The 55,942-nt window shown below is 67.3% G+C and carries 48 protein-coding genes, 1 pseudogene and 1 riboswitch (1 of these 50 cut by a window edge); of the genes and pseudogenes, 29 read left to right on the forward strand and 20 right to left on the reverse strand.

The genetic code is table 11. The features are described 5' to 3' along the window. Positions 1 to 456 (forward strand): NAD-dependent epimerase/dehydratase family protein (locus AB4Z32_RS20415; RefSeq protein ID WP_442123701.1); only part of this gene is annotated, 456 nt, incomplete at its 5' end. 29 nt (positions 457 to 485) lie between these two features. After that, positions 486 to 656: a hypothetical protein gene (locus AB4Z32_RS20420; RefSeq protein ID WP_442123702.1), complete on the forward strand. Its 171-nt coding sequence runs from the start codon at positions 486 to 488 to the stop codon at positions 654 to 656. Here AB4Z32_RS20420 and AB4Z32_RS20425 read toward each other — a convergent pair. Then, positions 653 to 2,107 carry an aminotransferase-like domain-containing protein gene (locus tag AB4Z32_RS20425; protein WP_442123703.1) on the reverse strand — a complete coding sequence of 485 codons (1,455 nt, stop codon included), beginning with the start codon at positions 2,105 to 2,107 and terminating at the stop codon, positions 653 to 655. The genes AB4Z32_RS20420 and AB4Z32_RS20425 overlap by 4 nt on opposite strands. Positions 2,108 to 2,218: 111 nt before the next feature. Between AB4Z32_RS20425 and AB4Z32_RS20430 the strand changes: the two genes are divergently transcribed. The 4 genes from AB4Z32_RS20430 (at position 2,219) to AB4Z32_RS20445 (ending at position 6,514) form a co-directional block, all read left to right on the forward strand. Beyond that, positions 2,219 to 3,151, forward strand: a complete 933-nt coding sequence (locus AB4Z32_RS20430; RefSeq protein WP_442123704.1) for a DMT family transporter — start codon at positions 2,219 to 2,221, stop codon at positions 3,149 to 3,151. A gap of 69 nt (positions 3,152 to 3,220) precedes the next feature. Next, positions 3,221 to 3,682: a RidA family protein gene (locus AB4Z32_RS20435; RefSeq protein ID WP_442123705.1), complete on the forward strand. Its 462-nt coding sequence runs from the start codon at positions 3,221 to 3,223 to the stop codon at positions 3,680 to 3,682. Between the two features lie 140 nt (positions 3,683 to 3,822). Then, on the forward strand, positions 3,823 to 5,016 hold the full coding sequence (locus AB4Z32_RS20440) for an aminotransferase-like domain-containing protein (RefSeq protein WP_442123706.1): 1,194 nt from the start codon (positions 3,823 to 3,825) through the stop codon (positions 5,014 to 5,016). A 160-nt stretch (positions 5,017 to 5,176) separates the two neighbouring features. After that, the gene (locus AB4Z32_RS20445; protein WP_442123707.1) at positions 5,177 to 6,514 is read left to right on the forward strand and encodes a diguanylate cyclase; all 1,338 of its coding nucleotides are present in this window, start codon (positions 5,177 to 5,179) and stop codon (positions 6,512 to 6,514) included. A 54-nt stretch (positions 6,515 to 6,568) separates the two neighbouring features. Here the strand turns inward: AB4Z32_RS20445 and AB4Z32_RS20450 are convergent, their stop codons facing one another. The 3 genes from AB4Z32_RS20450 to AB4Z32_RS20460 are packed head-to-tail and all read right to left on the reverse strand — an operon-like array spanning position 6,569 to position 11,297. After that, the gene (locus AB4Z32_RS20450) at positions 6,569 to 8,134 is read right to left on the reverse strand and encodes an FGGY-family carbohydrate kinase (protein ID WP_442123708.1); all 1,566 of its coding nucleotides are present in this window, start codon (positions 8,132 to 8,134) and stop codon (positions 6,569 to 6,571) included. After that, complete coding sequence (locus AB4Z32_RS20455; RefSeq protein ID WP_442123709.1) at positions 8,131 to 9,708, reverse strand: glycerol-3-phosphate dehydrogenase/oxidase; 1,578 nt, start codon at positions 9,706 to 9,708, stop codon at positions 8,131 to 8,133. The genes AB4Z32_RS20450 and AB4Z32_RS20455 overlap by 4 nt, the downstream gene beginning before the upstream one ends. Beyond that, positions 9,705 to 11,297 (reverse strand): FAD-binding oxidoreductase, encoded by a 1,593-nt coding sequence (locus AB4Z32_RS20460; protein WP_442123710.1) that lies wholly within the window; start codon positions 11,295 to 11,297, stop codon positions 9,705 to 9,707. The genes AB4Z32_RS20455 and AB4Z32_RS20460 overlap by 4 nt, the downstream gene beginning before the upstream one ends. 92 nt (positions 11,298 to 11,389) lie before the next feature. On the opposite strand from AB4Z32_RS20460, the gene AB4Z32_RS20465 reads away from it, so the two are divergent. Then, the gene (locus AB4Z32_RS20465; protein ID WP_442123711.1) at positions 11,390 to 12,448 is read left to right on the forward strand and encodes an AraC family transcriptional regulator; all 1,059 of its coding nucleotides are present in this window, start codon (positions 11,390 to 11,392) and stop codon (positions 12,446 to 12,448) included. Here the strand turns inward: AB4Z32_RS20465 and AB4Z32_RS20470 are convergent. Further along, positions 12,445 to 13,188 (reverse strand): annotated as a pseudogene (locus AB4Z32_RS20470) (YoaK family protein); the annotation flags it as partial. The gene AB4Z32_RS20465 and the pseudogene AB4Z32_RS20470 overlap by 4 nt on opposite strands. A 94-nt stretch (positions 13,189 to 13,282) precedes the next feature. Between AB4Z32_RS20470 and dapC the strand changes: the two are divergent. From dapC to AB4Z32_RS20485, 3 genes are all read left to right on the forward strand, one after another. Beyond that, on the forward strand, positions 13,283 to 14,524 hold the full coding sequence (dapC, locus tag AB4Z32_RS20475) for a succinyldiaminopimelate transaminase (protein WP_442123712.1): 1,242 nt from the start codon (positions 13,283 to 13,285) through the stop codon (positions 14,522 to 14,524). Between the two features lie 29 nt (positions 14,525 to 14,553). Further along, positions 14,554 to 15,378, forward strand: a complete 825-nt coding sequence (dapD, locus tag AB4Z32_RS20480; RefSeq protein ID WP_442123713.1) for a 2,3,4,5-tetrahydropyridine-2,6-dicarboxylate N-succinyltransferase — start codon at positions 14,554 to 14,556, stop codon at positions 15,376 to 15,378. 170 nt (positions 15,379 to 15,548) lie between these two features. Continuing rightward, on the forward strand, positions 15,549 to 16,697 hold the full coding sequence (locus tag AB4Z32_RS20485; protein ID WP_442123714.1) for a PilT/PilU family type 4a pilus ATPase: 1,149 nt from the start codon (positions 15,549 to 15,551) through the stop codon (positions 16,695 to 16,697). Between the two features lie 16 nt (positions 16,698 to 16,713). On the opposite strand, the gene AB4Z32_RS20490 is transcribed toward AB4Z32_RS20485, so the two are convergent. Further along, positions 16,714 to 17,055 carry a transcription initiation protein gene (locus tag AB4Z32_RS20490; protein WP_442123715.1) on the reverse strand — a complete coding sequence of 114 codons (342 nt, stop codon included), beginning with the start codon at positions 17,053 to 17,055 and terminating at the stop codon, positions 16,714 to 16,716. Between the two features lie 174 nt (positions 17,056 to 17,229). Between AB4Z32_RS20490 and AB4Z32_RS20495 the strand changes: the two genes are divergently transcribed. From AB4Z32_RS20495 to AB4Z32_RS20515, 5 genes are all read left to right on the forward strand, one after another. Further along, positions 17,230 to 18,150, forward strand: a complete 921-nt coding sequence (locus AB4Z32_RS20495) for a DUF535 family protein (protein ID WP_442123716.1) — start codon at positions 17,230 to 17,232, stop codon at positions 18,148 to 18,150. 180 nt (positions 18,151 to 18,330) lie between these two features. Continuing rightward, positions 18,331 to 18,693 (forward strand): ArsC family reductase, encoded by a 363-nt coding sequence (locus tag AB4Z32_RS20500; RefSeq protein WP_442123717.1) that lies wholly within the window; start codon positions 18,331 to 18,333, stop codon positions 18,691 to 18,693. After that, positions 18,690 to 19,841: a succinyl-diaminopimelate desuccinylase gene (dapE, locus tag AB4Z32_RS20505; protein ID WP_442123718.1), complete on the forward strand. Its 1,152-nt coding sequence runs from the start codon at positions 18,690 to 18,692 to the stop codon at positions 19,839 to 19,841. Before AB4Z32_RS20500 ends, dapE begins: the two co-directional genes overlap by 4 nt. A 30-nt stretch (positions 19,842 to 19,871) precedes the next feature. Beyond that, positions 19,872 to 20,759: a 50S ribosomal protein L3 N(5)-glutamine methyltransferase gene (gene prmB / locus AB4Z32_RS20510; RefSeq protein WP_442123719.1), complete on the forward strand. Its 888-nt coding sequence runs from the start codon at positions 19,872 to 19,874 to the stop codon at positions 20,757 to 20,759. A 154-nt stretch (positions 20,760 to 20,913) separates the two neighbouring features. Next, positions 20,914 to 22,893, forward strand: coding sequence for an ATP-binding cassette domain-containing protein (locus AB4Z32_RS20515; protein WP_442123720.1), 1,980 nt, complete (start codon positions 20,914 to 20,916; stop codon positions 22,891 to 22,893). A 59-nt stretch (positions 22,894 to 22,952) separates the two neighbouring features. Here the strand turns inward: AB4Z32_RS20515 and AB4Z32_RS20520 are convergent, their stop codons facing one another. Further along, positions 22,953 to 23,459 (reverse strand): chemotaxis protein CheW, encoded by a 507-nt coding sequence (locus AB4Z32_RS20520; RefSeq protein ID WP_442123721.1) that lies wholly within the window; start codon positions 23,457 to 23,459, stop codon positions 22,953 to 22,955. 130 nt (positions 23,460 to 23,589) lie between these two features. On the opposite strand from AB4Z32_RS20520, the gene AB4Z32_RS20525 reads away from it, so the two are divergent. Then, a complete protein-coding gene (locus AB4Z32_RS20525; RefSeq protein WP_442123722.1) occupies positions 23,590 to 24,678 on the forward strand; it encodes an HDOD domain-containing protein in 1,089 nt (362 codons plus the stop codon). 146 nt (positions 24,679 to 24,824) lie between these two features. Here the strand turns inward: AB4Z32_RS20525 and AB4Z32_RS20530 are convergent, their stop codons facing one another. From AB4Z32_RS20530 to AB4Z32_RS20540, 3 genes are all read right to left on the reverse strand, one after another. Beyond that, the gene (locus AB4Z32_RS20530) at positions 24,825 to 26,693 is read right to left on the reverse strand and encodes a M2 family metallopeptidase (RefSeq protein WP_442123723.1); all 1,869 of its coding nucleotides are present in this window, start codon (positions 26,691 to 26,693) and stop codon (positions 24,825 to 24,827) included. 39 nt (positions 26,694 to 26,732) lie between these two features. Next, positions 26,733 to 28,631 (reverse strand): flagellar assembly protein A, encoded by a 1,899-nt coding sequence (locus AB4Z32_RS20535; protein WP_442123724.1) that lies wholly within the window; start codon positions 28,629 to 28,631, stop codon positions 26,733 to 26,735. A 137-nt stretch (positions 28,632 to 28,768) separates the two neighbouring features. Then, positions 28,769 to 29,167 (reverse strand): hypothetical protein, encoded by a 399-nt coding sequence (locus AB4Z32_RS20540; RefSeq protein WP_442123725.1) that lies wholly within the window; start codon positions 29,165 to 29,167, stop codon positions 28,769 to 28,771. A gap of 228 nt (positions 29,168 to 29,395) precedes the next feature. Here AB4Z32_RS20540 and ompR point away from each other — a divergent pair, with 228 nt between their 5' ends. The 5 genes from ompR (at position 29,396) to AB4Z32_RS20565 (ending at position 33,968) form a co-directional block, all read left to right on the forward strand. Beyond that, a complete protein-coding gene (ompR, locus tag AB4Z32_RS20545) occupies positions 29,396 to 30,154 on the forward strand; it encodes an osmolarity response regulator transcription factor OmpR (RefSeq protein WP_442123726.1) in 759 nt (252 codons plus the stop codon). Positions 30,155 to 30,166: 12 nt separating this feature from the next. Then, on the forward strand, positions 30,167 to 31,528 hold the full coding sequence (locus AB4Z32_RS20550) for an ATP-binding protein (protein WP_442123727.1): 1,362 nt from the start codon (positions 30,167 to 30,169) through the stop codon (positions 31,526 to 31,528). A 52-nt stretch (positions 31,529 to 31,580) separates the two neighbouring features. Then, entirely contained in the window at positions 31,581 to 32,546 is a 966-nt protein-coding gene (locus tag AB4Z32_RS20555; protein ID WP_442123728.1) for a threo-3-hydroxy-L-aspartate ammonia-lyase, read from the forward strand. A 158-nt stretch (positions 32,547 to 32,704) separates the two neighbouring features. Beyond that, positions 32,705 to 33,469, forward strand: a complete 765-nt coding sequence (locus AB4Z32_RS20560) for a fatty acid desaturase (RefSeq protein ID WP_442123729.1) — start codon at positions 32,705 to 32,707, stop codon at positions 33,467 to 33,469. A gap of 88 nt (positions 33,470 to 33,557) precedes the next feature. After that, the gene (locus tag AB4Z32_RS20565) at positions 33,558 to 33,968 is read left to right on the forward strand and encodes a YXWGXW repeat-containing protein (protein WP_442123730.1); all 411 of its coding nucleotides are present in this window, start codon (positions 33,558 to 33,560) and stop codon (positions 33,966 to 33,968) included. 3 nt (positions 33,969 to 33,971) lie between these two features. Here AB4Z32_RS20565 and AB4Z32_RS20570 read toward each other — a convergent pair whose 3' ends face one another. Further along, entirely contained in the window at positions 33,972 to 35,933 is a 1,962-nt protein-coding gene (locus tag AB4Z32_RS20570; protein WP_442123731.1) for a PAS domain-containing sensor histidine kinase, read from the reverse strand. A 6-nt stretch (positions 35,934 to 35,939) separates the two neighbouring features. Further along, a complete protein-coding gene (locus AB4Z32_RS20575; protein ID WP_442123732.1) occupies positions 35,940 to 38,003 on the reverse strand; it encodes a PAS domain S-box protein in 2,064 nt (687 codons plus the stop codon). Between the two features lie 123 nt (positions 38,004 to 38,126). Here AB4Z32_RS20575 and AB4Z32_RS20580 point away from each other — a divergent pair, with 123 nt between their 5' ends. Further along, entirely contained in the window at positions 38,127 to 38,480 is a 354-nt protein-coding gene (locus tag AB4Z32_RS20580; protein ID WP_442123733.1) for a DUF4124 domain-containing protein, read from the forward strand. A 25-nt stretch (positions 38,481 to 38,505) separates the two neighbouring features. Here AB4Z32_RS20580 and AB4Z32_RS20585 read toward each other — a convergent pair whose 3' ends face one another. From AB4Z32_RS20585 to AB4Z32_RS20595, 3 genes are all read right to left on the reverse strand, one after another. Further along, positions 38,506 to 41,427 carry an EAL domain-containing protein gene (locus tag AB4Z32_RS20585; RefSeq protein ID WP_442123734.1) on the reverse strand — a complete coding sequence of 974 codons (2,922 nt, stop codon included), beginning with the start codon at positions 41,425 to 41,427 and terminating at the stop codon, positions 38,506 to 38,508. A gap of 136 nt (positions 41,428 to 41,563) precedes the next feature. Continuing rightward, positions 41,564 to 42,325 carry a hypothetical protein gene (locus AB4Z32_RS20590; protein ID WP_442123735.1) on the reverse strand — a complete coding sequence of 254 codons (762 nt, stop codon included), beginning with the start codon at positions 42,323 to 42,325 and terminating at the stop codon, positions 41,564 to 41,566. A 142-nt stretch (positions 42,326 to 42,467) separates the two neighbouring features. Beyond that, the gene (locus tag AB4Z32_RS20595) at positions 42,468 to 43,316 is read right to left on the reverse strand and encodes a PhzF family phenazine biosynthesis protein (RefSeq protein WP_442123736.1); all 849 of its coding nucleotides are present in this window, start codon (positions 43,314 to 43,316) and stop codon (positions 42,468 to 42,470) included. 108 nt (positions 43,317 to 43,424) lie between these two features. Here AB4Z32_RS20595 and AB4Z32_RS20600 point away from each other — a divergent pair, with 108 nt between their 5' ends. Together AB4Z32_RS20600 and AB4Z32_RS20605 are read left to right on the forward strand one after the other, a co-directional pair. Next, positions 43,425 to 43,706, forward strand: a complete 282-nt coding sequence (locus tag AB4Z32_RS20600; RefSeq protein ID WP_442123737.1) for an autorepressor SdpR family transcription factor — start codon at positions 43,425 to 43,427, stop codon at positions 43,704 to 43,706. A 17-nt stretch (positions 43,707 to 43,723) separates the two neighbouring features. Then, on the forward strand, positions 43,724 to 44,371 hold the full coding sequence (locus AB4Z32_RS20605; RefSeq protein WP_442123738.1) for an SdpI family protein: 648 nt from the start codon (positions 43,724 to 43,726) through the stop codon (positions 44,369 to 44,371). A gap of 33 nt (positions 44,372 to 44,404) precedes the next feature. Here the strand turns inward: AB4Z32_RS20605 and AB4Z32_RS20610 are convergent, their stop codons facing one another. Together AB4Z32_RS20610 and fabF are read right to left on the reverse strand one after the other, a co-directional pair. Next, on the reverse strand, positions 44,405 to 46,219 hold the full coding sequence (locus tag AB4Z32_RS20610; RefSeq protein ID WP_442123739.1) for an amidase: 1,815 nt from the start codon (positions 46,217 to 46,219) through the stop codon (positions 44,405 to 44,407). A gap of 101 nt (positions 46,220 to 46,320) precedes the next feature. Continuing rightward, entirely contained in the window at positions 46,321 to 47,589 is a 1,269-nt protein-coding gene (gene fabF / locus AB4Z32_RS20615; protein ID WP_442123740.1) for a beta-ketoacyl-ACP synthase II, read from the reverse strand. 186 nt (positions 47,590 to 47,775) lie between these two features. Between fabF and AB4Z32_RS20620 the strand changes: the two genes are divergently transcribed. Further along, positions 47,776 to 48,864, forward strand: coding sequence for an AraC family transcriptional regulator ligand-binding domain-containing protein (locus AB4Z32_RS20620; RefSeq protein WP_442123741.1), 1,089 nt, complete (start codon positions 47,776 to 47,778; stop codon positions 48,862 to 48,864). Here the strand turns inward: AB4Z32_RS20620 and AB4Z32_RS20625 are convergent. After that, on the reverse strand, positions 48,806 to 49,525 hold the full coding sequence (locus AB4Z32_RS20625) for a glutathione S-transferase (RefSeq protein ID WP_442123742.1): 720 nt from the start codon (positions 49,523 to 49,525) through the stop codon (positions 48,806 to 48,808). The two genes, AB4Z32_RS20620 and AB4Z32_RS20625, sit on opposite strands and share 59 nt — an antisense overlap. Positions 49,526 to 49,802: 277 nt before the next feature. Between AB4Z32_RS20625 and AB4Z32_RS20630 the strand changes: the two genes are divergently transcribed. From AB4Z32_RS20630 to AB4Z32_RS20645, 4 genes are all read left to right on the forward strand, one after another. Further along, the gene (locus tag AB4Z32_RS20630; RefSeq protein ID WP_442123743.1) at positions 49,803 to 50,765 is read left to right on the forward strand and encodes a DUF535 family protein; all 963 of its coding nucleotides are present in this window, start codon (positions 49,803 to 49,805) and stop codon (positions 50,763 to 50,765) included. Between the two features lie 85 nt (positions 50,766 to 50,850). Further along, complete coding sequence (locus AB4Z32_RS20635; RefSeq protein ID WP_442123744.1) at positions 50,851 to 52,008, forward strand: iron-containing alcohol dehydrogenase; 1,158 nt, start codon at positions 50,851 to 50,853, stop codon at positions 52,006 to 52,008. 94 nt (positions 52,009 to 52,102) lie between these two features. Then, entirely contained in the window at positions 52,103 to 52,402 is a 300-nt protein-coding gene (locus tag AB4Z32_RS20640; protein ID WP_442123745.1) for a hypothetical protein, read from the forward strand. A gap of 59 nt (positions 52,403 to 52,461) precedes the next feature. Further along, a riboswitch (TPP riboswitch) is annotated at positions 52,462 to 52,564 on the forward strand. A 55-nt stretch (positions 52,565 to 52,619) separates the two neighbouring features. Then, on the forward strand, positions 52,620 to 54,806 hold the full coding sequence (locus AB4Z32_RS20645; RefSeq protein WP_442123746.1) for a TonB-dependent siderophore receptor: 2,187 nt from the start codon (positions 52,620 to 52,622) through the stop codon (positions 54,804 to 54,806). A gap of 9 nt (positions 54,807 to 54,815) precedes the next feature. On the opposite strand, the gene AB4Z32_RS20650 is transcribed toward AB4Z32_RS20645, so the two are convergent. Together AB4Z32_RS20650 and pnuC are read right to left on the reverse strand one after the other, a co-directional pair. Beyond that, positions 54,816 to 55,349, reverse strand: coding sequence for an AAA family ATPase (locus AB4Z32_RS20650; protein WP_442123747.1), 534 nt, complete (start codon positions 55,347 to 55,349; stop codon positions 54,816 to 54,818). Then, a protein-coding gene (gene pnuC, locus AB4Z32_RS20655) for a nicotinamide riboside transporter PnuC (protein ID WP_442123748.1) crosses the window boundary here: on the reverse strand, positions 55,346 to 55,942 show its 3' portion. It continues 6 nt past the right edge of the window; 597 of the gene's 603 nt are visible here — the last part of the coding sequence; the start codon falls outside the window, past its right edge — the gene reads right to left on this strand; its stop codon occupies positions 55,346 to 55,348. The genes AB4Z32_RS20650 and pnuC overlap by 4 nt, the downstream gene beginning before the upstream one ends.

Consider the following 55,942-nt stretch of genomic DNA (forward strand, 5'->3'; position numbering starts at 1 on the left):
GTGCTGACCCAGTTCTTCGGCCACATCGTGCGCGGCGAGACCATCTCGCTGGTCGACGGCGGCCACCAGAAGCGCGCCTTCACCTATATCGATGACGGCATCGAGGCCCTCATGAAGATCATCGAGAACAAGGACGGCAAGGCCAGCGGCCAGATCTACAACATCGGCAACCCGGCCAACAATTATTCGATCCGCGACCTGGCCGGCATGATGCTCGAGCTGGCCGCCGAGTACCCGGAATACGCGGCCGGCGCGCAGAAGGTGCAGATTGTCGAGACCAGCTCGGGCGCCTACTACGGCGCCGGCTACCAGGACGTGCAGAACCGCGTGCCGAAGATCGAGAACACGATGCAGGACCTGGACTGGGCGCCGACCACCAACATGGCCGACGCCCTGCGCGGCATCTTCGATGCCTACCGCGGCCAGGTCGGCGTCGCACGCGGCCTGGTCGAGTGAACCATCCCCGGCACAGCAGTGCCGACGGGATGACCTATATCCGTCGCGACCCGGTGACTGCTCGTGTCATCTACAAGGCGCAGGTCATCCTCCGCATCCTCGGTCCGGGTGCGGCGCGCGCCTTCATGAGGACCATGAGACTGGACGCCGCCCTGATCGAGCGCGTGCTGGGGGCGCAGCAGCACGCGCTGCGGCGCTAGGATGCCGGACCGGCGGCGCCGGCAAGGAAAGCCCACAGCGGCGAATCCTCGCGCGTCGCCACGTTCAGCCGCATGCGCGTGGACGGCAGCTGGTCCGGCGAAAACAGGCTGCCCGGCGCCAGCAGAAGGCCCTGCTCCATGGCCTGTGCCGCCATTACGCTGGTATCCCTGCCGGCATCGACCCACAGGAACATCCCTGCCGAAGGCAGGCTCTCCAGCTTCAGTCCCAGCTCTTCGCTGCGGCGGATGGCCTTCGGCCGCGCGCCGTCCAGGCGCGCGCGGATGCGCTCGAGGTGCTTGCGGTAGACGCCCTCCGCCAGGATCTTGTAGACCACCCGTTCGCCCAGATCGCTGGTGGTGAGGGTCGCCAGCATCTTGCGGTCGGCCAGGCGCAGCGCCAGTTCCTTCGAGGCCGCGATGAAGCCGACCCGCAAATTGGCCGCCAGCGACTTCGAGAATCCCCCCAGGTAGATCACCCGCCGCAGCTGGTCGAGCGGCGCCATGCGCGTGGCCGGCTGTGCCGACGGACCCGGGTGCAGGTCGCAATAGATGTCGTCTTCGACGATGACGAAGCCGTGTTCCTCGGCGATGCGCAGCACCTGGAAGGCCTTGGCTGCCGACAGCGAGGTCGAGCTCGGATTGTGGAGCACCGAATTCACCACGAACAGGCGCGGCTTGTGCAGCGCCGCCAGTTCGGCCAGCTTCGCCACGTCGGGCCCATCTCCGAGGCGCGGGATGCCGACGACCTTCAGGCCCATGGCGGCAAAGGAGCCGAACATCAGGAACCAGGCGGGATCCTCGACGAACACGGTGTCGCCCGGCCGGCACAGCTCGCGCGCCACCAGGTCCAGGGCCTGGGTCACGCCCACCGTGGTCACGATCTGGTCCGGCGCGGCTTCGATCTCGAGTTCCGCCAGCTTGCGCTGCAGTTGCTGGCGCAGCGGCAGATAGCCCTGCGGCGCGCCATAGTTGAGCAGCATGGCGCCCGGCTGGCGGCCGATGGCGCGCAGGGCGCCGGCGATGCCGGGACCGTCCAGCCATTCGGCCGGCAGCACCCCGGCGGCGGAACTGGTCTGGCCCGGCGCCTGGCGGAACAGGTTGCGGATCAGCCAGACCACGTCCAGGGCCGGCGCCGGCGGCGCACCCGCCACCACCGCTTCCTTCAGGCCCGTGTTCAGCGGCGAACGCTCGCGCACGAAAAAGCCGGCGCCGCGGCGCGATTCCAGATAGCCCTGGGCCACCAGGCGGTCGTAGCTGGCCACCACCGTGAACGGCGAAACCCCGTGCGCGCCGGCGAACTGGCGGATCGAGGGCATGCGGGCGCCGGCGCGCAAGTGCTTGTCGTCGATGCGCGCGGCCACCGCGCGGACGATCTGGTCGGCCAGCGGCTCGCCGGAATCGCGTGAGATCCGGGCTTGAAACCCGGGGGCCTGGGAGACTGTGTTGGTCATTTCGCCATGACAGTGTGAGGGTTTATGCGGGTAACTGTATAGGTACTGTACTGCTCTTGAGGTCTAGCATAGCGCTGACCAGGTATTGACGCAATCGCCACAGGAGCCAATATGACACAGTCCACCCTCGCCTCACCTTCCTTGCAGGCGGCGCGCGACGAGCACCGCAGCGAAACCCGCGGCATGCTGCTCGGCCTGGCCGCGGTCGCCCTGTTCAGCCTGACCCTGCCCTTCACGCGCATGGCCGTGGCCGAACTCGACCCGTTGTTCGTCTCGCTGGCGCGGGCCGTCGGCGCGGCGCTGCTGGCCGGCGCCTGGCTGCGCTGGAAAGGCGCGCCGCGGCCTCCGCGCACGGCCCTCCCGGCGCTGGCCGTGGTGGCGCTGGGCTGCATCATCGGCTTTCCGCTGCTGACCTCGATTGCCATGCGCACCCTGCCGGCCTCGCACGGCGCGGTGCTGATCGGCGTGCTGCCGCTGTGCACCGCGCTGTACTCGGCGCTGCGCGGCCACGAGCGTCCTTCGGCCGGCTTCTGGGCGCTGGCCCTGATGGGTTCCGGCCTGGTGGTGGTATTCGCCCTGACCCAGGGCGGAGGCCGCCTCGAGCCGGCCGACTTGCTGATGTTCGCGGCGGTGCTGTCGGCCGCGGCCGGCTACGCGGAGGGCGGACGGCTGGCGCGCGACCTGGGCGGCCGCGAAACCATCTGCTGGGCGCTGGTGCTGGCGGCCCTGCCCAGCGCGGTGCTGCTGGCCGTGCTCGACCCCGGCCAGTTCGCGCGGCTGGGCGCGGTGGGCCTGCGCGCCTGGCTGGCGCTCGGCTACGTCACCGTGTTTTCGACCATCGTCGGCTTCTTCTTCTGGTATCGCGGGCTGGCGCTGGGCGGCGTGGCGCGGGTCGGCCAGGTGCAGCTGGTGCAGCCCTTCCTGTCGCTGGGCGGCGCCTGGCTGCTGCTGGGCGAGCCGCTGACCGCCGCCAATTGCGGCTTCGCCCTGGCGATCATCGGCGTGGTCGCGGCCGGACGCCGGATGCAGGTGCGCACGCGATGAGCCGGACGTAGCCGCGCGCAGTGGCAAGTCGTACAATACCGGCTCTTTATCACGTAATCTGGGGATTCCATGTCCGTCTACGACAAACTCAAAGAACTGAACATCACCCTCGCGTCGCCGGCAGCCCCGGCCGCGGCCTATGTCATGTATGTGCAGACCGGCAACCTGGTCTTCATCTCCGGCCACATCGCCAAGAACGCCGACGGCTCGCCGAACACCGGCCTGCTGGGCAAGGACAAGACCACGGCTGACGGCCAGGCCGCCGCGCGCTCGGTCGCCATCGACCTGATCGGCACCCTGCAGGAAGCCTGTGGTGGCGACCTGAGCCGCGTGAAGCGCATCGTCAAGGTGATGAGCCTGGTCGCCTCGACCCCGGAGTACAACGAACAGCACCTGGTCACCAACGGCTGCTCGGAACTGCTGGGCGAAATCTTCGGTGAGGCCGGCAAGCATGCCCGCTCGGCGTTCGGCGTGGCCTCGCTCCCGCGCGGCACCTGCGTCGAAATCGAGATGATCGTGGAAGTAGCGTAATCACGCAGGATGGGCACCCGTGCCCACCCTGCAAATTCCGGGGCGAGCCCACAAGGCAAGCTCCTTTTAACGAAGCCGCTCATCCAGCGTGCTTTATAATGGCCGACGCACCCCAGCCGTCCTTCTCCAGTGAGATCAGTATGAAAATCGAAAATCCCAATCCCATCCAGTGGCACTTCTCGGAACGCGCACAGCAGCTGCAAAGCTCGGCGATCCGCGAAATCCTGAAGATTACCCAGCGTCCGGAGATCATCTCCTTCGCCGGCGGCCTGCCGTCGCCCGCCACCTTCCCGGTCGAGCGCATGAAAGCCGCCTACGACAAGGTGCTGTCCGAAGCCGGCAAACAGGCCCTGCAATACGGCCCGACCGACGGCTACGCGCCGCTGCGTGAATGGATTGCGGCTTATCTGTCGACCCCGGACTGCAAGATCCTGCCCGAGCAGATCCTGATGGTGTCCGGCTCGCAGCAGGCCCTCGACCTGCTGGGCAAGGTACTGATCGACGAAGGCAGCAAGGTGCTGGTCGAGACCCCGAGCTACCTGGGCGCCCTGCAGGCGTTCTCGGTGTACCGTCCCGACTTCCACTCGGTCGAGACCGACGATCACGGCCTGGTGCCGTCCTCGCTCGAAGGCCTGGCCGAAGGCGCGCGCCTGCTGTACGCGCTGCCGAACTTCCAGAACCCGACCGGCCGTTCGCTGTCGATCGAGCGCCGCCGCGAGCTGGTCGAGACCTGCGCCCGCCTGGGCCTGCCGCTGATCGAGGACGATCCCTACGGCGCGCTGTCGTACAAGGGCGAGCCGATGCCGCGCATGCTGAACATGAACCCGGACGGCGTGATCTACATGGGCTCCTTCTCGAAGGTGCTGACCCCGGGTATCCGCCTCGGCTACGTGTGCGCCCCGCTGCCGCTGGTGCGCCGCCTCGAGCTGGCCAAGCAGGCCGCCGACCTCCACACCGCCCAGCTGACCCAGATGGTCGTGCACGAAGTGGTCAAGGACGGCTTCCTGAACGAGCACATCCCGACCATCCGCAGCCTGTACGCCAACCAGTGCCAGGTGATGCTGGACGCGATGGACGAGCACTTCCCAAACAGCGTGACCTGGACCCGTCCGGAAGGCGGCATGTTCATCTGGGTCGAGCTGCCGAAGCACATCGACGCCACCAAGCTGCTCGACCAGGCGATCGCCGCCCGCGTCGCCTTCGTGCCGGGCGCGCCGTTCTACGCCAACGATCCGGCCACCAACACCCTGCGCCTGTCCTTCGTGACCGTGCCGCCGGAGCGCATCCGTGAAGGCATCGCCGTGCTGGGCAAGCTGATCAAGGACCAGCTGTAATCTCCCCGCTTCGAGTGCGACTTTTGGTTGTCCTGGACGACCAAAAGTTGCGCCAAAGTCACAAATTTTTCTATCAAACAAGCAATACTTGCCCTCTGACGGTGCCCAACGATGTATGATTTTGAACGATCAATCATCGCGCAGCTTCACGAGGCACAGTATGCCCAACCTAGCCAGCGCGGGGCTGTCCACGCCCCGCAAGCCTGCCATTCTCATCGTCGACGACGCCGCGGACAATCTCGCCGTGCTGCGTACGATGATGCTGCGCCAGGGTTACCAGACCTTCGTCGCCACCTCGGGTGAGCGCGCCCTCGAAATCGCCCGGCGCATCCAGCCCGACCTGGTGCTGCTCGACGTCGTCATGCCCGGCCTGAGCGGCCTGGAGACCTGCCGCCGCATGAAGGCCCACCCGGCCACGGCGCGCATTCCCGTGATCTTCATGAGCGCGCGCGGCGAGACGGAAGACATCGTCGCCGGCTTCGACATCGGCGCCGCCGACTACATCCCCAAGCCGCTGCGCATGGAAGAAGTCTGCGCCCGCGTGCGCGCCCAATTGCGCCTGACCGGCGGCAGCGACGCCCAGAAGGAACAGGCGGACCGTCTGCGCATGATCGTCGACAGCATGGACCAGGGCCTCCTGATCGTCGAACGCTGCGGCCGCATCCAGTACGCGAACCCGGCCTGCGACCGCTACCTGGGCCATGCCGCCGACGAGCTGGTGGGCCGCTCGCTGGCCGAGCTGCTGGCCCAGCAGGAGAGCTATCCCGACGACTGCGCCGCGATGGAAGCGGTCGGCCACGGCACCCGCGAAGTGCTGATCCGCCACCGCGACGGCGGCCTGCGCGCGATGGACCTGACGATGACCCCGATGCACGCGGCAGACGGCCTGTTCGTTGCCCTGCTGCACGACATCACCCACCACAAGCAGTCCGAGGATGCGCTGCAGCGCGCCGCCATGCTGGACCCGCTGACCAGGATCGCCAACCGGCGCCACTTCGACAGTTTCCTGGAGCGGGAATGGCAGCGTGCGATCCGCAACGCCCAGCCGCTGTCGCTGGTGGTGCTCGACGTCGACCACTTCAAGCTGTACAACGACACCCTCGGCCACGCCGCCGGCGACGTCTGCCTGCAGAAGGTGGCCCAGGCGCTGCAGGCACACGCCCTGCGCCCGACCGACCTGGCGGCGCGCTACGGCGGCGAGGAATTCGTGCTGCTGTTCGCCGAGACCCCGCAAGAGGCCGCGGCCCGCCTGGCGGAAGCGATCCGCACCACGGTCGAAGCCCTGCAGTTGCCGAACCCGCGCTCGCCGACCTCGCCCTGGATCACGGTCTCGGTCGGCGTCGCGACCATCGTCCCAACCCAGCTCGACCAGATCGGCCAGCTGTTCGTCTGCGCCGACCGGGCCATGTATGCGGCCAAGGGGGGTGGGCGGAACCGGGTCGAGACCGCGGTGGCGGGGGCGGCCTGGGATGCGGTTCGGAATGCGGCGATGATGTAAGCACGCCACCGTCGTTCCCGCGAAAGCGGGAATGACGTTCATGGGCCAACGACGTCAGCGGACCTGCGGATACCCCGTAATCTCCGCAATATCCCGATAAAGCGGCTGCAACTGCTTATACATCCGCTTGTACACCTGCCGGTACAGCCGGTCATAAATCGACCGGTGCTCCGCCACCGGCTCGAACACCCGCCCCACCCTGGTCATGGCCGCCACCGCCGCATCGAAATCGCGGTGCAGGCCCAGTCCCACCGCCGCATCGATGGCCGCGCCCAGGCCCGAGGTCTCGTAGACGTGGGGGCGCGCGGTCGGCAGGCCGAAGATGTCGGCGGTGAGCTGCATCGCGCAGTCGCTCTGGGAGCCGCCGCCGGACACCCTCAACTCGGTGATCGCCACGCCGCTGCGCTTCTCGATCCTCTCCTTCCCTTCGCGCAGCGCATAGGCCAGCCCCTCCAGGATGGCGCGGTAGACGTGGGCGCGGGTATGGACGTCGCCGAAGCCGATGATGCCGCCCTTGGCCTCGCGGCCCGGCACGCGGATACCGGGCGTCCAGTAGGGCTGCAGCATCAGGCCCATCGAGCCGGGAGGCACGGTGCTGGCCATGCGGTCGAACAGCTGTTCGGGCGCGACGTCTTCCGCCAGCGCGCGCAGCTGTTCGTGGTGGCCGAACTGCTCCTTGAACCAGTTGACCATCCAGTAGCCGCGGAAGACCTGCACCTCGTTGCTGTAGGCGCCGGGCAGCGCCGCCGGGTAAGGCGGAATGAAGGGCGTGACCTCGGTATAGCGCGTGCTGGTGGTGTTGATGGTGGCCGTGGTGCCGTAGCTCAGGCAGCCCACGTGGGGCTCGCGGCAGCCGGCGCCGATCACCTCGCAGGCCTTGTCGGCGGCGGCGGCCAGCAGCGGCAGGCCTTCCGGGATGCCGGTGGCCTGCGATGCGTCGGAAGTCACCGTGCCCAGGCGCTCGCCGGGCTCGACCAGCTCGGGCAGCATGTGGGGCTCGACCGCCAGCGCCTGCCACTTCCAGTCGTGGCGGGCGGCCCAGCGGCGGCGCTTGTAGTCGAATGGCAGATAGGCCACCTGCGAACCGCTGGAGTCGGCGAAGCGCCCGCACAGCCGCCAGTTCAGGTAGCCGGACAGCAGCAGGAACTTGTCGGTGGCCGCCCAGATGTCCGGCTGGTGGGCCTTGATCCAGTTGATCTCGGCCTCGCCGCGGAAGTAATCGATGGTGCCGTCCACGCGCGCCAGCTTGAACGCCGCCTGCCACCACCAGGCGATGCCGGGCCAGGTGTCCGTGCGGCGCTGGTCGAGCCAGGTAATGGCCGGCCGCAGCGCCTTGCCGTCCTTGCCGAGATTGACCACGGTGCCGCGCTGGGTGGTCACGGCCACGCCCTGCACCGCGGCCTTGTCGACGCCGGGCTGGCCCCACAGGCCATGGCAGGCCTTGCACAGCGCTTGCCAGTAATCCTCGGGATCGTGTTCGGCCCAGCCGGGCTGCTCGGAAAAATATGCATCCAGCATAATTTGCGACTTCGCCACGATATTCCCGTTCAGGTCGAACAGCAGCGCGCGCACGCTCTGGGTGCCGTTGTCGATGGCGAGGATGGTCGGCTGGGTCGTCATTGCGCTGTCTCCTGCGGCAGCCCGTAGTGGGAGTTCCACAGGGCAGCATAGTTTCGTTCTTCTTCTTGCCAACGCGCGTCGCTCCAGCCCAGCTCCGGCCGGCAGATCGCGCGGACGCGCGGCATCAGCGCGGCGCCGCCCTGCTTCAGCTGCAGGCCCAGGCGGGTGCGGCGCAGCAGCAGGTCGTCGAGGTGCTGCACGGCTTCCGCGCGCGCGGCCCAGCGCAGCTCCGCCCACAAGGTCTCGGTGCCGGGAATGAGCTCGAATTCGTCCGCGCCGGCGGCGGCCAATAATGCGCCGGTGGCGGCGCCGTACCGGCCTTTCAAACGGCGAAGCCGGGCGCCGCACAGCCGCTCGTGGCAAGCCTCGGGCGGCGGCGCGAACACCCGGCAGGGCTGCAGCTGGTCGCGCCAATCCGGCAACTGGGCGCGCACGCTCGCAAGCGCGTCGAGGGCGATGGCGCGGAAGGTGGTCAGCTTGCCGCCGGCCACCGCCACCAGCCCGTCCTCGCTCCAGACGCTGTGCTCGCGCCCTTCGCGCGAGGCCTCGGCGTGGCCGCCCGCGATGACCGGACGCACCCCGGCAAAGGTCGACAGCACATCGCCTTCGCCGATGCCGAGCTGGGGAAACTGGGCCTGCACGGCCGCCAGCAGGTAATCGAGTTCGGCCCGCGTGATGCGCGCCTCGGCATCCAGCGGCTGGGCGTGATCGAGGTCGGTGGTGCCGACCAATGTGACGCCCTCCCAGGGATAGGCGAACACCGGGCGGCCATCGTGCGGGTGCATCAGGCTCACGGCCTGGGACAGCGGCAGGCGCCAGGCCGGCAAAATCAGATGGCTGCCGCGCAGCGGACGCAGGCGCGGTCCCTTGCCGTGCAGGGCGCCGGACCAGGCGCCGGTGGCATCCACGACCACGCGGGCGCGGACTTCATGGCCGGCATTTCCGATCCCGTCATGCAGCAACGCGCCGGCCACCCGCCCCTGGTCGCGGATCAGCGCGCGTGCGGCCACGTAGTTCAGCGCCGAGGCGCCATGATCCATCGCCTCGCCCAGCACGCGCAGCACGAGGCGCGCGTCGTCGGTCTTGGCGTCGGTGTAGACGATGCCGCCGGCCAGGCCTTTACGTTCGACATTCGGCGCCCGTTCGAGAAATTCCTCGGCGGCGAGCCAATGCCGCTCGCGCCTTCCGGCCAGCAGGTCGTAGATGGCCAGGCCGGCCAGGAAGCTGCGGCGGCCGCGCTGGCCCTCGTAATGGGCGAAGGCGAAGCCCTGCGGCTCGACCAGCCCGGGCGCGTCGCGCAGCAGGCTTTCGCGTTCGCGTACCGATTCGCGCGTCAGGTGCAGGTGACCATCCTTCAGGTAGCGCAGGCCGCCGTGCACCAGCTTCGACGAACGGCTCGAGGTGCCCCAGGCGAAGTCGCGCTGCTCGACCAGCATGGCGCGCAAGCCCCGGCGCGCGGCTTCCAGCAGGATGCCGGCGCCGGTGATGCCGCCGCCGATCACCAGCAGGTCCCACTCCTGCGCCATCAGACCGGGCAAGGCGGCGCGGCCGTCCCTCCTCCATAGCGCCGTCATGGGCTCACCAGTTTGCCGGGATTCATGCAGCCGCCCGGATCGAACTGGCGGAACACGGTGCGCAGCGCCTCCATGCCGAGCCGGCCCTTCTCCGCCTGCAGCCAGGGCGCGTGGTCGCTGCCGACGCCATGCTGGTGGCTGATGGTGCCGCCACTGGCGACGATCGCTTCCGACACCGAGGTCTTGAGGCGGCGCCAGCGCGCCAGGTCGGCGTCGTAATCGCCGGCCAGGCGCCAGATGAAGGTCGTGTACACGCTGGCGCCCTGCGGATACAGGTGGGACAGGTGGGTGTAGGCATGCACCTGCTCGCCATCCGCGGCCAGGGCATCGGCGGCGGCCCGCTCGACCGCGCGCATGCCCGGCGTCACGCGCGGCCAGTCGAGGGCCGTCTCGACGGTATCGATCGCATACCCGCGTTCCCAGGCCGCGTTGCGCAGGTAGACGTTGCGGAAGCGGTTCTTCTTCCAGCGCTCGCCCAGGCCGCGGCCCGCGTGCACGCCCTGGAACCGGCGCGCGAGCGTCAAGGCCGCCGCCAGGGCCGCGCGCGCCTGCTTGCGAGCGCCGCTGGCGCCGACCAGCAGCATGCACTTGCCTTCGCCCGCGCCGCGCAGCCGCAGCAGTGTCTCCAGCAGGGCCACCTGCCGGGGATGCCCGGCCAGGGTCAGCATGGTCGCCGTCTCCACCGGATTGGACAGGCGCAGCATCGACATCCCGAGCCGCGCCTGCACGATCGCGCGCACCGCCGTCTCGGCGCGCTCCCAGTCCGGCAGGAACACGGCGTGGAAGGCTTCGAATTCCGGCACGGGACTGATGCGCACCGTGGCATCAAGGAGGATGCCGAGCCGTCCTTCGGAACCCAGCACCAGCTCGCGCAGGTCGGGGCCGGCGGCGGACGCCGGGAAGGTCGGCAGCTCGAGCCTGCCCTGCGGCGTCTCCATGCGGCCGCCGGCGAACAGCTGCTCGATGCGGCCGTAGCGCAGCGACTGCTGGCCGGAGGAACGCGTGACGATCCAGCCGCCCAGGGTCGAGTATTCGAAAGATTGCGGAAAGTGGCCGAGGGTATAGCCCTGGGCGCGCAGCTGGGCTTCGAGGTCAGGACCGGCGACGCCGGCGCCGAAGGTGGCCAGCAGGGATTCGCGATCGAGGCCGGTGAGCGCGCGCAGGCGTCCCATGTCGACCGACAGCGTCGGCCTGTCCCGCGCCGCATCCAGATGGCCGCAGACACTGGTGCCGCCGCCGTAGGGCACCACGGCCGCGCCGGCGTCGACGGCGAAGCGGATCAGGTCGCGCACCTCGTCCGCGCTTTCCGGAAAGGCCACGCCGTCCGGCGCCGCCTCGATCCGGCCGTAGCGCAGGCGCAGCCAGTCGGGCAGGCTCTGGCCCAGCGCATGGGTCAGGCGCACGGCCGGCGTGGTGTCGACCAGCGGATGCGGCGGCAGGCGCGAAGGCGCGAGCTGCGCGCACACGGCCTCGAAGGCGGCGTCACGCGGCACGCTGCCCGGTCCCAGCTTCTGTTCGAGGAAACGCAGCGCGCCCTCGCCGATCGGCACCTCGATCGTATCGTCTCCCCAGCCGTTCCATCGCCTCATGGTTCTCCCATTGCATAGTTTTATATTTTGCAAGAAGATAAGCCATTCGCCTCCCCACGTATTGCGGATTCATGCCAAGCGCTTGTTCGAACATGCCACCGGCCAAAGGCCCCCTGCTTGCCCGGGTCACCGGCTCCTACCTGCAGCCGCTGCTCGAGACCGCGGCCGCGTGCGGCGTCGATGCGCGTGCGCTGGCCCGGGCGGCCGGGCTGCATGAGGGCGCGCTCGGCCCGCTGCCGGAATCGCTGGCGGCAAGCGACTACATCGACCTGCTCGCGGCCGGCGCCGACCTGACGCGGGATCCGCACTTCGGCCTGCACGTGGGCGAACGGGTGCGTCTTGGCACCTACAGCGTCTACGGCCTGATCCTGCTGGCCTGCGCCGACTTCGCCCAGGCCCTCGAACAGACCCAGCGCTACGAGCAACTGGCCCACGACCTCGGACGCTCGCGGCTCGAAGTCGACGCCGCCACCGGACTGGCGCGCTACACCTGGATCAGCCACTTTCCCGGCGCCAACCGCCATCTGGCCGAAAGCGTGTTCGCCGGCATCCGCACCTTCGGCTCCTGGCTCGCCGGCCGGCCGCTGGCGCCGGTGCGGCTGGCCTTTGCGCATGCGAGCGATGCCGATCCGGCCGAGTACGCGCGGGTGCTGGGGATGGCGCCGGCGTTCGGCGCCGAGGCCCACCTCGCCTGCTTCGACGCCGCCCTGCTGGCGATGCCGGTGCCGAACGCTGACGCCGGCATGTATCCGGTGCTGCAGCAGCATGCCGAGCGGCTGCTGAAGGAGCGGAACAATGCGCGCGAGGAGGAGCGCGGGCGCCACGGCATCGTCGCCCAGGTGCGCGCCTGCGTGATCCGCAACCTGGCGAACGACCGCGTGCGCCTGGCAAGCATCGCCGATGAACTGGGCCTGTCGCAGCGCACCCTGCAGCGCAAGCTTTCCGAGGCCGGCGCCAGCTTCCAGCAGGTGCTCGACAGCGCCCGCCATGCGCTGGCCCAGGACTACCTGCGCCAGCGCGGCCTGTCGCTGGCCGACATCGCCTTCCTGCTCGGCTACCAGGAGCAGAGCGCGTTCACGCACGCCTTCCGCGAGTGGTCGGGGATGAATCCCGGGGCCTGGCGCGAGCGGGCGCTGGCGGGTCAGGTCTGACGCGGCGCCAGGCGGCGCAGGTCATCTACCGCAGGCACGATCGCCAGAAGGCACAGCACGCAGGCCAGCGGCAAGGTCGCCAGATAACCGGCATGCTTGAAGCCGAGCGCCCCCACCAGTCCCCCGCTGAAGAAACCCAGCAGCAGCGACAGCAGCAGGCGCAGGCGCGCATGGTTGGCCGCCACCCTGGGCTGCGCCGGGTCGCGGTTCCAGTACAACATGCGGCCCAGTTCGATGCCGATGTCGGTGACGATGCCGGTCATGTGGGTGGTGCGGATCTCGGCGTGCGAGATCTTGGTGATCAGCGCATTCTGCAGGCCCATCATGAAGCACAGCAGCATCACCGTGGCCGGCACGAACAGGGCGTCGACCCCGGCCAGGCGCGCGCCCAGCACGCCGAAGGCCAGCAGCAGCATCGCTTCGAACAGCAGCGGCAGCGCATACTCGCTGGCCAGGCGACGGCGCCGCCCGTAATTGACGGCGAGCGCGGTGCAGGCTGCCCCCGCCAGAAAGGACAGTACGGCGCCGAGTGCATCCAGCGCCAGGTCCCAGGCGCCGAGGGCCAGGTTGTCGGCCGCGGAGGAGATCGCCCCCGTCAGGTGCGAGGTGTACTGGTGAACGGCAAGGAAACCACCGGCGTTGATGGCGCCGGCGACGAAGGCGAGCGCCACCCCGAGGTGGCGGTTGGCGCGCGGGCTGCGCGCATTGCCGAGAAGGCTGCGGGCGTAGTGGATTGGCACGTCGGTAATATTACCGCATTCCAAGCGAAAGCAGCATCAGGCCGGCCTCGCTATAATTGACCTTCTCGCATCGATCACCCGTCCTGGTATAGCCGTGAACCCACATCTCGAAAGACTGCACCCCTATCCCTTCGAAAAGCTGCGCCAGCTGTTCGCCGGCGTCACGCCGAATCCCGAGTACGTTCCCATCAGCCTCGGCATCGGCGAACCCAAACACCCGACCCCGGCCTTCATCCAGAAAGCCCTGACGCAGAGCATGACCGGGCTGGCGAACTATCCGAGCACGCACGGCGGCGATCCGTTGCGCACGTCGATCGCCGGCTGGCTGGAACGCCGCTACGGGGTGCCGGCGCTGGATCCGAACACGATGGTGCTGCCGGTGAACGGCTCGCGCGAGGCGTTGTTCGCGATCGCCCAGTGCGTGATCGATCCGCGCGCGGGATCGAATAACGGCGCGAACGGCAGCGCCCTGGTGATGTGCCCGAACCCCTTCTACCAGATCTACGAAGGCGCGGCCTACCTGGCCGGCGCCGAACCGTATTTCGTGAATTCGGTCCCGGCGCGCAACTTTGCCCCCGACTACGACAGCGTGCCCGACGAGGTCTGGGCCCGCGTGCAGCTGCTCTACCTGTGTTCCCCGGGCAACCCGACCGGCGCCGTGCTGACCCTGGACGACTGGCGCGAGCTGTTCGAACTGTCCGACCGCCACGGCTTCGTCATCGCGGCCGACGAGTGCTATTCCGAGATCTGGTTCGGCTCGACCCCGCCGCTGGGCGCGCTGGAGGCGGCCCACCAGCTCGGCCGCAGCGCCGGCCAGCGCCCCTACGCCAACCTGGTCGTGTTCTCGAGCCTGTCGAAGCGCTCCAACGTGCCGGGCATGCGCTCCGGCTTCGTGGCCGGCGATCCGGACGTGCTGAAGAAATTCCTGCTCTACCGGACCTACAGCGGCGGCGCGATGTCGCCGCCGGTGCAGGCGGCGTCCTGCGTGGCCTGGAACGACGAGGCCCACGTGCAGGAAAACCGCAACCTGTACAAGGAAAAGTTCAGCCTCATCACCCCGCTGCTCAAGCAGGTGATGGACGTCGAACTGCCCGACGCCGGCTTCTACCTGTGGGCCGACGTGCGCGCCAGCGGCCTGTCGGACACCGAGTTCGCACGCGGCCTGTACGCCGAATATAATGTGACGGTTTTACCCGGCTCCTACCTGGCGCGCGACGCGCACGGCAGCAATCCGGGACGCAACCGCATCCGCATGGCGCTCGTCGCCGGCGTGGACGAAGGACTGGAAGCCGCCAACCGCATCGTCCAGTTCTGCAACGATTTGAAGTCCTCCTGAAAACAGATCCGTAACCTGATAGATCCATCATGACCCAACAACTCCAGACCATCATCGACACCGCGTGGGAACAGCGCGCCGAAATCAGCCCGTCCAACGCCAGCGCCGAAGTGCGCGACGCAGTTGCGCACGTCCTTGCCGGCCTTGACGACGGCAGCCTGCGCGTCGCCCAGAAAGACAGCGGCAGCTGGGTCGTGAACCAGTGGATCAAGAAGGCCGTCCTGCTGTCGTTCCGCCTCGAGAACAACGTGCCCGTCGAAGGCGGCGGCCTGCAGTTCTACGACAAGGTGCCGACCAAGTTCGCCGACTACACCGCCGACGACTTCGCCAAAGGCGGCTTCCGCGTGGTGCCGCCGGCCGTGGCCCGCCGCGGCTCCTTCATCGGCAAGAACGTGGTGCTGATGCCGTCCTACGTGAACATCGGCGCCTACGTCGACGAAGGCACCATGGTCGATACCTGGGCCACCGTCGGCTCCTGCGCCCAGATCGGCAAGAACGTCCACCTGTCCGGCGGCGTCGGCATTGGCGGCGTGCTGGAACCGATGCAGGCCAACCCGACCATCATCGAAGACAACTGCTTCATCGGCGCACGTTCGGAAATCGTCGAAGGCGTGATCGTCGAAGAAAACTCGGTGATCTCGATGGGCGTGTACATCGGCCAGTCGACCAAGATCTACAACCGCGAAACCGGCGAAATCAGCTACGGCCGCGTGCCGTCGGGTTCGGTGGTCGTGTCGGGTTCGCTGCCATCAAGCGATGGCAAGTACAGCCTGTACTGCGCCGTGATCGTCAAGCGCGTGGATGCGCAGACGCGTGCCAAGACTGGTATCAACGAGCTGCTGCGTGGCGTGTAATCCGCAACGCTGAATACGCCATTCCCGCGGAAGCGGGGCGTCGGGTCGGGCAATGCCCGGCACGACGGTGGCGTATTTCCCCACAGCGGGCTCTTCCGCCCACCGCAATCCTTCCACAACGGTTAGAATCCCCAAAACGCAAAAATTACCGCGAAGCAAGGGAGAGAACCATGATGATGGAACGCCTGTTCCAGTTGATGAAGGAAAAGAACGCGTCGGACATGTTCTTCGCGGTCAATTCTCCCGTCCACATCAAGATCAACGGGAACCTCATCCCGATCAACCAGAACAAGCTGGAACCCGAAAACATCCAGGTCCTGCTGTCGGAAATCGCCTCGCCCGAACAGATGGCCGAGCTGGAGCGCGAGAACGAGCTGAACATGGGTATTTCGGTGCCCAATCTGGGCCGCTTCCGCCTGTCGGCATTCCGCCAGCGTGGCTCGATCTCGGCCGTGTTCCGCTTCGTGCCGGCGAGTATTCCGCCGCTGGCCGAGCTGGGCCTGCCGCCGGTGCTGTCCGAACTGATCATGGAAAAGCGCGGCCTGCTGCTGATCGTCGGTGCCACCGGCTCCGGCAAGTCGACCACGATCGCCTCGATGCTCGACCACCGCAACGAACAGCGCTCGGGCCATATCCTGACCCTGGAAGATCCGATCGAGTACCTGTTCAAGAACAAGAAATCGATCGTCAACCAGCGCGAGATCGGCAGCGACGCCGCCAGCTTCGACGTTGCCCTGCGCAACTCGATGCGCCAGGCGCCGGACTGCATCCTGATCGGCGAGATCCGCGACAAGGACACCATGGCCGCCGCCCTCGCCTACGCGCAATCCGGCCACCTGGTGCTTGCGACCCTGCACGCCAACAACAGCTACAACGCGCTGAACCGCATCATCAGCTTCTACCCGATCGAGAACCGCCCCGCCCTGCTGCAGGATTTGTCGTCGGCGGTGAAGGCCATCGTCTCGCAGCGCCTGGTGCGCTCGAAGGCCGGCGGCGCGCGCCAGGCGGCGGTCGAGATCATGGTTAATACCCGCTACGTCGCCGACCTGATCGAAAAGGGCGAAATCGGCCAGATCAAGGAAGCCATGGACAAGAGCCTGTCGCCGGGTTCGCAATCCTTCGAGAAGGCGCTGCTGGAACTGGTGCAGGCCGAGCTGATCACCCAGGAAGAAGCGCTGGCGAATGCGGATTCGGCCACCAATCTGCTGTGGCTCATCAATAATGGGCCGGACAGCCAGGGGGCCAAGGCGGAGGAGCAAGCCAAGCCGGCCGAGGAATCGGCAGGTCCCTCGTTCACGGAATTTACGCTCGACAACTAGCAGGCGCCGCTCGAGCTCAACTCTCAGGATCGTAGTAGAACTCGCGCAGCTCTTGTGCGCAGCGGCAGGCCGCAGCGATCCTGGCCGCCCATTCAAGGGCTACTGCCCGGGACGGCAGCTCGAGCACGCAAAAGCCGCCATCGAACTCTCTGGTCTGGCGGTAGGTCTCGCTTGTACAGCGCCCGTCCGCCGCAACGACGACCGGCGCGACCTCGGCGTTGATTCCTCCGCCAAACACGTAGACCCCGGCAGCCTTTGCCTCGCGGATGACCGCATGCGCCGCATCGCTAACGGCGGGCATGTCTTCGGCAGGAACATCCATTGCACTCGCAGGAAAGGAGATAAGAAACTTTGTCATGATTCGATGCTCAGTTGTGACAACGAAATGGATGAGCCATCGTCTGGGACATCATTACCGTTTATCCATCATAGGCCATGTGTGGCCGACCGCACGTAGCCATAAATACGCTCTTGCATAGATTAAGCATTGGTGGCCGAGTCAACATTCTCAAGCCTTTAATGCAAGGATCACATGGTTCTCACCCACCTGGCCAGACACTGGTACGCCAGAAGGAATTTTCCGTTTATTTCATGGGTCGCATGTATTGGACGCAGCCTGCGTGTAGTTCTGTTCTATCGCTTTCATCGACGATTGCTCGCCTTGGAAATCTATCGCAATTATGTCAGCGCGGCCCATGACGATGTATTCCATCATCTCAGCCATCGGAACTATCTCATCCGTGGTTTGACGCTCCGACAATGTGTTCAATGCGTCGCTACGCATTACCACTTTGACGAGGCGACATTCGACCGAGCCTACAAGCGCGCCGTTTACGCCGATGGCGGCTTGGTGCTGTGGGAGCGTAATCTCGATGGCATTCCGGTTTCAATCAAACTCGAGATGGCGGCACGCTTGTGTGCCGAAGGTGACCTGACCATTTGTGCGTATGTCGACAAGCTTGCCCTGCACTGCCTGTCGTTCAGCTGGACTGAAGGCAGTTTCGTTGGTATCGATGCGCCAGTCGTACCGTTCGTCGTGCGCAATCAGGGACACCGGGCCGACGCTGCGGCCGCGCTCAAAAATTTCGAACGAGCATATCCAAACAACTCACCAAGCTTTTTCTGCATCGCGGCTGTGCAAGGGCTTGCCCTGGCGCTGGGAATGAATCAGGTAGTGGCGGTGAGGTCAACATGGCAATGTTCCTACACCGCCGCCGACGATAAGCATTTTGCCAACGCCTATGACGGACTGTGGCAAACTTTGGGCGGCGCACCGATGGGTGACAGAATCTTCTGCATCGCCTTGCCGTTTTATGTGAAGCCGCTATCGGAGATGGCTGCCAAGCATCGTAAACGCGCAAGAACGCGACGCGAGCATTGGGCGTCGATTTCAGAATCGGCGTACTCGACCTTGCGTGCCCATCTGGTGCAGAAGCGATCCGAACAAGGCTGAGTTGGGATGGCGTTCAGTGCACGGACAGGAATGTCGCTTGTCGGCTAAGGGCAAGCGGATCAGCTTGCACAACCGACGCAGCCTGCCAGTCCGGCGACAGGCCCGGAATGCACTTGCTAAACTATCCTCAGTAGGTAGCGGGCTGTGCTATCCTTCGCGCCTTTCCCCAGTACCAATGCCATGAAAAAAACTCTCTACGGTATTCCGAACTGCGACACCGTCAAGAAAGCGCGCACCTGGCTGGCCGACCATGGCCAGGACGTCGAGTTCCACGATTTCAAGAAGCAGGGCCTGTCCCGCGAAACCGTGGCCGCCTGGCTCGAACAGAGCGGCTGGGAAACCCTGGTCAACCGCAAGGGCACGACCTGGCGCAAGCTGTCCGACGAGCGCCGCGCGCAAGTCGTCGACAAGGCCAGCGCACTGGAGTTGATGCTGGAGAATCCCTCGGTCGTCAAGCGCCCGGTCCTGGCCGGCGCCGGTCCGCTGCTGGTCGGTTTCTCCGCCGACCAGTACGAGCGGACTTTCGGAGACTGGCCGGCATGAAGACTTCGCGCACCCTGCAGCTGACCGAGGAGCTGATCGCCCTCGATTCGATCACCCCGCAGGACAAGGGCTGCCAGCAGCGCCTGAAGGAACTGCTGGCGCCGCTCGGCTTCGCCTGCGAGACCATCGAGTCGAACGGCGTCACCAACCTGTGGGCGCGCAGGGGTACGGCGTCGCCGGTGTTCGTGTTCGCCGGACATACCGACGTCGTGCCGTCCGGTCCGACCGAGCAATGGCAATCCCAGCCCTTCACGCCGACCCGCCGCGACGGCAAGCTGTACGGCCGCGGCGCATCGGACATGAAGACCTCGATCGCCGCGATGGTGGTGGCAAGCGAGGAATTCGTCGAGGCGCATCCCGGCCATGCCGGCTCGATCGCCTTCCTGATCACCAGCGACGAGGAAGGCCCGGCCGTGGATGGCACCGTGGTCGTCTGCGAGCTGCTGGAAGAGCGCGGCGAGACCCTCGATTACTGCCTGGTCGGCGAGCCGACCTCCAGCCACGTCCTCGGCGACATGATCAAGAACGGCCGCCGCGGCTCGCTGTCGGGCTGCCTGGTGGTCAAGGGCGTGCAGGGCCACATCGCCTATCCCCACCTGGCGCGCAATCCGATCCACCTGGCGGCGCCGGCCCTGGCCGAGCTCGCGGCGGAAAAGTGGGACGACGGTAACGAATACTTCCCGCCGACCAGCTGGCAGGTCTCGAACATCCACGCCGGCACCGGCGCCAACAACGTCATCCCGGGAACGCTTACGGTCGACTTCAACTTCCGCTTCTCGACCGCCAGCACGGCGGACGGACTGGAAGCGCGTGTGCACGCCATCCTCGACCGCCACGGCCTGGATTACGACCTGAAGTGGACCCTGTCCGGCGAGCCCTTCCTGACGCCGAAGGGCACGCTGTCCGATGCGATCTGCGGCGCCATCAAGCATGAGCTGGGCGTGAGCACCGAACTGTCGACCACCGGCGGGACCTCCGACGGGCGCTTCATCGCCCGCATCTGCCCCCAGGTGATAGAATTCGGGCCACCGAACGCCAGCATCCACAAGATCGACGAGCACATCGAACTGCGCTACGTCGATCCGCTCAAGAACATCTATCGCCGCACGCTGGAAGCGCTGCTGGCGCCCTCGCCGTCCGCGGCGTAACCGACTCTCTGCGAGATCATCGACATGGCCATGACCACGCCCAATTTCTGCACGCCGCGCGACCTGCTGCGCTACGCAGTCACCCGCTTCAACACCGCCAAGCTGTTCTTCGGCCATGGCAGCGCCGAGGCCCTCGACGAAGCCGCCTACCTGATCCTGCACACCCTGAAGCTCCCGCTGGACAAGCTCGATCCCTTCCTCGACGCGCGCCTGCTGCCGGAAGAAGTGCTGCAGGTGCTGGCCGTGATCGAGCGCCGCGTCAGCGAGCGCGTGCCGGCCGCCTACATCACCAACGAGGCCTGGCTGGGCAGCTATAACTTCTACGTCGACGAGCGCGTGCTGGTGCCGCGTTCCTTCATCGCCGAACTGATCCCGAACCAGTTCAGCCCCTGGGTGCAGGATCCGGACAGCATCGAGAACGTGCTCGAACTGTGCACCGGCTCCGGCTGCCTGGCGATCATGCTGGCCGACGCCTTCCCGAACGCCCTGGTCGACGCGGTCGACATCTCGAAGGACGCGCTGGCGGTGGCCGAGCGTAACATCCGCGACTATAAACTGATTGGCCGCGTGAACCCGATCGAGTCCGACCTGTACGAGAACGTGCCGTTCAAGAAGTACGACCTGATCATCACCAACCCGCCCTACGTGAACAGCGACTCGATGGGCAAGCTGCCGCCGGAATACCTGCGCGAGCCGCAGATCGCGCTGGCGGGCGGCGAGGACGGTATGGACCTGGTGCGCAAGATCGTCGACGGCGCCGCCGAACGCCTGACGCCGGAAGGCGTGCTGGTGGTCGAGATCGGCAACGAGCGAGAATATGCGGAAGCGGCCTTCGGCCATCTGGGTCTGACCTGGCTGACCACCAGCCAGGGGGATGATGCGGTGTTCCTGCTGACCGCCGAGCAGCTGGCACAATAATTTCGACCCTGTACGCTAGCACCGTCATCCCGTGACCAACGTCGCCCCCGCGACCAACGTCGCCCCCGCGAAGGCGGGGGCCCAAGTTCGCAGCGAACCATAAAAAACTTGGGTTCCCGCCTTCGCGGGAACGACGCTCTACCACTTAGTTCCCATGATCCGATTCTCCAACGTCAGTCTCATGCGCGGCACCAAGCCGCTGCTGGAAGACGCCGACCTCACCCTCAACCCCGGCGACAAGATCGGCCTGATCGGCGCGAACGGCGCGGGTAAATCCAGCCTGTTCGCCATGCTGCGCAGCGAACTGCACCCGGACCAGGGCGCGATCGACTTCCCGCAGCGCTGGCGCATGGCCTACGTGGCCCAGGAAACGCCGGCGCTGGACCGTCCGGCGATCGAGTACGCGATCGACGGCGACGCCAACCTGCGGACGCTGCAGGCCGAACTCGAGCGCCTGGAAGCGATGCCGCACAGCCACGACAACGGCATTGCGATCGGCCACCTGCACTCGGCGCTGGCCGACGCCGACGCCTACACGGTGCAGTCGCGCGCCGAACAGCTGCTGCTGGGCCTGGGCTTCTCGCTGGCGCAGATGCAGCAGCCGGTGGCCAGCTTCTCGGGCGGCTGGCGGATGCGCCTGAACCTGGCGCAGGCCCTGATGTGTCCGTCCGACCTGCTGCTGCTGGACGAACCGACCAACCACCTGGACCTGGACGCCATCATCTGGCTCGAGGACTGGCTGAAGCGCTACCAGGGCACACTGATCATCATCTCCCACGACCGCGATTTCCTCGACGAGATCGTCAACGTGGTCGTGCACATCGACGAGCGCAAGCTGAAGCGATACTCCGGCAACTACTCGGCCTTCGAGCGCCAGCGCGCCGCCCACATGGTGCTGGCCCAGGCGGCCTTCGAGAAGCAGCAGCGCACCCGCGCCCACCTGCAGTCCTTCGTCGACCGCTTCAAGGCCAAGGCCACCAAGGCGCGCCAGGCCCAGAGCCGCATGAAGGCGCTGGCCAAGATGGAAGAACTGGCGCCGCTGCGCGCCGCCGCCGAGTTCTCGTTCGAGTTCCGCGATCCCGCCTCAAGCCCGAATCCGCTGCTGGTGATGGAAGACGTCGACGCCGGCTACCCGATCCTCGACGGCCACGGCGACAAGGTCGGCGGCAAGACCATCGTCCACCGCGTGAATTTCTCGCTGCAGACGGGCCAGCGCATCGGCCTGCTGGGCGTCAACGGCGCCGGTAAATCCACGCTCATCAAGACCATCGCCAACGAACTGGCGCCGCTCGCCGGCACCGCGACTCTCGGCAAGGGCCTGGTGATCGGCTACTTCGCCCAGCACCAGGTCGAGATGCTGCGCCACGACGAGTCGCCGCTGTGGCACCTGCAGAAGATTGCGCCGACCACGCGCGAGCAGGAGCTGCGCAACTTCCTGGGCGGCTTCAACTTCCCGGGCGATATGGTGACCAGCCCGATCAAGCCCTTCTCCGGCGGCGAAAAGGCGCGCCTGGCGCTGGCGCTGATCGTGTGGCAGCGCCCCAACCTGTTGCTGCTGGACGAACCGACCAACCACCTCGACCTCGAGACGCGCGAGGCGCTGACCCTGGCGCTGGCCCAGTTCGAAGGTACGCTGGTGGTGGTCTCCCACGACCGTCACCTGCTGCGCGCCACCACCGAGGAATTCATTATCGTTGCCGACGGCCTCCTGCAGCCCTTCGACGGCGACCTGGACGACTACAAGGACTGGCTGTTCAAGACCAAGCTCGCCAAAGGCAATGAGACCACCCCTCTGCCTGCGAAGGACGACAAGCCGGCTGCCGCGCCGGCCGTGGTGCCCGCCGTCGACCGCAAGGAACAAAAGCGCCTGGAAGCCGGGGAGCGCCAACGCCTGGCCTCTCTGAAGAAGCCGATCGAGAACCGCCTCAAGCGCCTGGAAGAGCAGATGGCCAAGCTCAACGCGCGCAAGTCGGACATCGACGCGCGCCTGCTGGAGCCTGCGATCTACGAGGCCGACAAGAAGGACGAGCTGAAGACGCTGGTGGCGGACCAGGCTTTCCTGGTGCGGGATCTGGGTACGCTGGAGGAGGAGTGGCTGGAATTGCAGGAGCAGCTGGAGGCGTTGGCGGCCTGAGTTGGCTGATGCCCGTTGCTCTCGGCGCCAGCCGTCGTTCTAAGCTTATGGGCTGAGGCTCAGGCCACCTGCCGCGCCGCCGGCCGTTTCACCGACATCAGCTTTTCGATATCCACCAGAATCAGCCGCCGCCCGCCGGCCTGCCCCAGCCCGAGCAGGTAATCGGGCCGTCCGCCGTCCGCCGCCGCCACCGGCAGCGGCGCGACCTGTTCCGGCGCCACGGTGACGACGCCGGTCACGCCATCCACCACCATCCCCATCACGCAGTTGCTCAGCCTGAGGATGATCACGTCGGTCAGCGGGTCCGGCGCGTCCGGCGTGGTGCCGCAGGCCACGCGCATGTCGACCAGGGGGATGATCACGCCGCGCGAGACGGCCACGCCGCCGATGATCTCGCCGCTCGCGGCGAAACGCTCGAGCGCCTTGAGCACACGAAGTTCCTGCACCCTGGCGAAGTCGATGCCGTATTCGAGTCCGCCGAGCGTGAAGCTCAGGAACTGAAGCGCTTGGGAACCGCGAGAAGTCGTCGTGTCATGCATGGCGCGTCCTTTCTTCAAGATTGTCATGCTAAGGCGGACGCCTCATTTCACTTTGAGTCCAGTCAACTTTTCCTGAAAGCAAAAGCAAGCTTGCTTTCGCCGGGCCCGCCCGTACAATGTCCGCCCATGTGCGCAAGCGAAACGAAGAGGAATTGATATGTACCGGTGGCTGCGACGCCTGATTTCCGGCTCACCCGCGCCCGCGCGGCCCGAGCCTGCCCCTGCGCCCTCCTCGATGCCCGATCCCGTACCGACCGCGCCGCCTCCGCCCGCTGCGCCGGCTCCCGCAGCCGCCGGCGTCACAGCGGCGGATGCGGGCGCGCGTCCGGCCCGGCCGCCGGTGCCGTTCGAGCTGCTCGACCGCGTCGGCGGTGCCTGGAACGCCTGGCTGTACGAGCGCCCCGACGAGGGCGGGCTGGAACTGAATCCCCAGGAAGCCCAGGTGCTGGAGACCTTGGCCGGCATCCTGTCCTCGCAGCAGTCGGGCGCCGCGCTGGTGCGCCGCATGCCGGGCCTGATCCCGCAGCTGCTGCAAAGCCTGCGCAGCGAGAGCTTTTCCGGCAGCGCGCTGTCGCGCACCATTTCCTCCGACGTGGTGCTGGTGGCGGCCGTGATCCGTCTCGCCAACAGCTGCTACCAGGGCACCGGCGCCACCGTCACCAGCGTCGAGCAGGCCGTGATCCTGATCGGCCAGGAAGGCCTGCGCCAGCTGATCACGACGGTCGCCTTCCGCCCCATCATCGACGTCAATTCCGGCTTTTACGTGCGGCGCCTGGCGCCGATCCTGTGGGAGCACTCGGAGCGCAGCGCGCTGGCGGCGCGTACGCTGGCGCCGAGCCTCGGCATCGAAGCCTTCGACGCCTTCCTGGCCGCCCTGCTGCAGAACGTCGGGCTGACGGTGGCGCTGCGCAGCATGGACCAGGCGACCAGGGGCGAGGCGCTGCTCGGTTCCGGCGTGTTCTGGGCCCAGCTGGGCCGCGACACGCGCCGGCTAAGCGTCAACATCGCGCGCGAGTGGAACTTCCCGGACAGCGTGGTGCGGGCGCTGGACGAACAAGGCGGCCTGCGCAAGGGGGCTGTGATGTCGCCGCTGGGGCGCCTGCTGATGCTGAGCGATTACCTGGGCAAGGTGAGGATGCTGGTCGAGCAGGGCGTGGTGGAGGATGGGGATGCCGCGCTGTTTGGGGGGCTGCCTGAGGATGCGGCGACGTGTTACGAGTTGCTGGCTAAAACACGCGGCGCGTAATTGAGGCCGGCGGCTTGTAAACGTCGTCCCCGCGCAGGCGGGGACCCAAGTTTGCATGCGTTAACGTGATGCTGGCAGAACCTGGATCCCCCGCCTTCGCGGGGACGACGTTTTTGCGCTGCGTGAAACGCACGTGCAGCGACGGATCAGGGCTTCACCGACCCATCCGTCTTCGCCAGCTCCCGGTTCTGCTCATCCAGCCAGGCCTTCAGCGGCGCAAAATAATCCAGCATCGCCGTCGCATCCATCTTGTCTTCGCCGGTCACGGCCTTCAGCGCTTCCGGCCACGGCTTGCTCTTGCCCATCGCCAGCATCTGCTGGAACTTCGCACCCGCCTTCTTGTTGCCATAGACCGAGCAGCGGTTCAGCGGGCCGGTGTAGCCGGCTTCGCGGCACAGCGCGCGGTGGAACTGGAATTGCAGGATGGCGGCCAGGAAGTAGCGCGCGTACGGGGTGTCGCTGGCGACGTGGAACTTGGCGCCGGCGTCGAAGCCGTTGGCGGCGATCGGGGCCGGACGCGAGACGCCCTGGTACTGCTCCTTCAGCGCCCACCAGGCCTTGTCGTAGTCGGCCGGTTTCACCTGGCCGGCGTACACCTGCCAGCGCCACTTGTCGACCAGGTAGCCGAACGGCAGGAAGGCGACCTTCTGCAGCGCGGTGTACAGCAGCGGGCCGATGTCCTGGGACGGATCCGGCTCGCTCTTCATCAGGCCGATCTGCTTCAGGTAGGCCGGGGTGATCGACAGCGCCACGGTGTCGCCGATGGCTTCGTGGAAGCCGTCGTTGGCGCCGTTCTTGAACATCGGCGACTGCGCGCTGTAGGCCAGGTCGTAGTACAGGTGGCCAAGCTCGTGGTGGATGGTGCGGAAGTCCTCGGCGGTCGGGGTGATGCACATCTTCACGCGCACGTCGTCCTTGCCGTCCAGGTCCCAGGCCGAGGCGTGGCACACGACTTCACGGTCGCGCGGCTTGGTCAGCAGCGAGCGCTCCCAGAAGGTGGCCGGCAGCTGGCGCATGCCGAGCGAGGTATAGAAACCCTCGGCGTAGCGGGTCATCGCCACGGCGTCGGTCTTGCGCTCTTCCAGCAGCGCGGTCAGGTCCTCGCCGCCCTCTTTCGTGGCCGGCTTGAGCAGCGGGTACAGGTTGTCCCAGGTCTGGGCCCACATATTGCCCAGCAGGTGGGCCGGAATATTGCCGTTCTGCGGCACCACCGAGGCGCCATAGGCCTGGCGCAGCTTGTAGCGGGTATAGGTGTGCAGCGAATCGTAGAGCGGCTTGACCTGCTGCCACAGGCGCTCCATCTCGGCCGAGAAGGCCTCCGGGCTCATGTCGTAGCCCGAGCGCCACAGCGCGCCGGTGTCGGCATAGCCCATCGCACGGGCGCCCTTGTTCGACAGCTCGACATACTTCGCGTAGTCGTCCTTGTAGGCCGGCGATTGCGCATGCCAGCCGAGCCAGACTTCCTTCAGGCGGTTCGGATCGTGGCTGGTGGCCAGCACCTTTTCCAGCTCGCCGAGCGGCATGCAGGCCGGCGCGGCGGCACCGGCGGCGGCCGGCGGGCAGTACTTGGCCGAACCATAGGCGCCGGTCATGTGGGCCGCCAGGCGGGCGTAGGCGCCACGATCGGCGGCGTCCGGCAGCATCAAAGTCTGCTGCATCAGCATCAGCTTGCGCGCGCTGGCTTCCGGCAGTTTCAGGTCCTTGTAGCGGCGCGACTTCAGGGCGGTCTCGCCGCTCAGGGTCAGGAAGCCTTCGTTGGCCTGGGCCGTCATGGTCTGGGTGTCGAGCGTGATGAAATTCTCGGCCACCCACTCGGCGCGCTGGGCGTCCAGGCCTAGCTGCTCGAGCTTCTCCTCGGCGTCCTTGATGAAGCGCTCAGCCTCGGCGACGGTCGGTTTGCCCTGGGTCTTGACGGGTGTCGCCTTGGCGGTGGCTGCGTTGGCGCCGGCCGGCAGCGCCAGGACGGCGCCCGCCACCAGCGTCGCGATCAGGCTGCGTCGGCATGTCGTATGCATGGTCTTCAAGCTGTCTCCTCTCTGTTCTCTTGGGATTCGTCAGGCCGTCGCGGCCTGCTCGCTGCTCCATGCAAAGCTGCCCTGCGCGCCGGAGAACAGCAGCTCCCCGGTCTGCGGCCCGCGCAGGCGCGCCTTGATGTCGCGCGGGGCAATGATATACGGACTGCCGGACGCCGGGCTGAATCCGAGCACGCGTACCAGGGTGTCGCCCTGCACCCGGTGCACGGTAACGGCGGAGGTGCAGGCGGCGTCGCGGCGCTGGCGCTCGAGGTCGGCCAGCACCTTGCGGCCCTGCTCCAGGTCCGTATCCAGCTGCTTGATTTTGGCGGACACCTCGCCGATCGCCTTCAGCGCCGGCGCCATGTCCTGCGCCATGCGCTGGAACTGGCGCCCCTGCTCGGGGGTGAAGCTGATCTCGTTCTTGCGAACGCGCGAGGCCAGGATCAGGTAGCGGCGCACATCCGGCTGCGCCGTCAGCCCATCCATCTGCGCCTTGTGCTGGACCGCCAGCTGCTCGAACTGGGCCAGGCGCGCGCCCACCGCCGCGATCACTTCCTCGACCTGGGCGCCTTCCGGCAGCAGCGCGTAGACCAGCATCTCGCCCTGCTTGCGCGGCATCGCGAATTCGACCGTCACGCGGCGGCCGGCAATCGCGCTGCCCTCGGCCTGGCCGATGTGCACTTCGTCGCCGATCACCTCGCAGTTGACCGCATGCGCGATCGTGACGCGGGTGCCGGACACCACGCAGTTCTCGGCGCGTTCCAGCACCACCGCGCCGTCCTCGGCCTGCAGCACGGCGCCGGAGGCCACGCCGCACACACGGATGTCGCCGCGCCGGTTGTGGGCGCTGCCGCCGACCAGATTGGCATGCAGCAGGATGGTGCCGCCGCGCGAGACCAGGCGCCCGAACACGTCGGCGTGCAGGGTGATGCTCTCGCCCTCGATGACGCGCATTTCCTGCACCTCGCCGAACTCCTCGTAATCGCCCGTCAGCTGCAGGTTGCCGGTGGTCTTGGCGCTGACGCCGTCGCGGCTGACGATCTTGGCACCCACCGAAATCCGGCTGGTCGAGGAGTCGACCGTCAGGAAGCCGGCCTGCTGCGAGACCAGGAACTCGCCTTCCTTCAGGCGCTCGACCTTCGTGCCCTCGCCGGCATATTCGCCGAGGTCGAGGTCGCGCCCGGGCTTGGCCGTCAGCTGCGCACCCGCCATCTCGAAGCCGGGCTCGCCTTCGGTGAGCGGGATCTTCTGCAGCAGGCGTACGCCGGGCTGGATCTGCGGGAAGCGGTTCTGGAAGCTGCCCAGGTCGAGTTTCCCGTTGGGCAGCTGGCGCGGCGCGTCGTTGCGGTGGATGTCCTCCGAGACTTCGGCGATGCGGGCATCCTGGCCCGGCACCGGATCGAGACGGCGCGCCACAGTGATGCGATCGGCCTTGCCGGTGGCGATGGCGGCGCGCACGGCGTCGAGGTCGACCCCGAAGCGGATACCCTTGAGCCAGATGTCGGCGACGAACTCGTCGAGGTCCAGGCGGGCCGGCATGCCAGGACCGTCGGGGTTGGCGAGATCGGGCAGCCAGACCGGCTCGAAATAGTATTCGGCGCATCCGCCGCCGATCTTCACCGAGCGGTAGAGTTCGCGCCGGGCGGGATCGAAAGGCAGGATGTCGGCGGCGATGCGGGCCAGGACCGTGCCGTCCGCCGCTTTCGGCAGCGCGGGGCCGTAGTCGAACAGGGCCTTGAGCAGGACCGGGTAATCGATACCGGAGAGGTAATGGCCGCCGCGCAAGATGCTGTCGATGGCGGCGACCAGGGTCGTGCCGAGCACGGCGGGATCGGCGTAGACGCCGTCATGGCGCTTGGCGATGCAGTGCTCGGGGCCGGTGGCGGCGAAGCGGGCCGCCTGTGCTTGCGCCGGCGCTGCGGCAGAATCCGTAGGCACTTGATACTCCCAATCCAGGTTACCTACCCCGGCAAGGCTTGGGCCAAGGTATAGACTGGGTAGCGTATCACGTTGCAGACGCTAAATAAACATCTGGCAACTAGATTGCATCAAAGAAATAACCCGGCGTGGAGCAATCAACGCTTGGGCGGGTACAGATCCATGCCCGCTTCGTTGATCTGGCGGCGCAGGTCGCGCCGTTCGTCGGGCGTCATGCGAGGGCTGCGGCGCGACTCGCGCTGCTCCTGCTGGAGCTGCTGCTGTTGTTGCTGCTGCTGGTATTGCTGCTGCAGGCGGCGCTGTTCCTCGTACGCACGGACGTCGTAGCGCGGGTCGCGGTCCTGCGAGATGTGCCCGCGGCCGGACTGCTGCATCGACGGGTCGTCGCGGCGGTCGAGCTGGCGGTCGCCATACTGCTGGGCGAACGCGGTCCCGGCACCGCCGATGACCAGGGCGCACGCCAGCGCACTGCGAAGCGCGCAGCGGGCGATCCGCCCTGCCTTCGTTCCTGCGTAGTGGTGAGTGACGCTGTTCATGGTGTGCCTCTTCCGCGATGCCAAGTAAGGGGATAAGCTGTGATTCAGATTCAGTTTCAGTTTCAGTTTCAGTTTCGACTTGAGGCCAGTGTAGGTGGATTCCACTGGTGGTATAAGGCCAAATGGGTAAAGTTTGTAACACAATGTAATGCCTCAGCAATATCTCCCGTTCGCGAAGCCATATGAAGTTACCATAGCGACATTAATCTGACAAATCCTGACAGACTCATGAATGCAACTACCCCGAATAACGCAGGCCAGAACAGTGGCCATTCCGCGAAAATCATGGTGGTCGACGACGACGTGCGCCTGCGCGACCTGCTGCGCCGTTACCTGACCGAACAGGGCTTCCAGGTCGTGACCGCGGAAAGCGCGCCGGCCATGAACAAGCTGTGGCTGCGCGAGCGCTACGACCTGCTGGTGCTGGACCTGATGCTGCCCGGCGAGGACGGCCTGTCGATCTGCCGCCGCCTTCGCGGCGCCGGCGACCAGACCCCGATCATCATGCTGACCGCCAAGGGCGAGGATGTGGACCGCATCGTCGGCCTCGAGATGGGTGCCGACGACTACCTGCCGAAGCCCTTCAACCCGCGCGAACTGGTGGCCCGTATCAACGCGGTGCTGCGCCGCAAGGGCCCGGACGAGATCCCCGGCGCGCCTTCCGAGACCCCGCAGACCTTCGAGTTCGGCGACTTCGTGCTCGACCTCGGCACCCGCACGCTCAAGAAGAACGGCGAGACCGTGCCGCTCACCACCGGCGAATTCTCGGTGCTGAAGGTGTTCGCCCGCCATGCGCGCCAGCCGCTGTCGCGCGAGAAGCTGATGGAACTGGCGCGCGGCCGCGAGTACGAGGTGTTCGACCGCTCGCTCGACGTCCAGATCTCGCGCCTGCGCAAACTGATCGAACCGGATCCGTCCAGCCCGCTGTACATCCAGACCGTGTGGGGCCTGGGCTACGTGTTCATCCCCGAAGGCCAGCCGCGCTAAGTGTCCCAGGCGATGTTCGAAGCACCCCGCGCGCGCCTGCTCGGCCGCATGAAGAGCGGCCTGTTCTGGCGCACCTTCCTGCTGCTGTCCTTCCTGACCACGCTGTCGATGGCATCGTGGATCGGGATGATCAACGTATTCCAGCGCGGCCCGCAGGCCGAGCAGACCGCCGAGCTGCTGGTCTCGGTGGTCACCCTCACCAAGGCCGCGCTGACCCACTCGGCGCCCGACCTGCGGCGCGAACTGCTGTTCGAGCTGGTGTCCAACGAAGGCATCCGCATCCTCACGCTGGAACCGGACGACAAGGTCGAGCCGCCGCCCTCGAACGCGCTGATGCCAGAGATCGCCGCCATGGTGCGCGAGCGCCTCGGCAAGGACACCCGCTTCTCGCGCAAGGTGAACGACATGCCGGGCTTCTGGGTCAGCTTCGACATCGACGGCGACAAGTACTGGCTGATGCTGGAACGCGACCGCCTGGCCGGCCTCACGCGCGTGCAGTGGCTGGGCTGGGCCACCGTGGTGGGCGCCCTGTCGCTGCTGGGCGCGGCCCTGATCTCGACCCTGATCAACCGGCCGCTGGCGCGCCTGACCGCCGCCGCGCGCGCGATCGCCCAGGGCAAGCGCCCCGCCGCCCTGCCTGAAAAAGGCTCGAAGGAGATCATCGAGGCCAACCGCAGCTTCAACCAGATGGTCGACGACCTGCAACAACTCGAGAAGGACCGCGCGATCATCCTCGCCGGCATCTCGCACGACCTGCGCACGCCGCTGGCGCGCATGCAGCTGGAGGTCGAGATGGCCAACCTGTCGCAGGAAGCGCGCGACGGCATGCAGTCCGACATCGCGCAGATGGACGCCATCATCGGCCAGTTCCTCGACTTCGCGCGGCCGACCGAGGCCGCCACCTTCGTGCCGGTCGACCTGTCCGAGCTGCTCGAAGACTGCGCCCACACGGCCGACCGCCTGCCGGACGTGCGCACCGCCACCTCCATCGAGCCGGGCATCGAGGTGCCGGCCAACGCCACCGACCTGCGGCGCGTGATCAACAACGTGATCGAGAACGCCCGCCGCTACGGCAAGACGCCGGGAAGCGACGTGACCGAGATCGACATCGCCTGCCACGTGAAGATGACGGGCCACGGCCGCCGCGCCGTGGTCGAGATCGGCGACCGCGGGGTCGGTGTGCCGGACGACCAGATCCAGCAGCTGATGCGCCCCTTCACCCGCCTGGACAGCGCGCGCGGCCAGGCCAACGGCGCCGGCCTCGGCCTGGCGATCGTCGAACGCGTGATCAGCCGCCACAACGCCGAGCTGCTGGTGCGCAACCGCGAAGGCGGCGGGCTGGTGCTGCAGTTTGCCTTCCCGCTGGCGGCCTGACCCTCCGCTATACTGTCGCCTTTCGATCCAACCGAACGAAGGGCCGACAGACATGACCGACACCCAACTCCAGTACGCCGACGTCGAACAGGCGGCCGCCCGCATCGCCGGCGCGGCCCACCGCACCCCGGTGCTGACCTCGCGCACCGCCGACGCGATGGCGGGCGCGCAGCTGTTCTTCAAGGCCGAGAACTTCCAGCGCATGGGCGCGTTCAAGTTCCGCGGCGCCTGCAACGCCATCGCCAGGTTCAGCGAGGCGCAGCGCCAGGCCGGCGTGCTGACCTTCTCGTCCGGTAACCACGCGCAGGCGATCGCCCTGTCGGCCAGACTGGCCGGGATCCGCGCCACCATCATCATGCCGAAGGACGCGCCGGAGCTGAAGGTGCGCGCCACCCAGGGCTATGGCGGCGAAGTCATCTTCTACGACCGCTATACCGAGAACCGCGAAGAGATCGGCGCCCGCCTGGCGAAGGAGCGCGGCATGACCCTGATTCCGCCCTACGACCATCCGGACGTGATCGCCGGCCAGGGCACCGCCGCCAAGGAATTGTTCGACGAGGTCGGCGAACTGGACCTGCTGCTGGTGCCGCTGGGCGGCGGCGGCCTGCTGGCCGGCAGCGCGCTGTCGGCCTCGAAGCTGTCGCCGAACTGCCGCGTGATCGGCGTCGAGCCGGAAGCCGGCAACGACGGCCAGCAGTCGCTGCGCAGCGGGAAGATCGTCGACATCGGCGTGCCGCAGACCATCGCCGACGGCGCCCAGACCAGCCACCTCGGCCATCACAACTTCGCCGTGATCCAGCGGCTGGTGTCGGACGTCGTCACCGTCAGCGATGCCCAGCTGGTCGAGACCATGAAGTTCTTCGCCGAGCGCATGAAGACCATCGTCGAGCCGACCGGCTGCCTGGCCGCCGCGGCCGCCCTCCATGGCGCGGTGCCGGTGGCCGGCAAGAAGGTCGGCATCCTGATCAGCGGCGGCAACGTCGACCTGGCGCGCTTCGCCAGGCTGGTGGCCGTCTAATTTACGCAAGCGGGGCAAATGCGAGGAACAGGCGGTAAAAGCGCCTGTAATCGTGGCTTAGAAAACAACGCCGCCCCGCTATTCTTCTTCCCAATTTGTCATCCACAAAAGGGAAGAAGATGTTCTCAGGGTTTATCCACCTCTCGCCAGCAGCAGTCATGATTGCGATGGCGATCTCGTTCGCGCTGACCACCGCCGCGAGCGAGCTGTACCTGCACCGCTCGCGCACGCACCGGGCCATCACCTTCCATCCGCTGCTGTGCCAGTTCTTCCGGATGTGGATGTTCCTGACCACCTTCGGCCTGACCACCAAGGCCTGGGTGGCCGTGCACCGCAAGCACCACGCCAAGACCGACACCGCCGAGGATCCCCACAGCCCGATCGTGCACGGCCTCTGGGCCATCCTGACCAAGGGCGTGCTCTTCTACCGCAAGGCGGCCCTGAATCCGGAAGTGATCAAGACCTACGGCGTCGGCATCAAGGACGACTGGATGGACACCCACCTCTACACCCGGCACCGCATGAAGGGCGCCTGGTTCTTCCTGCTGGCCGAGATGGCGCTGTTCGGCATCGAGCACGGCTTCTATATCTGGCTGTTCCAGCTGTCGGTATCGCCGATCTGGGCCGCCGGTTTCGTGAACAGCTTTTTCCACGTGGTCGGCTACCGCAACTTCGAGACGCGTGAGCATTCGCGCAATTTCTTCCCGATCGGCATCATCTTCTGGGGCGCGGAGCTGCACAACAACCACCACGCCTACCCGGGCTCGGCAAAGACCTCGATGCGCTGGTGGGAATTCGATGCCGGCTGGCTGGCAATCCGCGTGCTGGCCCTGTTCCGCCTGGTGACGATCAACCGCGTCGAGAACGGCATCGTCGAACAGGGCGCTGCGGCCGACCTCCCGGGTAGCGGCCTGAAGGCCTGAAGGCCTGAACACGTTAAGCCGCGCACAGTCGGGCTGGCTTCCGAAGCGTAGAGTGAACCTGCAGTATCACTCTTACAAGGAGGCCACAATGAAAAACCTGCACAAGCTTCTGATCGCCAGCCTGATCGCCGGTTCCGTCGGCAGCATCGCCGTCCCGGCGGTCGCCGATACCGTCATCATCCGCGAAGCCCCGCCGCCGCCGCGCGCCGAGCGCACTCCGCCGCCACGCCGCGGCTATGTGTGGGCGCCGGGCCACTGGGAATACCGTCACGGCCATTACGCCTGGGTGCGCGGCACCTGGCTGCGCGAACGCCACGGCTATGCCTACAACGCCCCGACCTGGGTGCAGCGCGACGGCAGCTGGGTAATGGAACGCGGCGGCTGGCGCCGTGGCGACCGTGACGGCGACGGCATCCGCAACGGCCGCGACCGCGATCGCGACGGCGACGGCGTACCGAACCGCTACGACGCCCGTCCCAACAACCCGAACCGCAGCTGAGGTCTAGTCGGGAGCCGTGGCAAGGTTGACGGTGAACACGCTGCCCTTGCCCGGCCCCTGGCTGTAGGCACTGACCGTGCCGCCGTGCAGCATGACGATGTTGTGCACCAGGGCCAGGCCGATGCCCAGTCCGCCCTGGATCGACCCCGGCATGCGTTCGGCCCGCGTGAACAGCTCGAACACATGGGGCAGCAGCCTGGGCTCGATGCCGACGCCGTCGTCGCGCACGGCGATGCGCACCGCCGGCGCCTGGCGCATGACCGACAGCAGGATCCTGCCGCCGGGCGGCGTGTACCTGATTGCATTGTCGAGCAGGCTGACCAGCACCTGGACCAGGCGCCTGGCGTCGCCGATCACGGCCGGGCCGCGTCCCGGCCCATCCTCTTCCTGCTCCACCACCAGCGCATGAGCGCGCGCCCCGGCCGCCGGCCGCACCTGCTCGACGGCGGCGGCGACGATGCCGGCCACCTCGACTCTCGAGCGTTCCAGCTGGATCTGGCCGCGCGTGACGCGCGAAACGTCCAGCAGGTCGTCGACCAGGGCGCCCAGGTGCTGCACCTGGCGGCCGATCTCCTGGCCGGCTTCCAGCACCCGCGCGTCGGCGGCGTGCGCCGACTGCAGCGTCGCCATCGCCTTCGAGATCGGCTCCAAGGGATGGCGCAGCTCCTGCGCCAGCATCGCCAGGAACTCGTCCTTGCGCCGGTCCTGCTCCTGCAGCGAACCATACAGGCCCGCATTCTCGAAGCCGTTCGCGGCGATCGACGCCAGCTGCGCCAGGATGGCTTCGTCTTCTTCCGTGAACCCGCCCTGCTTGTCCCAGGCCTCGATCAGGCCGATGTTGCGGCCCTTGCGGTCGACCAGGGGCACGGCCAGGCGGGCGCGCATCGGTGCGGGCTCGGCGCCGTCGTCGGCGCGCGAGACCGCCTTGATGGCCTGGCGCACATGCGGCCCTTCGCTCAGCGACACGCCGGCATGGCGCACGCCGAGGATCAGGCGCACCTCCTCCACCAGCGCGCTGGCGATGTCCTTCGAGGACAGCGCGGTGTGCAGGGTGCGCGAGGCCCGCGCCAGCTTGTCCAGCAGCGCCGAGTTGCGCTTCTCCAGATCCAGGCGCTGGGCCAGCTCGGCCAGCGCCATGACCTTCTCGTGGATGTCGGTGTTGGCGCCGATCCATTCGCGCACCGCACCGTTCGGGTCGAGGATCGGCACGCTCTTCACCGCGGTCCAACGCCAGGCGCCATCGGCCCGGCGGACCCGGTACTCGGTCGCGAATTCAGTGCGCGATGCCACGCTGGCCTGCCACAGGTCGCGGGCGCGCTCGCGGTCGTCGGGGTGGATGGCGGCCAGCCAGCCGAAGTCCCTTCCTTCTTCATAGGACTGGCCGGTGAAGGCCCGCCACGAGGGCGAGTCTTCGCGCACCCGGCCGTCCGGCGCACCGGTCCAGACGATCTGCGAAGTCGCCATCACCAGCGAGCGGAAGCGCTCCTCGCGCAGGCGCAGGGCGGTTTCCGCCTCCACCTGCTCGGTGATGTCTTCGTGCATCAGCATGACTTCGACCACCGTGCCGCGCTCGTCGATGATCGGGTGGGCGCGCGCCCGGATCCAGCGCACGTGCGCCACCCCGCCCAGCAGCGCGGTGTCGAATCGGATCGGCGGAATCTCGACCGACTCGCCGGCCAGGGCGCGCCGCAGATAGCCGGTGACGCCGCTGGCGACCAGCTGCGGATCGGTCAGGACATTGAGCGCCCCGCTGAGGAAAAGCTCCTTGAGCGGCGAGCCCTCGTGGATCTGGAACAGCGTTTCCCAGGCCTTGTTGACGCCCAGCGTCCTGCCGTCCGGGGCCAGGATCTGGATGCTGACCGGGGCCTGCTGGAACAGCGCCTGGAAGCGCTGCTCCTGGCTGGCGCCTGGCCCGGGACCGGCACCGGCACCGGACGATGCCGCGGAACTGAAGTCGTTTTGCATGTCGTTTTACCCGATGGCGTCGAGAGTCACCGTGAACACGCTGCCCAGACCTGGCCCTTCGCTGTGGGCGGCGACCGTGCCGCCGTGCAGGCCGACGATGTTGCGGACCAGGGCCAGGCCGATGCCGAGGCCGCCCTGGGCACGGTCCGGCGTGCGTTCGGCCTGGGTGAAGAGGCCGAATACATGCGGCAGCAGCCTGGCGTCGATGCCGATGCCGTTGTCGCGGATGGCGATCGCCACCCTGCCCTCGCCGCAGCCGACCGAGAGCGCGATGCGGCCGCCGCGCGGCGTGTACTTGGCCGCATTGTTCAGCAGGTTGACGATCACCTGCACCAGGCGGTTGGCGTCGCCGGTCACGGCGGCGCCGGGCGGCACCTCGCCGATCGCGAGCGCGTGCTCGCGCGCCTCGAACTGGGGCCGGGCCTGCTCGACGGCGCTGGCGACGATGGCGCCGACCTCGACCCGCTCGCGCTCCAGCTGGATCAGGCCCCGGGTCACGCGCGAGACGTCCAGCAGGTCGTCGACCAGCGAGGTCATATGGCGCACCTGGCGGCCGATCACTTCGCTCGCCCTGGCGACCCGTTCCTCGCCGGCGTGGCCGAGCTTGAGCATCTCCGCCGCCGCCGCGATCGGCGCCAGCGGGTTGCGCAGCTCGTGCGCCAGCATGGCCAGGAATTCATCCTTGCGCCGGTCCTGCTCCTGCAGCGAGGCGACCAGGCGCGCGTTCTCGAAGCCGGTCGCCGCGATCGCGGCAAGCTGCACCAGGATGGCTTCGTCCTCGGCCGTGAATTCGCCCTCGGCCTTGTCCGAGGCCTGGATCACGCCGATATTTTTTCCCTGGCGGTCGATCAGCGGCACCGCCAGCCAGCCGCGCATCGGCGGATGCTGCGCCGCATGCGCGCCGAAGCCCTTCCACAGCCGGTGCGCCAGCAACTCCTCCTGGGTCAGGCGCATCGTCCGGTTGCTGCGACAGACTTCGGCATAGATCCCGCTGCCGTCCGGCGCCGCGTCGTAGCTGCGATAGCGCGCATACTTGTCGGACAGCGACACCGCATTGATAGCCTGCGCCAGGTTCGTGCCGTCGTTCAGCGACACCACCGCCTGGTGCACCTCGAGGATGGCGCGCACCTCTTCCACCAGCGCCTCGGCGATGGCCTTGTCCGACAGCGCCGAATGCAGGATACGGGTGGCCTGGGCGACCCTGGCCAGCAGGGCCGAGTTGCGCTTTTCGCGCTCCAGCCGGTGGGCCAGCTCGGCCTGGGCCATGACCATGTCGTGGATGTCGGTGTTGGCGCCGATCCATTCGCGCACGGTCCCGTCCTCATCGGTGACCGGCGCGCCCCGCACCGCCGTCCAGCGGTAGCCGCCGTCGGCGCGGCGCAGCCGGTACTCGGCCTCGAACACGGTGCGGTGCGCCACGCAGTGCAGCCACAGGCGCTCGATGCGCTCGCGGTCGTCCGGGTGCAGGGCCTCGAGCCAGCCAAGGGCCTTCCACTCGTCATAGGACTGGCCGGTGAAGGCGCGCCATGAGGGCGAGTCCTCGAGCACGCGGCCGTCCGGCGAGGTGGTCCAGACGATCTGCGAGGTCGCCATCACCAGCGAACGGAAGCGCTCCTCGCGCAGGCGCAGCGCGCGCTCGGCCTCGACCCGGTCGGTGATGTCCTCGTGCATCAGCAGCACGTCGAGCACGGCGCCGCTGTCGTCCTTGATCGGATGGGCGCGCGCGATGACCCAGCGCGCATGCTGGACGCCGCCCTCGAGCTGGCCGACGTCGTAGCGGATCGCCGGGATCTCGACCGACTCGCCGGCCAGCGCCCGCCGCAGATAGGCGTGGACGCCCTTGGCGACCAGCTGCGGATCGGTCAGCACGTTGTACTGGCCGAGCACGAAGCGCTTCAGCTCCGAGCCCTCGTGGATCTGCCACAGCGCCTCCCAGGCCTTGTTGACGCGCAGGGTGCGGCCGTCGGGCGCAAGGATCTGCAGGCTGACCGGGGCCTGGCGGAACAGTTCGCGAAAGCGCAGTTCCTGGCTGGCGGCGTTGTCGGGGGTGGTCGGCATGTCGGGCATCATGTCACAGTTTCCCGCTGAGCGCACGCGGGAGGCTTGTCAAAGCAACATTCGTTCACGGTGAGTCAGCGAACAGAGAGCGGCGGGCGCGGCGGGCAGGATGGGAACCAGGTAAAGGAGAACATCATGAAGCGTCCAGTTACACTGCTGAGCATCGTTGCCGCTGCCGCCTGCGCGGCATCGATGGCAACCCCGGCCGCGCTGGCCGGCAACGAGATCGTCAAATGCGTCGACGCGGGCGGCCACGTGACCCTGACCGACCAGCCCTGCGAAGCCGGCAGCGCCACCGTGAGGCTGTCGAGCGAAACACCGCCGCCGCAGCGCCACGTGCTCCCGGCCACCGAGCTGCGCCACGAAGGATGGAAACGGCCGCAGGAACCCAAGGCGGCCCCGCTGTCGCGCGACGTCGCTACCCTGAAGGCGGCGCGCCGCATGCTGATGCTGCAGGAAGCTCGTCCGCGTCTGGCCGGGCTGAACTGAAACTGCCTGGTGCGGCTCGGCTTGCTTAGTGCAGGTCCCGCAAGGGCATCAGGTCGGGGAGTTCCGGCTCATTGGCCGACGCGCCCAGCGTGCGCACCAGCTGCAGCACCTCTTCGCTCTTGATGAAGCTCGCCGACGAGCTGGCCGCCAGCAGTTTCTCAGGGGGCTGGGAACGCGCGATCGCATAGCCCTGCACGTAGTCGACGCCGATCTCGGCCAGGGTCCGCACCGTGTCGGCATCCTCGGCCCACTCGGCGATCGTCTTCATGCCCAGGTTCACCGCCAGGCTGACGATGGCCTCGACGATGGCGACGTTGGCCGGGTGCGCATTGATGTTGACGATGAAGTTACCGTCGATCTTCAGCACGTCGGCCGGGAGTTCCTTCAGGTAGGAGAAGGAGGTATAGCCGGCGCCGAAGTCGTCCAGCGCCACCTTCACGCCGAAGGCCCGCACCTGGTCGATGAAGCGGCGCGTGTTGTCGAGATCGTGCAGGGCCACGCTTTCCGTGATCTCCATGCACAGGCGCCCCGCCACATGCTCGTAGCGCGACAGGATCTCGAGCGTGTCCTGCACGAAGCGCTCGTCGTTGAGCGAGGCCCCCGACAGGTTCATGCAGACGAAGCGCGTATTGCGCAGCGAGTCCACGTGCTCCTCGATCCAGGCCAGGGTGCTCGACAGCACCCAGCGGTCGATCACGCCCACGCGTCCGCTCTTCTCGGCGGCGGCGATCAGCGGGCCGGCCGGCGACACCCGTCCGTCCTCTTCGCGCATGCGCAGCAGCACCTCGAAGTTCAGCGATTCGTGCGGCGAGCGCAGCGACATGATCGGCTGCATCTCCAGGAACATGCCGTCGGTGGCGTTCGGGCCGTTCAGGCGCGCCACCAGGTTCAGTTCGGCCTCGCGCTCGTGGAAGGCGGAAGAGCCGCGCTTGTACACCACCAGCCCTTCGCTATTGCCTTCCTTGGCTTCGCGGCAGGCACGGTCGGCGGTCGAGATCGCATCCTTCATCTCCATGCCCGGCGCCACTTCGATCAGGCCGACCGAGCCGCGCACGTGGAAGGCCTTGTCGCCGACGCGGTAGGGTGAGCCGCCGATGCGGTCGACGATGCTGCGGCAGATCAGCGAGGCCATCGAGATCGCCGTGTCCGGCATCACGATCACGAATTCGTCGCCGCCCACGCGGCCGACCTGCTGGTTGCCGGCCAGGGTCATCGATACCCGGTCGCATACCTGCTTGAGGACTTCGTCGCCGGCGGCGTGGCCGAACAGATCGTTGATCAGCTTGAAGCGGTCGAGGTCGAGGTAGGCCAGGGTCAGCGGACGGCCCGGCGCCGTGGTCGCGGCGACCGTCTCGAACAACTTTTCGATCCCGCGCCGGTTGTAGACCTTGGTCAGCGGGTCGTTGTTGGCCATGAAGCGCAGCTGTTCGGTGGCCTTGGTCTTTTCGGTGATGTCCTCGAGCACGCCTTCGATGCGGCCATGCGCCAGGGTGGCGCGCACCAGGAAGCGGCGTTCGCCCTCGCGCGGGTCGATCTCGAGTTCGACGCTGAGCTGGGATTGCACCTGCTCGCGCAGGTAGCTCCAGGTGGCGTCGCTGAAGAATTGCTGCCAGCGGGTGCGGCCCACCACCACCGCCTCGCAGTCGAGCATGCGCAGCAGGGCCGGATTGGCGGACAGGAAGCCGCCGTACTGGTCGAGCGTAAACAGGCCCACCGGCATCGCTTCGTACGCGTGTTCGAGTTCGGCCTGGACCGCGATCCGCTTCTTGGTTTCCAGGCGCATCTGCTCGGCGATGGCCAGCGCCGCCAGCAGGCTGGACGCCAGCGCCGCGGTCACGCTGTTGACCAGGCCCAGCATCTCGCGCACGCCGAGCGCGGCGGCGACCACCTCGGCCAGGCCGGACAGGAAGGTCACGCCGAAGGACGCCGCGAACCACATCGCCACCCGTGCCTGGTCGCGCAGCATCAGGTTGATCAGGCCGGCCGTCATCAGGGTCAGGCCGGACGAGGCCACCACCCACATCGCCGGCAGGTAGTAAGCGAAAGGCAGCACCAGCGAAAGCGGCAGCAGCGCCAGGGCCAGCCATTGCATCAGGCGCAGCGGCCTGGCGAAGCGGGACTTCGCGAGGTCGGCGCCGAACAGGGACATGTACAGCGTCAGGGTCGAGATCGAGTACAGCGCCGTGGTCACCGCCTTGCTCGGCACCAGCCAGCTGGCCGGCAGCGCCTGGCCCAGCCACTGGATATCCCAGCCGGCCGAGATCGCGCCCACGCGCAGGTTCAGGATCAGCCAGGCCGCGAACTCGAGGTAGAGCAGCTGGCGGTTGATCAGCGCGGTGATCAGGATGAACAGGCTCAGCACGATCATGCCGCCGTCCAGCAGGCCGGACTTGCGGTGGAACTGCTGGATCGACAGGGTCATCTCGCTGGCCGGCCACTGCACGGCGCTCAGTCGCGCCGGTCCGGTAAAGCGCGCGCGGCACAGTACCTCGGCCGGCGTGAACGGCGTGCGCAGCACGAAGCCGGCCTTGGCGGCCGTCATCGCGCCGCTCGCCCCTTCGTGCGAAGCGCTGCCGAGCGACACCAGGGTCGCCGCATCCCAGCAGCTGACGTCGACCGCGTGGCGCGACGGGAATTCGACCACATGCGGTCCGCCGGGTATGTCCCGGGTACGCAGGGAGAACCAGACCGGCGCTTCGGAGAGGTGGGTTTCGTAGCGGTCGGTGGCCGGCGCATGCGCCAGCTCGCGCAGCGCGCTGGCCGGATCCAGCCGGGCGCTTGCATCGCTGAGCACCCGCAGCGGCAGGGTGACGTCGCCGCTGGCGACGTAATGGCTATTCCAGGAAGCGTAGGCGACGACCGAGACCAGCAGCACGCCCAGCGGCACGAAGTAGACCGACAGCAGGCGCATCATGGCCTGCAGTAGACGGTCGAAGACTCCGGACACCGGTATTCGTGCTGGACTGGAGGGCTGTGGCATAAATTGTATCGATCGGGCAGGCAGGCGCCGGCATGCTGATGCGGGCGCATGAAATTTCCCTAAGGATACATCCTGCCGATGATACGGTCATGGAATATTTTACTCAGACTAGGCGAACTGGGGCATATGCATCGGCACGCCCCCCTCGCTGTGCAGGCCGTGTGGTTGCAAAACCACGTTGCGGGGTGACGCCGCCGATGTCGATGTCCGGATGATGGGTTTCGCGGAAGAACTTCAGCAGCGGATGGTTGGCGGCGCGCCAGCGCTCCTCGGCGGTGGCGATCTCGAAGGCCATCACGCGGTGCGGGATATTCCCGGTGTTACGCAGCGGTACCATTTCCTTGTCGCCGAAGACATCCTTGAACAGCAGTTGTTCGTACTGGCGGTCGACCGGGCTGCGGCCCGCGACCACGGCGAATTCGGTGCCACTTAATTCCCAGTAATCGAAAAATGCTTTCATCAGTGCAACTTTGACCATATGGCCGATACGGCCCTCGCCCACGCCCAGGCGCTCCACTTCGCACAGGGCGCGGCCCTGCAGCCAGTCGGGCAGCGCCACCGATTCCTCGAGGTGCAGCGGACGGAAGATATTGGTCTGCAGGCGCGCGGTGCCGATCGGCGAGCCGTCCAGCTTGGACTCGGCCAGCAGCACGACGGTGTCTTCTTCGTAATCGCAGGCTTCCGGCACACTCAGGGTGCGGGCGAACTCGGGAACGTGGCGCGCATAGGCGGCATGGCGAATGCGGACTGCCTTCCGCAGGCCATCCTCGGTCTCGACACGGCGGACGGTGAACGGCAGGCGTTCGATCTTCATGCCTGCCCGCGGGTGCACGGCGGACACGGCGGCGGGGATGCGCATTTCCATGACAGGATTCCTTGATTGGCTAGACAACGGTTTTTCGTTTTGACCATTATCAATCGTTCAAAAAAATCCTAAGCCTTGAGGAAAGGCGCTTTTTACCCCCTTTTCACGCGTTCCCGAACACCCGTTCGCTTCATGGACAGGCTTACATGAAGCGGGCCGTGCCTGCCACGCGGATCGAGCTGCCGGGCGCATTCCCGATATCCGCATGGAGGCGCGAGCGCATGCCCATGTCCTCGCCCTGCACCACGTCGATCGCTCCGCCGTGTGGCCAGCCGAGGTTGCGCAGATAGCCGGCCAGGGCCGCGGTGCCGGCCCCGGTGGCCGGGTCTTCGTAGACGCCGCCGATGGCGAAGGGGTTACGGGTATGGAGCAGGCGCGCGCGCTCGGCCCACACCAGCACGATGGTGACCAGGCCGTGGGCCTGCATCAGGGCGCGGCCGGCCTCGAGCTCGTAGCGCATCGCCGACAGCAAATCACGGCTCGCCAGGCCCAGCACCAGGTGGTCGTTGCCGGCATGGGCCAGGCCGGGTGGAATGCGCGGGTCGAGGTCGGCCTCGCTGTAGCCGAACAGGTCAAGCGCCGCGGCCACCAGCCGCGGGTCGGCCGGCTGGCTGCGGGTCGGCGGCGACTGCAGCGCCGCGGCGACCATCGCGCCCTCGCGCCGGCCTTCGACCGTGATCCTGGCCTGGTTCAGGGCCAGCGGATAGACGCCGTCGCCGAACTCGCGCGCCAGCGCGGCGCCGAGGGCGATGGTGGCGTGGCCGCAGAACGGCACCTCGGCCGCCGGCGAGAAGTAGCGCACGCGAAAACCCTCGCCCCCCTCTTCCTTCACCGCGAAGGCGGTTTCCGAGAAACCCACTTCATGCGCCAGGCGCTGCATCTCGGCGTCCGGCGGCATGGCCGCGCCGATCCAGACGCCGGCCGGGTTCCCGCCCTCCTCGCCGTCGGAAAAGGCGGCAATGCGCAGCACCTGGGTGGACGATAGTCTCATGGGGCTCTCCTCGAACTGGTTGAAAGAAGAATAATGATAATGCCGGCTTGACGGCGGCGCCGGGCCGGCCTATATTTAGACATCCATCTAATTAGAAAAGAATCGAATATGACGGGCAAGCTCACCGCCGCGTTCAAGGCCATCGCCGATCCGACCAGGCGCGAAATCCTGCACCTGCTGCGCAAGGAAGAGATGACGGCCGGCGACGTCGCCGCCCACTTCGACATGACCAAGCCGACCATGTCGCACCACTTCGCGGTGCTGAAGGATGCCGGCCTGGTCAGCAGCCGGCGCGAAGGCCAGACCATCTGGTACGCGCTGAACACGACCGTCCTGGAAGACGTGCTGTCCTGGACGATGGACATGGCGCGCGGCGGCGCGCGCGATTGACATAAAGGGAGACAAGAATGACGAAGAAGCGCTTTCTGTGGTGGTCGATTCCGGTGCTCGTGCTGGTGCTGACGGCGACCGCGCTGGTCTACCGCGACCTGCCGGACATCATCCCCATCCACTGGAACGCGGCCGGCGAAGCCAACGGCTACGGCGCGCGTATCACCATCTTCCTGCTGCCCCTCATCACGGGCTTGATGATGCTGCTGTGGCCCGTCCTGCCGACGGTCTCGCCGGACAAATTCCGGGTCGAGGGCTTCAGCGACACCTGGTGGTTCGGCGGCCTGGTGATGGTCGCCCTGCTCGCCTATGTGCAGGGCGTGCAGCTGGCGGTGCTGGCGCACGGCGCGCTGGACATCGGCCGCGCCCTGCTCGGCGGCATCGGCATCGCCTTCGTCCTGCTGGGGAATGTACTGGGCAAGGTGAAGCGCAACTTCTGGCTCGGCGTGCGCACGCCGTGGACCCTGGCCAGTGACCGGGTCTGGTATTCGACCCACCGGCTGGCCGGCAAGACCATGGTGACGGGCGGCCTGGTGGTACTGGCCGCCGCGCTGGCCGGCTTGCCCCCGTATGTGTCGACCGCCGCGCTGCTGGCGGGGGCGCTGGTGCCGGTGGTTTACTCGCTGGTGTATTACAAGCGGCTGGAGCGCGCCGGCGGCGCGTGAGCGTGGGCACGGGTGCCCACGATCGCAAACGGATCAGAATCCCGGCGGGCGCTCGCCCGCCACACCCGCGGCCTTCTCCAGCGCCAATCCCACCCGCCCAATCGTGCCCTCGTCGAACAGGCGTCCGATCAGGGTCACGCCATGCGGGACGCTGCGCGGCGGCGAGAATGTCGGCAGCGGTTGCGCCGGATCCGGCGCCCAGTCGCTGCGCGCCTGCGTCACCTCGACCTGCCCGGTACGCAGGGTCAGCGAGGGGTGGCCGGTGAAGTTCGAGATCGTCAGCATCTCGTCGCGCAGCGAAGGGACGAGAAGCAGGTCGACCTGGCTGAAAATGCGTGCCATCTCCAGCGCCACCTTCCTGCGCATGCGGTCGGCCTGCACGAAGTCCACCGCCGACAGGAAGCGCGCCTCGCGGAACAGGTTCGGCCAGGCATCCGGCACCTGGGCTTTCAGCTGGTCGACGCGGTGGTCCAGCGTGATCTCCTCGAAGGCCGCCGCCGCTTCGGCGAACAGCACCGCGTTCAGCGACTGATACGGCCAGTCCGGCAAGGTCACCGGCACCGGGTTCAAGCCCAGCTTCTTCAGGTTCTCCAGCGCGGCGCGGTCGGCATCAAGGGCCGGCGCCTCCTTCATCCAGTCGGCAAAATAGCCGACCTTCAGGCCCGCCACCTTCGCGTTCGCGTCGTAGTCCAGCTTCGCGGGCACGCCGGCGACGTCGCCGGGGTCGGTGCCGGAGATCGCCTTCAGCACCAGCATCGCATCCTCGACGCTGCGCGTCATCGGCCCCAGCTTGTCGAGCGACCAGCACAGGGTCATGGCGCCGGTGCGCGGCACCCGGCCATAGGTCGGGCGCAGGCCGGTGACGCCGCAGCGCATCGACGGGCTGATGATGCTGCCGCCGGTCTCGCTGCCGATCGAGAACGCGACCAGGGCGGCGGCGGTGGCCGCGCCCGGGCCGGCGCTGGAGCCCGAAGCGCCCTCTTCCAGCAGCCATGGATTCATGGTCTGGCCGCCGAACCAGACGTCGTTCAGCGCCAGCGCGCCCAGGCTCAGCTTGGCGATCAGCACGGCGCCGGCGGCATCCAGCTTCGCCACTACGGCCGAGTCCTGGGCCGGCACGCGGTCGCGATTGAATTCCGCGCCCCAGGTAGTGCGGATGCCCTTCGTATCCAGCAGGTCCTTCACGCCGTACGGAATGCCGTGCAGCGGGCCGCGGTATCTGCCGGCGGCGATTTCCTTGTCCGCCAGGCGGGCGCGCGCCAGCGCATGCTCTTCGGTCAGCGTGATCACGCTGCGCAGCTTGCCGTCGTAGCGCTTGATGCGGTCCAGGTAGATGCGGGTCAGCCGTTCGGACGTCAGCGCACGCGTCTCGATCCAGCGCGAGAGTTTCGCGACCGGGGCGTAGGCGATGTCCTCGTCGTTCTTCGGCAGCGGGCCGGCATCGCTGCGGCTGCGCACGAAGCGTTCGCGCACGGGTCCACCCGTTGCGCCCACGGCCGCCGCTTTCGCCCCGACTGTCGCCGGGGACCAGACCGTGGCCGGCGCGATGACGTCCTCGATCGCCAGCTTGCGCGGCCCGGTGCGCCGCTCCATCGTCGAGGCCAGCGATACCCGCCAGCTGCCGGCCGCCATCTGGCGTTCGGCGGGCGTCATCGGCACCTGCATCAGCTTTTCGGCTTCGGCAAAGGTGGCGGGCGTGACTTCCGGGCCGACCGCCGGGGTGGCGCCGAAGGTCGGCGGCGCACCAGGGGTATCGGCCACTTGCGGGACGGGTTCGGAACGGGCGGCGCCGGCGACGGCGAGCAGGCCGAGCGGCGCATTGATCAGGAACTGGCGGCGTTGTGTCATGACTCCTCTGCGGTTGGGTGACGGACTTGGAGCGTTGCGCGCTCTTGTCCGCCGATCCTAACCGATGCTCGTGTGCGGAACAACAAGCCGGCCCCAGCGAATCACAAGCGCCCGAAAACGAGGCTGGCGTTCACGCCGCCGAAGCCGAAGCCATTCGATATCGCGTACTCGGTCGCTATCGCGCGGGCCGCTCCGGCGACGATGTCGACGCCGTCCGCCGCCGGGTCCGGCCGGGCCAGGTTCAGTGTCGGCGGCGCCAGCTGGTCGCGCAGCGCGAGCACGGTGAAGATCGCTTCCACGCCGCCGGCTGCGCCCAGCAGGTGGCCGGTGGCCGACTTGGTGGCCGAGACGGCCGGGCCGCGGCCCGCGCCGAATACGGTCCTGATCGCGGCAAGCTCGCTGGCATCGCCTGCCGGGGTCGAGGTCGCATGGGCGTTCAGGTGCCCGATCATGGCCGGGGCGATGCCAGCCTGGCGGATCGCGGCCTGCATGGCGCGCCGGCCGCCGGCGCCGTCGTCCGGCGGCGAGGTCATGTGATGGGCGTCGCCGCTGGTGCCGTAGCCAAGCAGTTCGGCGATCGGCACGGCGCCGCGCCGCAAGGCGTGCTCGAGTTCTTCGATGACCAGGATGCCCGCGCCCTCGCCCATCACGAAGCCGTCCCGCTCCAGGTCGAACGGCCGCGAGGCCGCCGCAGGGTCGTCATTGAAGCCGGTCGACACCGCCCTGGCGGCGGCGAAGGCGCCCAGGCTGACGCGGTCGATGCAGGCCTCGGTCCCGCCGCAGACGGCGATATCGGCCTCGCCGGCCCTGATCAGGCGCGCGGCGTCGCCGATGGCCTGGGCGCCGGCGGCGCAGGCGGTGACGGGCGCACCGATGGGACCGCGCAAGCCGTGGCGGATCGAAATCTGTCCGGCCGCCATATTCGCCAGAAAGCTCGGCACGGTGAAGGGTGAAAGGCGCTTCGGGCCACGCGCATCGAGGATGCGCACCGCGTCCGTGATCGTGCCGAAGCCGCCGACGGCGGAAGCCACGATGGTGGCCGTCCGTTCGCGCTCCTCGTCGGTCTCGGGCCGCCAGCCGGCCTGCTCCAGCGCCTCGCCGGCCGCCGCCAGGGCGAACAGGCTGAAACGATCCATCTTCTTCAGATCCCGGGTTTCGGCCACCAGCCCGGCGTCGAATCCCCATGGCCGGTCCGGCGCCAGCGCCGGCACCAGCCCGCCGACCTTGCACGGCATCCGGTCCGCCAGCGCCTCGTTCAGGGGAACCAGTCCCGAACGGCCCTGCAGCAGATGGGCCCAGGCGGTCCCGACTCCACATCCCAGGGGCGATACCATGCCCATGCCGGTCACGACGATGCGTCTCGTAATCAAAGCGATGCTCCCATGTGTTGATGAGCGATGCAGCCGGCGATGCGCAAAGCACGCCAATGGCACGTTGCCGAGCCCGCCTCAAGGCAGCATCATTCCGTTGAACCGAGGAGAAGTATAGGCAAGTGACCCGGGAATAATTGCCCCGTCACGCCAACTTATATGCAAAGTACGCCATAATCACGAACCATGAACCTGCCCTTGCCAAGCGCCGTCACGGTGTCGGCCCGCGTCCTGCACGAGATGCTGCATGCCTTGCGCGGCAGCCGCGGCAAGGACGTGGCCGCACAGGCGCTGGCCAGCGCCGCCATTCCGCGCTCGCTGCTGCACCGGCCCGGCGCGCGCATCACCCGGCAACAATACGGGGCGCTCTACCGCGCCATCGCGGCGACGCTCGACGATGAAATGCTCGGCCTGTGGTCGAGGCCGATCCGGAGCGGCACCCTGAAATACCTGATGCTCAGCCTGCTCGACGCACCGACCGTGCTGGTGGCGCTGAACCGTTTCGTCCGTTTCTGGAACCTGCTGCTCGACGACTACCGCCTGCACCTCGCGACCAGGAACGAAACGGTCGGCATCGCCCTGCTGGAGAGGACGCCGGATACCGAGGTCAAGCCACTCGGCCATGCGCTGATGATGAAACTGGTCCACGGCATCGTGTCGTGGCTGCTCGGCCGCGACGTCACGCTGCTCCGGGCCGAATTCCGCTTTCCTGAGCCCAGGCATGTCGAGGATTATGTGTTCATGTTTCCGGGCGACGTCAGCTTCGATGCGGCTGCCACCGGCATGTCCCTCGCCTATGCGGATTGCGCGTCCGCGTTCAAACGCGAGAAGCACGAGCTGTGGGCCTTCCTGAAACGCGCCCCCGAAGACTGGGTATTCCGCCAGGCGGAAGGCGGCACCGTCACCGCGAAAGCGCGCGCCTATCTCGAGCAGGCGCTCTCCCGGCCGGCCACGATCGACGGCCTTGCCTCGGCCTTGCATATGTCGGTCCGTACCCTCAACCGCCGCTTCGCCGAAGAAGGGACTCACTTCCAGCAGGTGAAGGATGGATTGCGGCGCGACGTCGCGGTGCACCGGCTGACGCATTCGAACACGCCGGTGGCGGCGCTGGCCTTCGACCTCGGATTCGCCGATGCCACAGGTTTTTGCCGCGCCTTCAGGCACTGGACCGGCAGCAGTCCTCTTGAATACCGCAACGGTGCGCGCCGGGCGGATGTCATTCACTATCCCGATTTTCCAGCTCCGGATAGTGCCGGAAGATCCCCTCCTCATTGAAAGGCAGCCGCCGCTTCGATTTCAGATAGGCCGCGATTCGCGGCCGCTTCGCCACCCGCTCGCGCAGCGCGCCGAGCAGAGGATAGCTCGCATCGATCCGCGCCATCGTCGCCGGAAAGGCATAGCGCAGGCCCTCGACCAGCTGGAACAGCGACAGGTCGGCATAGGTGAGCGTGGCGCCGGTCAGGTAGTCCTTCGGCTCCGGCCGCGCAAGGACGCCTTCGAAGTAGTCGAGGAATTTCGGGATGCGCGTCTCGATTAAATCGGCCGAACGGCGCTTCGCTTCCGGACGCTGGTCTTCGTAATACAGCGAGGTCGCGATCGGGTGATGGGTGTCGTGGGTTTCGGCGACCAGGTCGGCGATCGTCAGCTGCAGCTGGTGCACCCATAAGCCACCGGCCTCGTCCGTGGGCGCCAGGCCATGGTGCTGGCCCAGGAAGAGCAGGATGTTCGCCGTCTGGCCGATGGTCAGCCCGCCCGCCCTCAGGAAGGGCGGCGCGAACGATGGATGGTCGGGACCGTCCATCGCCGCCAGCATGCGTGCCATGCCGCCCGGTTCGCGGGCCACGTCGACGTAGTCGACCCCGGCTTCCTCCAGCGCCAGCCGCACGAATTCGCCGCGGCCCTGGATCGTCGGCCAGTAAAAAAGTTCGTACACCATGCGACGCTCCTCATCTTATTCGGGATGACTCAATTATTCATTAGGATTTCGATGTTCGGCGCGGCAATCGTGCTAGTCTTGCGACTGGCAACCTCTGCCTGACAAAAAATCAACAAGAGACATCGTGATCACGAATAAGAAAACCCCAGGGATGCGTTATCGAGCGTGGCGATCTTGACCTGCTTGGCATTTTATTTCCGTTGAGCAATATCACCGTGCCGCCAAAGCCGGTGAGCCAAGATAGAACCACCCCGATAATGAATGCCCGGAGCGCACCATGATTTTCGCTCACCTCACCAAGCACTGGATGGCCCGCCGCAGCCAGTACAGCCTGACCTCCTGGATCCTCTGCATCGCGCGCAGCCTGCGCGTGCTGGCCTATATGCGCGACCATCGCGCACTGTGCCAGCTCGGCGTCTACCGCAACCACGTGGCGCTGCCGTCGAACGACGACCCCTTCCACCACCTCAGTCACCGCGACTACCTCATCAAGGGCCTGTCGGCGCGGCGCCGCGTGCAGGCGGTCCTGAGCCACTACCGCTTCGAGGAAACCACCTTCAACGACGCCTACAAGCAGGCCGTCTACGGCGCCCGCTGCCTGCCGCTGTGGCAGATCGATGCCGACGGCAGCAGCTTCATGATCCAGCTCGAAATGGCGTCGCGCAGCAATGCCGAGGGCGACCTGACCCTGGCCCTGGTCGCCGACGGCAAATGCCTGCACCGCCTGTCCTTCAGCTGGCTGGAAGGCCACATGGTCGGCGTCGATGCGCCGGTGGTGCCCTTCATCGCCCGCAATCAGGGCCGCTGGGTCGATGCCGGCGCCGCCTTCGAAGCCTTCGAGCGCGTATTCCCGAACAATTCTCCCAGCTTCTTCTGCTTCGCCGCGATGCAGGGCGTGGCGCAGGCGGTCGGCATCGACCAGGTCGTGGCCATCCGCAGCGAAGACCACATCGCCTACGACCCCGACCCGGAAAAGCACTTCGCCAATGCCTACGACGGCTTCTGGAAAATCCTGGGCGGCGAGGAAATGCCGGGCAAGCAGGGCTACCGGATCGCCCTGCCCTTCTACGTCAAGCCGCTGTCCGAAATGCCGTCCAAGCACCGCAAGCGCGCCGCCCAGCGCCGCGAACACTGGCGCCTGATCTGCGAATCCGCCCGCACGACGCTGCAGCGCCACCTGCTGCATGCCCGCGCCCACGTCGAGCATGCGGCGCCGGTGCTGGAGCCGGCGCAGGTCTGAACTCCGGCGGCGGACCGCCCGCCAACGCGCTTTTCCCGCTTGCGCGATAATCCCCCTCCTCTGCAACCCGAGGGGGATTTTTATTTTGCTTAACTTCGACTTCCACAATCCTACCCGCATCCTGTTCGGCGAGAACCAGATCGAGCACCTGGCGCAGCTGGTCCCTGCCCGCGCGCGCGTGCTGGTGCTGTACGGCGGCGGCAGCATCCGCGCCAACGGCACCTACGACGCCGTGATGGCCGCCCTGGACGGCCGTACCATCTTCGAATTTGGTGGCATCGAGCCGAACCCCAGCTACGAGACCCTGGTCGAGGCCATCGCCGTGGTCAAGCGCGAGAACATCGACTTCCTGCTCGCGGTGGGCGGCGGCTCGGTCATCGACGGCACCAAGTTCGTTGCCGCCGGCAGCCTGCTGGATGCCGACCCGTGGACCATTCTCGAACAGCGCGCAAAGAACGTGAGCGCGGCCCTGCCTTTCGGCGCGGTGCTGACCCTGCCGGCCACCGGCTCCGAGATGAACTCCGGCAGCGTGATCACCAAACAAGCCACGCAGGAAAAATTCGCCTTCATGTCGCGCCTGGTGTTCCCGCAGTTCGCCATCCTCGACCCGACCCGCACCTATACCCTGCCGGCACGCCAGGTCGGCAACGGCATCGTCGACGCCTTCGTCCACATCATGGAGCAGTACATGACGGTGCCGGCCGATGCCAAGGTGCAGGACCGCTTTGCCGAGGGTCTGCTGCAGACCCTGGTGGAAGAAGGTCCGCGCGCGCTGGCCGAGCCCGACAACTACGCGGTGCGCGCCAACCTGATGTGGACCGCGACCCTGGCCCTGAACGGCCTGATCGGCGCCGGCGTGCCGCAGGACTGGTCCACCCACATGATCGGCCACGAACTGACCGCGCTGTACGGCCTGGACCATGCACAGACCCTGGCGCTGGTACTGCCGGCCATGCTGCGCGAACGCCGCGATGCCAAGCGGGCAAAGCTGCTGCAGTACGCGGCGCGCGTATGGGGCCTGCGTGACGGCGACGAAGATGCGCGCATCGAGGCGGCCATTGCCCGCACCGAGGACTTCTTCCGCGCAGTCGGCGTGGGTACCCGCTTTGCCGACTATGGCCTCGGCAAGGATGTCGTGCCGGCCGTCGTCGCCGCCCTGGAAGCGCACGGCATGACGAACCTGGGCGAAAGCGGCGAGGTCACGCTGAACGTGAGCCGCAATGTTCTCGAGCGCTGCACCTGATGTAGACGCACGGTGGGGTGCGCGGACAGCCGTGCACCCCGCTTTGTTCTGGCAAGCCAGACTGGCACTCGATATCGCCAAAGTTCAATTGCTCATGAACATCGCCTGCATCGCCTGGGACTCCCCGCGTATCACCGGATGGATGCGCGGCAAGCGCATCGACGCCGTGGTCTGGACCGCCCTGCCCGCCAAATTCGACGGCGCCAGCGGCCGTGCGCCGACGGCCGGGGAAGCCGTCGCCTGGCTCGGCAGTCTGCGCGGCGACGAGCGCGCCAAGGCCGAGGACTACATCCGCCGCACACCCGCCCACATCGACACGCCCTACCGCCGCCTCATCGAAGCCCGCCTGGGCTGGCGGCCGTTGCGCGAAGCCTACATAACGCAAAGAAGCTGAGCGCCATCCGGCGAGCATTGCCAGACTCGCCACGCTCGCCCGCATCCGTGCTACACTCGCGCCTTCGCTAGGGGTCCTGGAAGCCGATCTGCTTCCGGGTGAGAGATACCCTTCGTACCTGATCTGGATAATGCCAGCGAAGGAAAGCGCAACGCGGTGCCGAACGGCGCCCACTCCAGTTTGCCCTTCCCCGAGCCGGCGCGAAGACGAGCAAACAATGAAACCACAACTGAAGTACCCGATCCTCGCCTGCGCCATCGCGCAAGCCTTCTCCCTCAACGTCCATGCGCAGGAACAGAACGGCCAGCCGATCGCCGAAGTGGTCGTGACCGGCGCCCGCGCCGGACTGGAACGCGCCGCCGTCGGCGGCTTCTCCGAATCCTCGCTGTGGGAAACCCCGGCCTCGATCAGCGCGATCGACCGCACCCGGATGCAGGACCTGTCGATCCGTAATGCCACCGAGGCGATGCGCTACGACGCCTCGGTCAGCGACGCCTACAACGCGGTCGGCTATGCCGAACAGTTCTCGATCCGCGGCTTCGCCCTCGACAACAACTACAGCTACCGCAAGGATGGCTTCGCGATTCCGGGCGACACCCAGATCCCGCTGGAGAACAAGGAACGCATCGAGGTGCTGAAGGGCCTGGCCGGCCTCACCGCCGGCATCGCCACCCCGGGCGGCATCGTCAACTACGTGACCAAGCGCCCGACCAATACCCCGCTGCGCTCCGCCACCGTCGAAGTGAGCGAGCGCGGCACCCTGTACGGCACGGTCGACCTGGGCGGCCGCTTCGACGACCGCCGCTTCGGCTACCGCATCAATGCCGCCGCCGCCGACCTGCATTCCTATGTGCGCGGCGCCAACGGCGACCGCCAGTTCGTGTCCGGCGCCTTCGACTGGCAGATCAGCCCGGACGCCCTGTTCCAGGTCGACTTCGACTACCAGCACAAGGCCCAGCTCACCGCACCCGGCTATCAGCTGATCCGCAACGAGGTGCTGCCGTCCGGCGTCTCCGCCAGGCTGCTGCTCAATGACCAGCCCTGGGCCCGTCCGGTCGATACCCGCGACACCAACCTCGGCCTGCGCTTCGAGTACAAGCTGGCGGACGGCTGGAAAGCGCTGGTTGCCGCCAACAAGCACTGGTTCAAGCGTAACGACTACACCGCCTTCCCCTACGGCTGCAGCAACGAGGGCGCGGGCTACTATCCGGGCTTCTGCTCGAACGGCGACTACGACGTCTACGACTACCAGAGCGAGGGCGAGCGCAAGACGCCGTGGGGCCTGCAGGCGATGCTGCAGGGCCGCTTCGCCACCGGCGCGCTGCGCCATGAGCTGACCGTCGGCGCCTCGTATTCGGAGCGCCACGACAGCTTCGGCGACTATGTCTACGACCTGGTCGGCTACAGCAATATCTGGCATCCGCTGGACACCCCGCACGCCGGCCCGGACCGCGTCACCGGCCCCGTGTTCGAACGCCGCAGCGACCAGGAGAGCGCGCTGTTCGCCCAGGACATCGTGACCATCACCCCGCAGCTGACCCTGCACGGCGGCCTGCGCTACGTCGAGACCAAGCGCCGCGACTGGGAAGACGACCGTCCGGTCGTGCACACCGCCGGCTACGTGGATAGCAAGGATTCCTTCCTGCTGCCGAGCGTCGCCCTGGTCTACAACCTGAATCGCGACTGGAACGTCTACGGCTCCGTGAGCCACGGCCTGCAGCACGGCGGCATCGCGCCGATGGAAACCTCGAACGAGAACCAGGTGCTGGAACCGGGCCGCTCGAAGCAGTTCGAACTGGGCGCCAAGGGCTCCGTGCGCGGGGTGAACCTGTCGGCCTCGCTGTTCCAGATCCGCCAGGGCCTCGAGTACACGGACCCGAACCGCACCGTGGCCGTGGTGGTCGACGGCGACACCGTGCAGCGCCATCCCTACGTGCGCGGCGGCCGCGAGACCCACCGCGGCATCGAGCTGTCGGCGGACGGCAAGCTGGCTTCCAACCTGCAGGCCGGCCTGTCGCTGATGGCCCTGAACACCCGGCAGGACGGCACCGGCGATCCGACCATCGACGGCAAGCGCGTCACCGACGTCCCCGGCGTCAAGTCGACCGCCTGGATCGAGTACGCCGTGCCGCAAGTGCCCGGCCTGAAGGTCGACGCCAACTGGCAGTACTCGGGCAAGAAGGCCTTCGATGTCGAGAACCGCGTGTTCGTGCCCGACTACCACGTGTTCGGCCTCGGCGCCGCCTGGGCCATGAAGCTGGGCGTGACGAAAGTGACGCTGCGCGCCCGCGTCGACAACCTGTTCGACAAGTTCTACTGGCGCGACGTCACGCCGGCGCTGGGCGGCTACCTGCTGCCGGGCGCGCCGCGCACCTTCCGCGTGTCGGGGCAGTTCGACTTCTGATCGCGAAGCTCAGGGAGGACCGAGCAGGTCCTCCACCTGGCGCAGCCGCTGCGCCAGGTCTCCCTCCAGCAGCGTGAACGGGATGCACCGTTCGCGCAGCACCGCCAACAGGCAGTCGTGCACCTGCTTCCTCACCTCTTCCGATTCGCGCTGCAGGCCGTCCGGCACCCAGGGAAGGTCCAGGCCCGCCACCAGGGTCGCCGCATAGTCGTGCGCGGCTTCCATCTCCAGCAGTTCCACCGGCACCCGGCCCCAGTAGATGCGGCTGTAGACCGCCGTCATCAGCGGCGTGGTGTCGCAGAACAGGAAACGCCGCGCATCCTTCGATGCGGCCAGGGCATCCTCGCGCCCGCGCTGGGCGCGCGCGATCGCGGGCTGGTCCTCTTCGCGCGGCACCCGCTGCTCCGTCTCGACGAACTCGCGCAGGTACTCCGGCACCCACAGCGTGCCGTAGCGCGCCGCCAGCGCCGGCGCCAGGGTCGACTTGCCGGTCGACTCGGCGCCGAGAATCGCGATCCGCGCCGGTAGCGAGCCGCGCGTCATCGCGCCCCCTCGCGCGCCGCACGCGCCCAGGCGCGCAGGCCCAGCGCCGCCATCCCCACGAACACCGCGTACAGGATCGCGGTCAGGTGCAGGTCCTTGTAGACGTACAGGCCGACGTACAGGATATCGACCACGATCCACACATGCCAGTTCTCGACCTTCTTGCGCGCCGCCAGCAGGGTGCCGAGCAGGCTGCCGGCGGTGAGGAAGCCATCCATGTGCGGCACGTCGGTGTCGGTGTAAGCGTGCAGGAACCACGACAGGATATAGAAGCCCAGTCCCCATCCGGCCAGCGACCAGATCCAGCCCTTCGCGTCCAGGCGCGTCACCACCAGCGGCTTGTCATCTTCGCCCGTACCGCGCAGCCATTCGTACCAGCCCCACACTGCAGCGGCGATGAAGACCGCCTGCAGGCCGGCGTCGCCGTACAGGCGGGCCTCGAAGAACACGACGCCGTAGGTGGCGGACGACACGATCGCGAACAGCCAGGCCCAGTGGATGCGGCGGATGTTGAGCAGCACCGTGACGATGGAGAGGACGAAGGAGATGAGTTCCAGCGGGGTCGTCGGGAAGCCGAGGAAGGTGAGCGGGTC

It is taken from the genome of Massilia sp. 2TAF26, from assembly GCF_052115005.1.
Taxonomy (GTDB): domain Bacteria; phylum Pseudomonadota; class Gammaproteobacteria; order Burkholderiales; family Burkholderiaceae_D; genus Telluria.

What these genes read in the sequence shown, in the direction of transcription:
- AB4Z32_RS20420 (WP_442123702.1), top strand. Translation starts at nt 486, where the DNA reads ATGACCTATATCCGTCGCGACCCGGTGACTGCTCGTGTCATCTACAAG.
- AB4Z32_RS20425 (WP_442123703.1), bottom strand. Translation starts at nt 2,107, where the DNA reads ATGACCAACACAGTCTCCCAGGCCCCCGGGTTTCAAGCCCGGATCTCA.
- AB4Z32_RS20430 (WP_442123704.1), top strand. Translation starts at nt 2,219, where the DNA reads ATGACACAGTCCACCCTCGCCTCACCTTCCTTGCAGGCGGCGCGCGAC.
- AB4Z32_RS20435 (WP_442123705.1), top strand. Translation starts at nt 3,221, where the DNA reads ATGTCCGTCTACGACAAACTCAAAGAACTGAACATCACCCTCGCGTCG.
- AB4Z32_RS20440 (WP_442123706.1), top strand. Translation starts at nt 3,823, where the DNA reads ATGAAAATCGAAAATCCCAATCCCATCCAGTGGCACTTCTCGGAACGC.
- AB4Z32_RS20445 (WP_442123707.1), top strand. Translation starts at nt 5,177, where the DNA reads ATGCCCAACCTAGCCAGCGCGGGGCTGTCCACGCCCCGCAAGCCTGCC.
- AB4Z32_RS20450 (WP_442123708.1), bottom strand. Translation starts at nt 8,134, where the DNA reads ATGACGACCCAGCCGACCATCCTCGCCATCGACAACGGCACCCAGAGC.
- AB4Z32_RS20455 (WP_442123709.1), bottom strand. Translation starts at nt 9,708, where the DNA reads ATGACGGCGCTATGGAGGAGGGACGGCCGCGCCGCCTTGCCCGGTCTG.
- AB4Z32_RS20460 (WP_442123710.1), bottom strand. Translation starts at nt 11,297, where the DNA reads ATGAGGCGATGGAACGGCTGGGGAGACGATACGATCGAGGTGCCGATC.
- AB4Z32_RS20465 (WP_442123711.1), top strand. Translation starts at nt 11,390, where the DNA reads ATGCCACCGGCCAAAGGCCCCCTGCTTGCCCGGGTCACCGGCTCCTAC.
- dapD (WP_442123713.1), top strand. Translation starts at nt 14,554, where the DNA reads ATGACCCAACAACTCCAGACCATCATCGACACCGCGTGGGAACAGCGC.
- AB4Z32_RS20485 (WP_442123714.1), top strand. Translation starts at nt 15,549, where the DNA reads ATGATGATGGAACGCCTGTTCCAGTTGATGAAGGAAAAGAACGCGTCG.
- AB4Z32_RS20490 (WP_442123715.1), bottom strand. Translation starts at nt 17,055, where the DNA reads ATGACAAAGTTTCTTATCTCCTTTCCTGCGAGTGCAATGGATGTTCCT.
- AB4Z32_RS20495 (WP_442123716.1), top strand. Translation starts at nt 17,230, where the DNA reads ATGGTTCTCACCCACCTGGCCAGACACTGGTACGCCAGAAGGAATTTT.
- AB4Z32_RS20500 (WP_442123717.1), top strand. Translation starts at nt 18,331, where the DNA reads ATGAAAAAAACTCTCTACGGTATTCCGAACTGCGACACCGTCAAGAAA.
- dapE (WP_442123718.1), top strand. Translation starts at nt 18,690, where the DNA reads ATGAAGACTTCGCGCACCCTGCAGCTGACCGAGGAGCTGATCGCCCTC.
- prmB (WP_442123719.1), top strand. Translation starts at nt 19,872, where the DNA reads ATGACCACGCCCAATTTCTGCACGCCGCGCGACCTGCTGCGCTACGCA.
- AB4Z32_RS20515 (WP_442123720.1), top strand. Translation starts at nt 20,914, where the DNA reads ATGATCCGATTCTCCAACGTCAGTCTCATGCGCGGCACCAAGCCGCTG.
- AB4Z32_RS20520 (WP_442123721.1), bottom strand. Translation starts at nt 23,459, where the DNA reads ATGACAATCTTGAAGAAAGGACGCGCCATGCATGACACGACGACTTCT.
- AB4Z32_RS20525 (WP_442123722.1), top strand. Translation starts at nt 23,590, where the DNA reads ATGTACCGGTGGCTGCGACGCCTGATTTCCGGCTCACCCGCGCCCGCG.
- AB4Z32_RS20530 (WP_442123723.1), bottom strand. Translation starts at nt 26,693, where the DNA reads ATGCATACGACATGCCGACGCAGCCTGATCGCGACGCTGGTGGCGGGC.
- AB4Z32_RS20540 (WP_442123725.1), bottom strand. Translation starts at nt 29,167, where the DNA reads ATGAACAGCGTCACTCACCACTACGCAGGAACGAAGGCAGGGCGGATC.
- ompR (WP_442123726.1), top strand. Translation starts at nt 29,396, where the DNA reads ATGAATGCAACTACCCCGAATAACGCAGGCCAGAACAGTGGCCATTCC.
- AB4Z32_RS20550 (WP_442123727.1), top strand. Translation starts at nt 30,167, where the DNA reads ATGTTCGAAGCACCCCGCGCGCGCCTGCTCGGCCGCATGAAGAGCGGC.
- AB4Z32_RS20555 (WP_442123728.1), top strand. Translation starts at nt 31,581, where the DNA reads ATGACCGACACCCAACTCCAGTACGCCGACGTCGAACAGGCGGCCGCC.
- AB4Z32_RS20560 (WP_442123729.1), top strand. Translation starts at nt 32,705, where the DNA reads ATGATTGCGATGGCGATCTCGTTCGCGCTGACCACCGCCGCGAGCGAG.
- AB4Z32_RS20565 (WP_442123730.1), top strand. Translation starts at nt 33,558, where the DNA reads ATGAAAAACCTGCACAAGCTTCTGATCGCCAGCCTGATCGCCGGTTCC.
- AB4Z32_RS20570 (WP_442123731.1), bottom strand. Translation starts at nt 35,933, where the DNA reads ATGCAAAACGACTTCAGTTCCGCGGCATCGTCCGGTGCCGGTGCCGGT.
- AB4Z32_RS20575 (WP_442123732.1), bottom strand. Translation starts at nt 38,003, where the DNA reads ATGATGCCCGACATGCCGACCACCCCCGACAACGCCGCCAGCCAGGAA.
- AB4Z32_RS20580 (WP_442123733.1), top strand. Translation starts at nt 38,127, where the DNA reads ATGAAGCGTCCAGTTACACTGCTGAGCATCGTTGCCGCTGCCGCCTGC.
- AB4Z32_RS20590 (WP_442123735.1), bottom strand. Translation starts at nt 42,325, where the DNA reads ATGGAAATGCGCATCCCCGCCGCCGTGTCCGCCGTGCACCCGCGGGCA.
- AB4Z32_RS20595 (WP_442123736.1), bottom strand. Translation starts at nt 43,316, where the DNA reads ATGAGACTATCGTCCACCCAGGTGCTGCGCATTGCCGCCTTTTCCGAC.
- AB4Z32_RS20600 (WP_442123737.1), top strand. Translation starts at nt 43,425, where the DNA reads ATGACGGGCAAGCTCACCGCCGCGTTCAAGGCCATCGCCGATCCGACC.
- AB4Z32_RS20605 (WP_442123738.1), top strand. Translation starts at nt 43,724, where the DNA reads ATGACGAAGAAGCGCTTTCTGTGGTGGTCGATTCCGGTGCTCGTGCTG.
- AB4Z32_RS20610 (WP_442123739.1), bottom strand. Translation starts at nt 46,219, where the DNA reads ATGACACAACGCCGCCAGTTCCTGATCAATGCGCCGCTCGGCCTGCTC.
- AB4Z32_RS20620 (WP_442123741.1), top strand. Translation starts at nt 47,776, where the DNA reads ATGAACCTGCCCTTGCCAAGCGCCGTCACGGTGTCGGCCCGCGTCCTG.
- AB4Z32_RS20625 (WP_442123742.1), bottom strand. Translation starts at nt 49,525, where the DNA reads ATGGTGTACGAACTTTTTTACTGGCCGACGATCCAGGGCCGCGGCGAA.
- AB4Z32_RS20630 (WP_442123743.1), top strand. Translation starts at nt 49,803, where the DNA reads ATGATTTTCGCTCACCTCACCAAGCACTGGATGGCCCGCCGCAGCCAG.
- AB4Z32_RS20640 (WP_442123745.1), top strand. Translation starts at nt 52,103, where the DNA reads ATGAACATCGCCTGCATCGCCTGGGACTCCCCGCGTATCACCGGATGG.
- AB4Z32_RS20645 (WP_442123746.1), top strand. Translation starts at nt 52,620, where the DNA reads ATGAAACCACAACTGAAGTACCCGATCCTCGCCTGCGCCATCGCGCAA.
- AB4Z32_RS20650 (WP_442123747.1), bottom strand. Translation starts at nt 55,349, where the DNA reads ATGACGCGCGGCTCGCTACCGGCGCGGATCGCGATTCTCGGCGCCGAG.